Origin of the sequence: Microbulbifer okhotskensis, from assembly GCF_023895975.1 — a bacterium.
GTDB classification, from domain to species: Bacteria; Pseudomonadota; Gammaproteobacteria; order Pseudomonadales; family Cellvibrionaceae; genus Microbulbifer; species Microbulbifer okhotskensis.
In genome coordinates, this window is the sequence record NZ_JALBWM010000010.1 from 1 (window position 1) to 57671 (window position 57671).

The 57671-nt window shown below is 51.4% G+C and carries 48 protein-coding genes (1 of these 48 running past the window's edge); 16 read left to right on the forward strand and 32 right to left on the reverse strand.

Annotated features, from left to right (window positions below; all coding sequences use genetic code 11):
• A partial coding sequence (locus MO867_RS03965) for a DUF3604 domain-containing protein (RefSeq protein WP_252464824.1) occupies positions 1 to 343 on the forward strand: 343 nt, incomplete at its 5' end.
• Between the two features lie 59 nt (positions 344 to 402).
• On the opposite strand, the gene MO867_RS03970 is transcribed toward MO867_RS03965, so the two are convergent.
• Together MO867_RS03970 and MO867_RS23775 are read right to left on the reverse strand one after the other, a co-directional pair.
• Positions 403 to 864 (reverse strand): GyrI-like domain-containing protein, encoded by a 462-nt coding sequence (locus tag MO867_RS03970; RefSeq protein ID WP_252464826.1) that lies wholly within the window; start codon positions 862 to 864, stop codon positions 403 to 405.
• Positions 865 to 1033: 169 nt separating this feature from the next.
• Complete coding sequence (locus tag MO867_RS23775) at positions 1034 to 1951, reverse strand: helix-turn-helix transcriptional regulator (protein WP_252464828.1); 918 nt, start codon at positions 1949 to 1951, stop codon at positions 1034 to 1036.
• A 1095-nt stretch (positions 1952 to 3046) separates the two neighbouring features.
• On the opposite strand from MO867_RS23775, the gene MO867_RS03980 reads away from it, so the two are divergent.
• Entirely contained in the window at positions 3047 to 3373 is a 327-nt protein-coding gene (locus MO867_RS03980) for a hypothetical protein (RefSeq protein ID WP_252464830.1), read from the forward strand.
• A gap of 145 nt (positions 3374 to 3518) precedes the next feature.
• On the opposite strand, the gene MO867_RS03985 is transcribed toward MO867_RS03980, so the two are convergent.
• The 15 genes from MO867_RS03985 to MO867_RS04055 form a co-directional block, all read right to left on the reverse strand.
• Positions 3519 to 5105, reverse strand: a complete 1587-nt coding sequence (locus MO867_RS03985; RefSeq protein ID WP_252464832.1) for a bifunctional AfsR/SARP family transcriptional regulator/alpha/beta hydrolase — start codon at positions 5103 to 5105, stop codon at positions 3519 to 3521.
• A gap of 728 nt (positions 5106 to 5833) precedes the next feature.
• Complete coding sequence (locus tag MO867_RS03990; protein ID WP_252464834.1) at positions 5834 to 6523, reverse strand: YopT-type cysteine protease domain-containing protein; 690 nt, start codon at positions 6521 to 6523, stop codon at positions 5834 to 5836.
• Between the two features lie 897 nt (positions 6524 to 7420).
• The gene (locus MO867_RS03995) at positions 7421 to 7867 is read right to left on the reverse strand and encodes a GNAT family N-acetyltransferase (protein ID WP_252464836.1); all 447 of its coding nucleotides are present in this window, start codon (positions 7865 to 7867) and stop codon (positions 7421 to 7423) included.
• Positions 7868 to 7915: 48 nt separating this feature from the next.
• Positions 7916 to 8554 carry a LysE family translocator gene (locus tag MO867_RS04000; protein ID WP_252464838.1) on the reverse strand — a complete coding sequence of 213 codons (639 nt, stop codon included), beginning with the start codon at positions 8552 to 8554 and terminating at the stop codon, positions 7916 to 7918.
• A gap of 85 nt (positions 8555 to 8639) precedes the next feature.
• Positions 8640 to 9104: a thioesterase family protein gene (locus MO867_RS04005; RefSeq protein WP_252464840.1), complete on the reverse strand. Its 465-nt coding sequence runs from the start codon at positions 9102 to 9104 to the stop codon at positions 8640 to 8642.
• Entirely contained in the window at positions 9101 to 10498 is a 1398-nt protein-coding gene (gene sthA / locus MO867_RS04010; protein WP_252464842.1) for a Si-specific NAD(P)(+) transhydrogenase, read from the reverse strand. Before sthA ends, MO867_RS04005 begins: the two co-directional genes overlap by 4 nt.
• A gap of 145 nt (positions 10499 to 10643) precedes the next feature.
• Entirely contained in the window at positions 10644 to 10886 is a 243-nt protein-coding gene (gene nqrM, locus MO867_RS04015; RefSeq protein ID WP_252464844.1) for a (Na+)-NQR maturation NqrM, read from the reverse strand.
• A complete protein-coding gene (locus tag MO867_RS04020; RefSeq protein WP_252464845.1) occupies positions 10883 to 11944 on the reverse strand; it encodes an FAD:protein FMN transferase in 1062 nt (353 codons plus the stop codon). The genes nqrM and MO867_RS04020 overlap by 4 nt, the downstream gene beginning before the upstream one ends.
• Positions 11945 to 11958: 14 nt before the next feature.
• Positions 11959 to 13182, reverse strand: a complete 1224-nt coding sequence (gene nqrF / locus MO867_RS04025) for an NADH:ubiquinone reductase (Na(+)-transporting) subunit F (protein WP_252464847.1) — start codon at positions 13180 to 13182, stop codon at positions 11959 to 11961.
• 17 nt (positions 13183 to 13199) lie between these two features.
• Positions 13200 to 13808: an NADH:ubiquinone reductase (Na(+)-transporting) subunit E gene (gene nqrE, locus MO867_RS04030; RefSeq protein ID WP_252464849.1), complete on the reverse strand. Its 609-nt coding sequence runs from the start codon at positions 13806 to 13808 to the stop codon at positions 13200 to 13202.
• Positions 13809 to 13811: 3 nt separating this feature from the next.
• Positions 13812 to 14468 (reverse strand): NADH:ubiquinone reductase (Na(+)-transporting) subunit D, encoded by a 657-nt coding sequence (locus tag MO867_RS04035; protein ID WP_252464851.1) that lies wholly within the window; start codon positions 14466 to 14468, stop codon positions 13812 to 13814.
• A gap of 2 nt (positions 14469 to 14470) precedes the next feature.
• A complete protein-coding gene (locus MO867_RS04040; protein ID WP_252464853.1) occupies positions 14471 to 15253 on the reverse strand; it encodes a Na(+)-translocating NADH-quinone reductase subunit C in 783 nt (260 codons plus the stop codon).
• The gene (locus tag MO867_RS04045) at positions 15246 to 16457 is read right to left on the reverse strand and encodes an NADH:ubiquinone reductase (Na(+)-transporting) subunit B (RefSeq protein ID WP_252464855.1); all 1212 of its coding nucleotides are present in this window, start codon (positions 16455 to 16457) and stop codon (positions 15246 to 15248) included. Before MO867_RS04045 ends, MO867_RS04040 begins: the two co-directional genes overlap by 8 nt.
• A gap of 2 nt (positions 16458 to 16459) precedes the next feature.
• Positions 16460 to 17800, reverse strand: a complete 1341-nt coding sequence (locus MO867_RS04050; protein WP_252464857.1) for a Na(+)-translocating NADH-quinone reductase subunit A — start codon at positions 17798 to 17800, stop codon at positions 16460 to 16462.
• A gap of 372 nt (positions 17801 to 18172) precedes the next feature.
• Positions 18173 to 19648, reverse strand: coding sequence for a glyceraldehyde-3-phosphate dehydrogenase (locus MO867_RS04055; protein WP_252464931.1), 1476 nt, complete (start codon positions 19646 to 19648; stop codon positions 18173 to 18175).
• A gap of 290 nt (positions 19649 to 19938) precedes the next feature.
• Here MO867_RS04055 and mfd point away from each other — a divergent pair, with 290 nt between their 5' ends.
• The gene (mfd, locus tag MO867_RS04060; protein WP_252464859.1) at positions 19939 to 23418 is read left to right on the forward strand and encodes a transcription-repair coupling factor; all 3480 of its coding nucleotides are present in this window, start codon (positions 19939 to 19941) and stop codon (positions 23416 to 23418) included.
• A gap of 123 nt (positions 23419 to 23541) precedes the next feature.
• Entirely contained in the window at positions 23542 to 24522 is a 981-nt protein-coding gene (locus MO867_RS04065) for a CsiV family protein (protein ID WP_252464861.1), read from the forward strand.
• A gap of 512 nt (positions 24523 to 25034) precedes the next feature.
• Here the strand turns inward: MO867_RS04065 and MO867_RS04070 are convergent.
• The 5 genes from MO867_RS04070 to MO867_RS04090 all read right to left on the reverse strand — a co-directional run bounded on the left by MO867_RS04070 (position 25035) and on the right by MO867_RS04090 (position 29397).
• Positions 25035 to 25250 (reverse strand): cold-shock protein, encoded by a 216-nt coding sequence (locus MO867_RS04070; protein ID WP_020413094.1) that lies wholly within the window; start codon positions 25248 to 25250, stop codon positions 25035 to 25037.
• 299 nt (positions 25251 to 25549) lie between these two features.
• Entirely contained in the window at positions 25550 to 26632 is a 1083-nt protein-coding gene (locus MO867_RS04075) for a mechanosensitive ion channel family protein (protein ID WP_252464933.1), read from the reverse strand.
• Between the two features lie 114 nt (positions 26633 to 26746).
• Positions 26747 to 27763: a beta-N-acetylhexosaminidase gene (nagZ, locus tag MO867_RS04080; protein ID WP_252464863.1), complete on the reverse strand. Its 1017-nt coding sequence runs from the start codon at positions 27761 to 27763 to the stop codon at positions 26747 to 26749.
• 39 nt (positions 27764 to 27802) lie between these two features.
• Positions 27803 to 28435, reverse strand: coding sequence for a TetR/AcrR family transcriptional regulator (locus tag MO867_RS04085; protein WP_252464865.1), 633 nt, complete (start codon positions 28433 to 28435; stop codon positions 27803 to 27805).
• A 320-nt stretch (positions 28436 to 28755) separates the two neighbouring features.
• Complete coding sequence (locus MO867_RS04090) at positions 28756 to 29397, reverse strand: LOG family protein (RefSeq protein WP_252464867.1); 642 nt, start codon at positions 29395 to 29397, stop codon at positions 28756 to 28758.
• Between the two features lie 162 nt (positions 29398 to 29559).
• On the opposite strand from MO867_RS04090, the gene lexA reads away from it, so the two are divergent.
• Positions 29560 to 30165, forward strand: coding sequence for a transcriptional repressor LexA (gene lexA, locus MO867_RS04095; RefSeq protein ID WP_252464869.1), 606 nt, complete (start codon positions 29560 to 29562; stop codon positions 30163 to 30165).
• 66 nt (positions 30166 to 30231) lie between these two features.
• On the opposite strand, the gene MO867_RS04100 is transcribed toward lexA, so the two are convergent.
• From MO867_RS04100 to MO867_RS04115, 4 genes are all read right to left on the reverse strand, one after another.
• On the reverse strand, positions 30232 to 30489 hold the full coding sequence (locus tag MO867_RS04100; protein WP_252464870.1) for a hypothetical protein: 258 nt from the start codon (positions 30487 to 30489) through the stop codon (positions 30232 to 30234).
• Positions 30490 to 30587: 98 nt separating this feature from the next.
• Positions 30588 to 31079 (reverse strand): DUF6586 family protein, encoded by a 492-nt coding sequence (locus MO867_RS04105; protein ID WP_252464872.1) that lies wholly within the window; start codon positions 31077 to 31079, stop codon positions 30588 to 30590.
• Positions 31080 to 31082: 3 nt separating this feature from the next.
• Complete coding sequence (gene topA / locus MO867_RS04110; RefSeq protein WP_252464874.1) at positions 31083 to 33770, reverse strand: type I DNA topoisomerase; 2688 nt, start codon at positions 33768 to 33770, stop codon at positions 31083 to 31085.
• A gap of 206 nt (positions 33771 to 33976) precedes the next feature.
• On the reverse strand, positions 33977 to 34507 hold the full coding sequence (locus tag MO867_RS04115; protein ID WP_252464876.1) for a hypothetical protein: 531 nt from the start codon (positions 34505 to 34507) through the stop codon (positions 33977 to 33979).
• 145 nt (positions 34508 to 34652) lie between these two features.
• On the opposite strand from MO867_RS04115, the gene MO867_RS04120 reads away from it, so the two are divergent.
• Entirely contained in the window at positions 34653 to 35096 is a 444-nt protein-coding gene (locus MO867_RS04120; RefSeq protein ID WP_252464878.1) for a universal stress protein, read from the forward strand.
• Between the two features lie 54 nt (positions 35097 to 35150).
• Here MO867_RS04120 and MO867_RS04125 read toward each other — a convergent pair whose 3' ends face one another.
• A complete protein-coding gene (locus MO867_RS04125) occupies positions 35151 to 37016 on the reverse strand; it encodes an ATP-binding cassette domain-containing protein (RefSeq protein WP_252464880.1) in 1866 nt (621 codons plus the stop codon).
• Between the two features lie 155 nt (positions 37017 to 37171).
• Here MO867_RS04125 and MO867_RS04130 point away from each other — a divergent pair, with 155 nt between their 5' ends.
• A complete protein-coding gene (locus tag MO867_RS04130; protein ID WP_252464882.1) occupies positions 37172 to 39175 on the forward strand; it encodes a transglycosylase SLT domain-containing protein in 2004 nt (667 codons plus the stop codon).
• Position 39176: 1 nt separating this feature from the next.
• On the opposite strand, the gene MO867_RS04135 is transcribed toward MO867_RS04130, so the two are convergent.
• Both MO867_RS04135 and MO867_RS04140 read right to left on the reverse strand, forming a co-directional pair.
• The gene (locus MO867_RS04135; RefSeq protein ID WP_252464883.1) at positions 39177 to 39434 is read right to left on the reverse strand and encodes a glutaredoxin family protein; all 258 of its coding nucleotides are present in this window, start codon (positions 39432 to 39434) and stop codon (positions 39177 to 39179) included.
• Positions 39431 to 40297, reverse strand: coding sequence for an FHA domain-containing protein (locus tag MO867_RS04140; protein ID WP_252464885.1), 867 nt, complete (start codon positions 40295 to 40297; stop codon positions 39431 to 39433). Before MO867_RS04140 ends, MO867_RS04135 begins: the two co-directional genes overlap by 4 nt.
• A 333-nt stretch (positions 40298 to 40630) precedes the next feature.
• Here MO867_RS04140 and MO867_RS04145 point away from each other — a divergent pair, with 333 nt between their 5' ends.
• Genes MO867_RS04145 through rcsF form a run of 3 tightly spaced genes read left to right on the forward strand, consistent with a single transcriptional unit; the run spans position 40631 to position 44415 of the window.
• Positions 40631 to 41548, forward strand: a complete 918-nt coding sequence (locus MO867_RS04145; RefSeq protein ID WP_252464887.1) for a PP2C family protein-serine/threonine phosphatase — start codon at positions 40631 to 40633, stop codon at positions 41546 to 41548.
• A 17-nt stretch (positions 41549 to 41565) separates the two neighbouring features.
• Entirely contained in the window at positions 41566 to 43956 is a 2391-nt protein-coding gene (locus tag MO867_RS04150) for a bifunctional serine/threonine-protein kinase/formylglycine-generating enzyme family protein (RefSeq protein ID WP_252464889.1), read from the forward strand.
• Between the two features lie 42 nt (positions 43957 to 43998).
• Positions 43999 to 44415 (forward strand): Rcs stress response system protein RcsF, encoded by a 417-nt coding sequence (gene rcsF / locus MO867_RS04155; RefSeq protein WP_252464891.1) that lies wholly within the window; start codon positions 43999 to 44001, stop codon positions 44413 to 44415.
• A gap of 204 nt (positions 44416 to 44619) precedes the next feature.
• Here the strand turns inward: rcsF and rlmKL are convergent, their stop codons facing one another.
• A complete protein-coding gene (gene rlmKL / locus MO867_RS04160; protein ID WP_252464893.1) occupies positions 44620 to 46827 on the reverse strand; it encodes a bifunctional 23S rRNA (guanine(2069)-N(7))-methyltransferase RlmK/23S rRNA (guanine(2445)-N(2))-methyltransferase RlmL in 2208 nt (735 codons plus the stop codon).
• 462 nt (positions 46828 to 47289) lie between these two features.
• On the opposite strand from rlmKL, the gene rmf reads away from it, so the two are divergent.
• The gene (gene rmf / locus MO867_RS04165; protein WP_252464894.1) at positions 47290 to 47541 is read left to right on the forward strand and encodes a ribosome modulation factor; all 252 of its coding nucleotides are present in this window, start codon (positions 47290 to 47292) and stop codon (positions 47539 to 47541) included.
• A 74-nt stretch (positions 47542 to 47615) separates the two neighbouring features.
• Here rmf and MO867_RS04170 read toward each other — a convergent pair whose 3' ends face one another.
• Complete coding sequence (locus MO867_RS04170; RefSeq protein WP_252464896.1) at positions 47616 to 48656, reverse strand: quinone-dependent dihydroorotate dehydrogenase; 1041 nt, start codon at positions 48654 to 48656, stop codon at positions 47616 to 47618.
• Positions 48657 to 48762: 106 nt separating this feature from the next.
• Complete coding sequence (locus MO867_RS04175; RefSeq protein WP_252464935.1) at positions 48763 to 53649, reverse strand: NAD-glutamate dehydrogenase; 4887 nt, start codon at positions 53647 to 53649, stop codon at positions 48763 to 48765.
• A 315-nt stretch (positions 53650 to 53964) separates the two neighbouring features.
• Here MO867_RS04175 and MO867_RS04180 point away from each other — a divergent pair, with 315 nt between their 5' ends.
• The 5 genes from MO867_RS04180 to MO867_RS04200 all read left to right on the forward strand — a co-directional run.
• The gene (locus MO867_RS04180) at positions 53965 to 54936 is read left to right on the forward strand and encodes an AAA family ATPase (protein ID WP_252464898.1); all 972 of its coding nucleotides are present in this window, start codon (positions 53965 to 53967) and stop codon (positions 54934 to 54936) included.
• A complete protein-coding gene (locus tag MO867_RS04185) occupies positions 54936 to 55913 on the forward strand; it encodes a DUF58 domain-containing protein (protein ID WP_252464900.1) in 978 nt (325 codons plus the stop codon). The genes MO867_RS04180 and MO867_RS04185 overlap by 1 nt, the downstream gene beginning before the upstream one ends.
• Positions 55914 to 56040: 127 nt before the next feature.
• Positions 56041 to 56586: a DUF4381 domain-containing protein gene (locus MO867_RS04190; protein WP_252464902.1), complete on the forward strand. Its 546-nt coding sequence runs from the start codon at positions 56041 to 56043 to the stop codon at positions 56584 to 56586.
• A complete protein-coding gene (locus MO867_RS04195) occupies positions 56579 to 57619 on the forward strand; it encodes a vWA domain-containing protein (RefSeq protein ID WP_252464904.1) in 1041 nt (346 codons plus the stop codon). Before MO867_RS04190 ends, MO867_RS04195 begins: the two co-directional genes overlap by 8 nt.
• A 2-nt stretch (positions 57620 to 57621) precedes the next feature.
• Positions 57622 to 57671: the beginning of a VWA domain-containing protein gene (locus tag MO867_RS04200; protein WP_252464936.1), read on the forward strand. The gene runs 1807 nt beyond the window's last position; 50 of the gene's 1857 nt are visible here — the first part of the coding sequence; its start codon is at positions 57622 to 57624; its stop codon lies beyond the right edge, outside the window.

The following is a 57671-nucleotide window of genomic DNA, read 5'->3' on the forward strand; positions in this document are numbered from 1 at the left end:
ACCAGATACGCTACTTTCTTTCAAACCCTCAAACACCAGATTCGGTTATAACTCTCGAAAGCTCGATGGAAAGGGTAAGCTGGCCCCGGTAGGCACTACAGTGAACATGGAGACTGCTGAATATTCCAACACCATTGGCTCACCCCAACTGATCGCAATATTCAAAGACCCGGAATTTAATCCATTGCAAAGTGCTGTTTACTACCTGCGCGCCCTTGAGATTCCCACACCCCGCTGGACCCTGTACGACAAAGTGCGCTTTGGAGTCGAAATGGACGACAAGGTACCTTTGGTACAACAGGGGCGAGCTTTCAGCTCACCAATTTGGTACTCACCCCGATAAGCACTCGCGAGATGGCGCTCAGTCGACAATAAACCCGTGTTGTTAGGTGCCGCTGCCTATCATTGAACAGATATGGCAATCTGAACCTCATTTCCACCAATATATTGCTCAAAGTCAGTCGTGTAAGCCCGCTGATGAGGACAATCCCCGGCACTAAAGTAACTCCAAATTTCGCCCCACAGATCAATAGCAATCTGAGGCATATCACCGTTTGCTGAAAACACCAGATACTTACCGGGTTTTACCTGCACTTCTTTGAAGTCTTCCGACATATCGGTCGAAAGCATGTCCGAACACGCATAAACATCGAAAAATCCCGTGTGATCAGATTCGTAGTTGGTGTAGACACCATAAACTTGCGGGTTACCTCTTAGTTGCGGTGCGGCCTCCGAGCTGAACCGCCCCCAAAGCGGCGCTATTTTAGCGGAAGATGAGTCAGCCTCATTTGCATTCTTGGTACGAGTACAGAACCCGACTAGGTCAAAACCCTCTATTTCAGTAATGCCCATATTCTCAGCCATATATATCTATTTATTGGTATAGGTACGATACTATAATAACCACTTTGAGGTGACCAGCCTGTAGAGACAACTAGATATCGAAACCCGGCAATTTTTTAATCGCTAGATAGCCAAAACCTACAAAGCCAAACTGCCCCCTTATAAATTTCAATTAAATTAACACCTGAAATCAAGATTCAGCCTCTGACTTTTGCCTAACTTCAGAAGGAGGCAAACCATATTTTGCCTTATATAGCTGCGTAAAATATGACTGACTGGAAAAGCCATTATCCAAAGCAACATCAACCAATCGTTTATTGCTCGTTTTCAGCTGAATGTCGGCGTACCGCAACCGGCGCGTATTAATCCAGGCCTTAGGAGACTCTTCCCTAAACACCCGCCCAAACATATTTTTAAACGCAGTTAAGCTCATACCAATATGCTTAGCATAAATTACCATAGACCAATTTTGAGTCACATTGGCTTCCATAAATCGCCGAAACCTTTCATTTTCCGGGTTCACTTGGCCAAGCAGTTCATCCGCCAATATCCTACCGTAGTCACTATTTAGTTTTAACAACAATAACTCTTCAAGCTTTAATACCATCAATCCATCATCACCAAGCTGGCTGAATACATTGAATGAATCTAGAGTGAACCTCACCAAGTCACACTCAGGAAAAATAAAAAGATTGTTCTTGCAGGTAGGTCTTACACTTGCTCCGACCTGTTTGTTTTTTGCCCGCAACAGCGCCTTGCTATACCGCTCGTAGAAGCGATCGAGCATTGCTGCCTGAATACTGATACAGATGGCCACGACCTCAGCCCCGTCGCCTTTACTGGACAACAAAAACCTGTTTACCGCACTTGCCAACCACACCTGCCCCGAATCCAGCTGAAACCTGGCATCAATACAATCACACTCAATGCCAGCTGAACCAGAGATCATCATCACGAGATTGACGTTAGATGAGAAATCCAGTGAAACCACCTCACCAGGAGGAACTAGTATCTTCTGCAACTTAAACAAATCACTAGGGAACTGACATTCTATAAAACTTCCACCTCTCGAAGGTTCATCTGATTCCTTTCGGCATGTAATAATCACGGGTTCCACCACTGACGTTTCAGTTTATCTCGCTAAATGCCCTCAAACTGGAGCACCTGGGTCCAAGTGCCATCCCCAAAAGTCAGTCTTAACAGTGCTTAATCCTCACAGCTGGGAACTTATCAAGCAGCCGCATTTCAGGCTACTGTGCACCAATTTGACAGCAAACTATCGGAGGCTGCAGTGCCTCCCCTGTAAGAATATTGAAACCCACTATCGTTGGAGTGAGCGTTTGAATCTCAAACGAAAAGATCGTATCTGCGCTAATTTCTAATGCACAGCGGTACCATATCTAACCTTGTGCAACTGCGCTGATTAATAACCATGCGAGTAACCGCTTGACAGCAAGAGTTCCCTTACAGCCCCCAGTTTATGGATTTAAAAATACGAATTTCAATCGCACTTACCTCTGTCCAAAGACCATAAGGACGGGGAACTAAAAACAATTTGATATAATGACTAATCGTTAATTTATAACGATTTCGCGCCGATCTTTACACTTATTAACATAGCTTTTCACCGTTTGAGACTAAAACCCGCCACTAAATTTACCACTTAAGCTTGCATCCGAGACAGACTGGACATATAGCCTGTCACCACAAAGCAAAATCCCCCCCTTCCAACGCAGACGTCATTAAAAATAAGCAATGGCAGGCAAGATCAACCATATTAACAACCAGTGAACCGGTTTTTAGACTAGAGATCGCCGGGTGAAATCGAACATAGAATGACCAAGCCTTCGATAATTTGTACAACCAAAATTGCATTTTGACGATACGCCAAAAGGATCTAGACCCGTTGGATTTGATTCCAGCGGTAAATATGAGAAAATAGCTTGATAATATGTCTTTTCCGCTTTACCTTAGACAACTCAGCGTAGGCAATGCCCTAGGGCTGCGCGCATCGATGATTGATAGAGTAAAAAAGACCTTTAAAATATTACTTGTGTTTGGATAACTCCAAACAACTCACAAGACGATTCAATCAAGTTATAGATTAGTATTTATCAGGATCTTTTTTATTAGGCTTCAAGCTTACATCTGTAAACGGCCAAGAATTTCCCACAATCAACAAACACTTATATTTTTGAGATTTATGTCGACAAGTTATTCTAAAGAATTAAATCAGCTCGCCCAATTAATTTGGCAGCAAGAAGCAGAACAAGAACCAAAAACCCAGGCGGAACCATCAGTAGCCCCACCGGCAGATCATGCGCCCAGCGATGTGTTTTGGGGGAAATGGCGGGGAAGATATATCGTAGTCACACGCTATATATCTGGAAGAACCAAATCCAATGTTAAGCTGCCCAACAACTACTCCGATGAGGCGATGGCACGCTCTGCGGCACTCGATATTATCCGAAAATTCCCTGAGGCGTCTATTCGTTACCTCCCCGCCAAAGAACTGGCTGTCTACCTTTAGTAGATAGCCAACCCCCTAACTTTGAATCTCAGCTCCAGCAAAAACCTACCGCTGAGATAGGGCGCAATCGCCTCAGCCCCCAAAGTAAGCTAGCTGCTTTTAGTGAAAAAGTGCTACCGGGTAAGCGCTGGGATCGGCTCAACCACTACGGTGAGATAAACCGCCTCACCTCATCAACAAATATTTTTGAGGCAGACTCCCGCCCCAGCAGCAGGTGCCCATCACTTTCCAGCCCGACAAACCGAGCATTTGGGATAGCCGAGGCTATATCATAACCAGTTGTTACCGGAATACGCTGATCCCCAAGGGAGTGAATAACCAACGTAGGAACGGTGACTTGCTTTAATCGCTCACGCACATCAATACCACCAAAAACCGAAAGGAACCGAACTGCATTCTCTGGAGAAGTCGTCAGGCGTTGGAATTCATTGAACCAAGCAAGTTCAGCAGCATTGGCACTCGGCATAAATGTAGACGAAAATATTTGCCGATACGCAGGATTATCCTGACCCCAGCCTGTTTCAGTAAGAGTCATAATAGCTTCACGTTCTTTTATAACCGCTTCACTAGCACCAATCCGCCACCCAGACGCATAACCACCAAACAAAACCAATTGCTTTACGCGCTCAGGGTGCCTAACCGCGTATTCAATCGATACCGCTGCACCTTGCGAAATACCAAGAAGAGTAAAGTTCTCAGCGCCACAGGCATCAACTACAGTTTCAAGGTCCGTGACAAAAGATTCAAAGCTAATATTCTTCACACTCCAATCTGACAGGCCGTTTCCACGCTCATCGTAGCGAATAAACTGATGATCCAGGGAAAGCTCGCGAAATAGTGGACTCCATATCGGCGAATCCCAGTCGTACTCCAAGTGACTTAACCAGTTGGCAGCCTTTACGATTGGAGGCCCCTTACCAATACTTGCGTAAGCGATACCAACACCATCCATTGCGGTACAAAACTTAACCTTCTGCTGAGTAAGCAACGTGCGGCCCAAGATGGGTTCATCTTTCCTCTCATCAAACTGCTCCTCCTCCCCCGACTTATAGGGTACCCATGAAATACCCGCCTTACGAAACCGGCAACTAAGCTTTGAACATTCAAGCTCCATCTCGCGGCTCAACCCCATTAAATCTAACAGCTTCAACAAGCGTGTCGCAGCGGCTGTACTATAGGGCTCCAACTCCCCCCAACTTCGCGCCCAACCGACCCTATCTTGCAGCGGCACATCTGAATGAGATGACAGGCCGGCCAATGCCCTGCCACGCAACCGAAGAACCTCTTCGCGTTCAGATACAAGCCACTGCTGAAATAATTCTTGATTGGGAAGGTCAATACCATCCAGGAAAGGCTCTCGAAGCTGTCGATGGATGCCCTTAAGCTCAGTAACCGATATACTAGGAATATCAACCCTTGATGCAATCTGGCTTATATCGATATTAACGGCTTCTGTGTCCAGGCTAACTCGCTCTCTATCCGCAACCAGGCGTTCTTGATCCGCACAATTAACAATGGAGCGAATTTTACTCAACGACCAGCGCAATGAAGCCCGCGGATCATCTGGCAACCCCCAGAATATTTCGCATAAGCGATCACGCCGATGTGGGCGCGCAGCCAATGTCAAAAATGCCAACAAAGCCCGGGTTCTTTTCGATGGAGGCAAATTGACGGGTATGCCGCCTTGGAAAACTTGCAGCTCTCCCAGCATTTGGATTGATATACCTATCACAGAAACACTCACCCCCTGAAAGTAAGATAACCATTGTTCATAGCGGAAAAGCTCGAGAAAACACAGACCAGACTCATAGCAACGCCCTCAACACAACAATCTACACGGAAAGCCACTCATTAATTCGCCACCCTGTAGAGTTCCCAGCGATTTTCTCAGGCTTATCAATGGCTCGCAAACAGTAAGCATTGCAGATGTGATCCAATTTACCGCAGAGCCCCTGAACAAGCCCTCAATCTCACCGCAGATTATGAAATCTATCAATATATGACATATTGACCGCAGCCTCTTAGCCAGAGATGTCTCTTTGTAGCTTCGTTCGAGAACAGATGGCTCTGGGCGTGGGCGTGGGCGTGGGCGTGGGCGTGGGCGTGGGCGTGGGCGGACAAAGCCTAGTATATCTGCAACCAAGAAGTGAGCAAGTCTAAATTTTTCGGTAAATTAAAAAATAATACATTTGTGGAATGATTTCCGCTAACGACTGCATATCGCCGAGTTTCTGCCAAACTCGACCATAGAGCCTACCCAAAGGTAGGTACAGCCTTTTCCACCCAGAAGGCTGGTGGGCATTTGCCCTAACGGACATAGACAACCATCAGGTGTAGCGCCTGCCTTTAACACTTTCCTCCTCGCCCCCAGCAGGGGCAAACCAAAGCTTGCCCTTCGATCAATTAACACTCTATTTTCAGTATGATTGCCACTTCCAGTGTCGCTCCGCCAATAAGGGCTCATCTATCTTTGTGTGTAAACACATCAAATCCGATCGCCCGTGAGGATCTGTAGGTCTTGGAATCACGGTGGAAATGCTGATACCACTTCTTAAAGTTCTGATACTGTAAAAACTTAAACTCCCCTTTATTGGGATCGAAGAAATAGCACACCTTATCCGAGGATGACTCAATACGAAACGCCATCGCATGCCCCCAGCCGTTGCCCGCGGTTCTGAGTATACAGTGAAGCGTACTGGACTGCTGCTTGAAGTAATCCTTATCCTCAAGGGCACCAAAAGAAGCTGTAAACTGCTCTTCCAAAGAGGGATTTTTATTTTTTAGCGCAATACCGCTACCGGCATGGCCGACATTATGAAATCCTTGGGACTCCAAGTATTGCTTGGTCTCCTTGATCATTTCGAAGGATGTACTAGACCTCCCCTCTGTACCATTCTGGAATTTAAAACGATACATAGAAGCAAAGCGCTGGGCGACCACGGCTATCTTTGTGTCGTCGATGTTATCTCCTGTAGACAGAGCATCCCGTAGACCCGATTGGAGCGCCTTACTAATCCAGCTAACTGAAAGTGCTTCGCAAATCCCACCTTTGGTATGGGGATGCTTCTTAATGATACTTTTATAACTACCCTGACTAAAATTCCAAGTCAGCTGGCCACCCATCCGGGAAGCACCTACATCTTTTGGCATATTTTTATCCTTACATCACAACCGAACATCTCGGACATCTATATTATTGAGCATATATGCAAACAATATGGATAAATTTTTACGGAACTAGACTCACAAAAATTTACCCAGCGCACCCTACCCAAAGAAACAAAAACCACGCAGCCGAAAACTTAACCACTCAACCGGCCGCAGACACCACCAAGCAGTAAAATTAAAAAATTGGGGAAATTCGAAATGCTACCCAGACAATATCCATAGAAAACACAAGGGAATAGCATCACCTTGCACAGAGACAAATTTAAACGAACTTTAGAAACTTAACAGCCAACCCAGCAATCAAAAATAATAATGACTCTATCATGGTAGGCGGTCGACAACTGCAGCTCTCTGCATATGCTAGCCTTTTAAAATTCTTGAGCCTACAACACCCATCAAACGCAAAAATTTTCTGCAGTTAAAGATATGATCCTCGAAATTATACTTTGCATTTGACGGGATAAATAAGATAGAGACTCGAAATCATCAGGATTTTTATATTCGAAACCCTAAACACCGAACAGAAATAGACCCTTACAATACATAAACTTCATAGAGCGGCCTGTACCGAGCGGTTCCTGTACACAGCAAAAAACCTATCGAAAAGCACCGCCACCAAACCACTATCAATCTACACGAGAACTAGAAAAGCTGTATATTTGTATCTCAAATGTTTGGACAGCAACAACAATACCGGCAACCAAACCTCCACAGAAAGCCAATTGCATCGCCAACAGAGCAATCCGCATCACGGCAAAAGGTCAGCGATGCTGCGTCAAAAACGAGCGCTCCAGGCATGAGGACACCCATAAAGCGCAACATGTAATGGGGTTCAGTGAAGGTTGTCACTCTATAGAAATTCGCTAACTGAGCGATCTATCAACACGGGACTCTGTAATAAATATTACCCTGATCAATTTCAAAGCCTAACGATTGATAGAGCTGTCGCGCTCGGCGATTATTTTTTTCTGTCTTGAATTCAACTCGAATGGCTTTCGTTTCTTTCGCAAAGTCCAGTGCCGCCCGGAGCAATGCTTTTGATACACCCGCTCCCCTAAAACGGCTCGACACCCCAAGATCATTGAGAATCCATAGGCGCTTTAGTGTCAGGGAAGAGAAACAGGGATAGAGGTTTACAAAACCCATAACCTGTCTTTCTTTCGGTTCGACCGCTATCAATAAGGTTGAGGCTTGGGTACAAAGTAAATCACGCAAAAATATCTCAGTCCCAGCAATATCAGAAGACTGGCCGCAAAAGACTCTATATTCATCAAAAATTGAAGCAACTTCGCATAAATAAGTTTCATCACATTGAATAATTTCCACGCTCTACCTCCTGCCAAACCATACACAGACAACGAATTGGGAATTTATTTATGTATTCTGGCGAGCAACCAGTCCGCCAAAACAAATCAGCATGCTACCACTCAAGCGCAGCACCCAGTGTCGAGCCCGACCTCCTACCGAAATTTGCTTCCATCGGGACAACACCGAAGACATGCCCAGAAACCACAGGAATATTATTGAGGCATGGACTGAAACCAGTATAAACGCCTCATAATGACTGGATGACCCCAACTGGATAAATTGAGGAAGGGCGGCAAGATAAAACATCGACACTTTTGGGTTCAATATTTGCGTTAAGAACCCCTCGGCAAAATTGCGGTGAGAAGCCCTTGAGCCTGCATTTGAATCAGAGCCTCCCATTTGACTTGCCTGCGACGAACTTTGGGCAAAAGTGGAAACAATCGTTTTCATACCCAGATAAACAAGATAGGCTGCGCCTAAGTACTTTATCAGGGTATAGATCTCAGCAGACTGCACAATGATTGCCGATAAACCGAGAATAGAGATGGCGCCGTGAGCAAAGGTTGCTGAGACCAGGCCCAGAATATTCTCTAGTGCTGGCCTCAACCCTTTAGCGGTTAGTGTTTTAAGTATGAGGACACTGTTTGGTCCGGGGGAAACAACTAATAACAAAGAAATAGCGGCAAATACGAGTATTTCACTCATAATACAAGACGCCCTTGGGACAATTAGATAGCGGGTGTGCGGCCAAAAGTTTGATTGGCCGGGCTAATTTAAAGCCCGGCTCTTATTAATATAAGTACGTCGCCGTACCCGTAGCGATCAACTCATCCTTGTCATTGCTCAACTCCATCCGGGTTACAACCAACTTGTTGCCGGCACGCAGAATCGAGCCTTCACAGAGGAAGTGCTCACCCCTTCCCGGCTTGAGATAGTCTACACGCATATCGACCGTACCCAGCTTTGACAAGCGACTTGCCTTTTCTTTCCAGTGCACATCCCCCATGCGCTGGTAGGCTGCAACCATAGCAGTCAAACCACCGACGGTATCCAGGGCAGTGGCAATTACACCACCATGCAGGATATTCTTCCAAATATTGCCAATCAGCTGCGGTTTCAGCTCAAAGCCTGCGGAGAGAGTGAGCGCCTCCAAGTCCAGGTTGCGCATCTCAAGTCCAATTTGCTGGTTAAAAGGGATCTGTTCAAAGAACCCTTTTACCAATTCCTGAAACTCATTCGGTGAGGGTTCGGTCATAGGCGGGCAACCCGGTTGAGCCCATCCAGTGCAGCGCTGCGATATGCCTCAGCCATGGTGGGATAGTTAAAAGTAGTGTTGACAAAATAATCGATAGAATTGTTCGGCGCCGGTTGTTTCATAATGGCTTGGCCGATATGCACAATCTCGGCAGCCTCGGCACCAAAGCAGTGAATACCCAGGATTTCATGGGTTTCGATATGGAACAGCACCTTGAGCATACCGACACGTTCACCGGATATCTGCGCGCGAGCAGTGTGCTTAAATAGCGCGCGACCCACTTCGTAAGGCACTTTAGCGGCAGTCAGTTCAGATTCAGTTTTACCGACAGAAGAGATTTCCGGCAGGGTATAAATACCGGTTGGTGCATCTTCGATCACACGATGGCCTCGCCCGGCAATAGCCGCCGCCACTGCGCGTCCCTGATCATAGGAGGCACTGGCGAGACTGGGCCAGCCAATCACATCACCTACTGCAAAAATATTCTCCACTTCAGTACAGTAGTGATCATCAACACTGAGCTGGCCGCGGTGGTTGGCCTCAAGGCCGACATTATTCAAGCCAAGGGAGTTGGTGTTACCGGTCCGACCGTTACACCAGAGCAATGCATCAGCATGAATACGCTTGCCAGACTGCATCTCCATAATGACGCCCTGATCGTTGGGCAACACGCGTGCATACTCTTCCTGGTGGCGAACGGTTACGCCCATATCGCGCAGGTGGTAGCTGAGCGCATCGGAGATCTCATCATCGAGGAACTCCAGTAGACTGTTACGGGTGTTTATCAGATCCACCTTAACGCCCAAACCGGCAAAGATGGAGGCATACTCGCAGCCGATAACACCAGCACCATAAATCATAATGGAATGCGGTGTGTGCTGCATATCCAAAATCATATCGCTGTCATAGACCCGCTCATGATCAAAGTCTACATCGCCCGGGCGGTACGGACGTGAGCCGGTGGCGATAATAAACTTCTTTGCGGTAACTGTTTCTGCAGCACCATCGGGCATTACCACCTCAACCGTGTGGGCATCGTGAAACTCAGCCTCACCAACGATAAGGTCAACCCGGTTGCGCGCATAGAAAGATGTGTGCATTTCCACCTGGTAGGAAATCACCTTGTTGACTGTCTGCATCACCTGGGGGAAGGTGAGGCGGCGGGGCTCACCTAACGCGCGGAAAACGCTTTGGGTGTTGTAACGCATCAATTGTTTAACAGAATGGCGCAGCGCCTTGGAGGGGATAGTTCCCTTGTGGGTACAATTGCCACCGACCACTTGACGCTTCTCAATCACTGCAACACGCATACCTTTTTTAGCTGCACTCATTGCGGCGGCCTCACCAGCCGGGCCAGAACCAATTACTACCAAGTCAAACTTTTGCTCTGCCATCTAAAGCTCTAATTCAATTTTCTCAACGGAATATAAGGCGCGGTAGCGCAGTATATTCAAGACTTAATTTACGGTTATCGACACTGGTTGTACCAATGACATAAAACAAAAAGCCCGTTGATCACGGGCTTTTTGATGAAAAGGCTTACTTGCGTTTTGTTGCGTCGTAAGCGAGATCGCCGGCAGTCATCTCTTGCTGTTTTTGTCGCTCTTGCTCCTTTTCACACTCATCATCATCGCCACCGCAGACTGTGCAGTCCTGCTTCATGCCGATATTGTTGAGCCCACCACAAGTTCCTTTCAACGGCTTGTTCTGGACCATCGCTCCGAGCGCCATACCGGCAACAACCAGCAGCATGGCCACAAAGGCAAATAGGAAAATTGTCACTTCTCAGACCTCTCTAAGTAAGGTGCAAAGGCGGAACTGTACCGCTCTTCGAAACCATCATCGGTTTTTACCAACATAAAAACAGCGAGCTTGTCGCGCTCGGCCATTGCCATCCCTGCCTCGGCTCCAAGCACATTCAGCGCCGTGGCCAAACCATCGGCCTCTGCACAGGTATCGTCAATCACCGTCACCGAAACCAGTTTGTGCTTGAGTGAGCGGCCAGTGCGAGGATCAATACTGTGGGAATAGCGTACACCGCCCCTTTCGTAGTAATTTCGATAGTCACCACTGGTTGCCACCGCTCTACCGCTCACCAAAATCGGCTCCTGTACTATCTGACCGGCAGTGCCCGGGGTTTCAATACCAATCCTCCAAGCCTTACCTTTTGGATTCACGCCGAGGGTTCGCAGTTCACCACCAATTTCGACCAAGTAGTTGAAAATCCCTTGCTGCTCCAGCAGTACAGCAACCCGATCCACCCCGTGCCCCTTGGCAATCGCCGAGAGATCCACCTCCACGGTACGGCTCTTAGTAACAGTATCGGGCCCTCGAGTCAGAGTTAATGCATCGGACCCAACAATCTCTAACAGCCCGGCAATTTCTACATCGGAGGGAATACTTTCCGGTTCCGGCCGGGAGCCAAAGCCCCACAAATTGACCAGCGGACCAACCGTCACCTCGAAGGCACCATCGCTGCGCCGATAAATATCCAGGGACATCTCCAATACACTCGCCAAATACTGGCTGATTGGAACCCGCTGCCCCACCGGACTGTGATTGAAACGCATCAACTCGGAATCATCAATGTAGGTGGACATCTCCTGATTGACTTGTTGCAACTCACTGTCGATCAGCTGCTGCAGCGTTTCGCGATCGCTACCCGCAGGAACCTGCACTACCGTAATGTGATAGCTGGTCCCCATGGTACGGCCGCTTAATTGCCAGGTTTCCGGCGCAGGGGTACAAGCTGATAAAAATACTGCCACCCAAAGCAAAAACAGGGCCGTGAAGACGGGCCCTGTTTTTGTATCTGCTGGGCCTTTGATTGCTTTTAGCAAGCTAAGCCCTCCAGTTATCCGCCGAAGTCATCGAGCAGGATATTCTCATCTTCTACACCCAAATCTTTGAGCATATTGATGACCGCAGCATTCATCATGGGCGGACCACACATATAGTACTCACAATCTTCCGGCGCCGGATGATCCTTCAAGTAGTTTTCATACACCACGTTGTGAATAAAGCCGGTATAGCCAGTCCAGTTATCTTCCGGCTGCGGATCGGATAGAGCCACATGCCATTGGAAGTTATCGAACTCTGAAGACAGGCCATTGTAGTCATCTTCATAGAACATCTCGCGCAAAGAGCGAGCACCGTACCAGAAGCTGATCTTACGGCTGGAGTTCAGACGCTTGAGCTGGTCGAAGATGTGCGAACGCATCGGCGCCATACCGGCACCACCACCAATAAACACCATCTCGTTGTCGGTTTCTTTGGCGAAGAACTCACCAAAGGGCCCGTACACCTTGATTTTGTCACCGGGCTTCAGGCTGAACACATAGGCAGACATTTGACCCGGTGGAATACCCTCAGTGCGAGGCGGCGGGGTTGCGATACGGATGTTGAACTTTACAACACCTTTCTCTTCCGGGTAATTGGCCATGGAGTAGGCACGCACTACTGGCTCAGTTACCTTGGATTCCAGTTTGAAGAAACCAAAGTGTTCCCAGTCACCACGATACTGCTCTTCTACGTCGAAGTCCGAAAATTGTACGTGATGCGCTGGTGCTTCCAACTGAACGTAACCACCAGCACGGAAGTCAACGCTCTCACCTTCAGGCAGACGCAGGGTCAGCTCTTTAATAAAAGTGGCCACGTTGGAGTTGGATTCCACAGTGCATTCCCACTGTTTCACACCGAACACCTCTTCGGGCACTTCGATTTCCATGTCTTGCTTAACCGCAACCTGACAGGAAAGACGTTTGCCCTCTTTCGCATCGCGCGGCGTGAAGTGAGCTGCTTCGGTAGGCAGCATGTCGCCACCGCCGGAGTTCACTTTACAAGTACACTGCGCACAACTGCCGCCGCCGCCACAAGCGGAGGCCAGGAACAAGTTGTTGGCGGCCAGGGTTTGCAGCAGCTTGCCGCCGGCCGGTACGGTGATAGTTTTCTCACCATTCACCAGGATATTGACGTTGCCGGTGTTTACCAGGCGCGAGCGAGTGGCAAGTATCACCGCCACCAGTGCCAGCACGATGACGGTAAACATCGCTACGCCGAGGATAATTTCAATACTCATTCTATTGTTTTCCCCGCTTAAATATCGATGCCGCCGAAGGACATGAAACCCAGGGACATCAGACCAACAGTTACGAAGGTGATGCCCAGGCCTTTCAAGCCATCAGGAACGTCACTGTACTTCAGCTTTTCGCGAATACCGGCCAAAGCGGTAATCGCCAGCGCCCAACCAAGGCCAGCGCCAAAGCCGTAGGCAACACTCTCACCGAACGCATACTCGCGTTCCACCATAAACAGAGAAGCACCCATGATGGCGCAGTTCACAGTGATCAGCGGCAGGAATACACCCAGCGCGTTATAGAGAGCCGGTACATATTTATCCAGGAACATTTCCAGGATCTGTACCAGTGCCGCAATTACGCCAATATAGGACAACAGGCCGAGAAAGCTCAGATCTACATCGGGATAACCAGCCCAGGCCAGTGCACCGTCTTTTAGTAGGTAGGTGTAAATCAGGTTGTTCACCGGCACTGTCAGAGTCAGTACCACGATAACCGCTACACCTAAGCCAATTGCGGCCTCGATCTTCTTCGATACGGCCAGGAAGGTACACATACCGAGGAAGAACGCCAACGCCATGTTCTCAATGAAAACGGCGCGGATAATCAAAGAAATATAATGTTCCACGGATCAGGCCTCCTGCGCTTGGGAATTAGGCGCAATCTTGAACTCATCGTCTTCCACTTGTGCCGGTTTCCATGCACGGATCGCCCAGATAAACAGGCCGATCAGGAAGAACGCACTCGGTGGCAACAGCAGTAGGCCGTTGGGGATATACCAACCGCCGTTGCTCACGGTAGTGAGGATATCCACACCGAACAGTTTGCCAGCGCCGAAGAGTTCACGAACTACGGCCAATCCGATCAGGATAACGCTGTAACCCAGGCCATTACCGATACCGTCGAAGAAGCTGGGCAGCGGCGAGTTCTTCATAGCGAAGGCTTCCGCACGACCCATAACGATACAGTTGGTAATAATCAGACCAACGAATACGGACAACTGCTTGGAGATGTCGTAAGCCAGGGCCTTGATCAGCTGGTCTACCAGGATTACCAGAGAGGCAATCACGGTCATCTGTACGATGATACGAATGCTGTTCGGGATCTGCTTACGGATCAGGGATACCGCAACGTTGGAACAGGCCACAACCGAGGTCAATGCAATACACATTACCAGGGTAACCTGCAGCGAGCTGGTGACAGCCAGTGCAGAACAGATACCCAAGATCTGCAGTGTGATCGGGTTGTTGTTGAAAATCGGCTCTAGCAGAGTGTCTTTGATTTTCATGCTTATGCCTCCCCTGCTTTCAGGTTTTTCAGGAAGGGACCGTAGCCTTGGTTACCCAGCCAGAAGTTCACCAGATTATCCACACCCTTGCTGGTCAGAGTTGCACCAGACAAGCCATCTACTTCGTGAATCGCGTCGGGGCTATTGGGGTTAACCTGCCCTTTGATCACTGCAATATCCACGTCGCCCTGGTTATTGAAGACTTTCTTGCCAATCCACTGGGCTTTCCAGCTGGGGTTGTCAACTTCTCCACCCAGTCCGGGAGTTTCCTTGTGCTCGTAAAAGCCGAGGCCCGCTACGGTATCGAGATTGCTCTCCAGAGCGAGGAAGCCATACAAAGTACCCCACAGGCCGTAACCACGGACTGGCAGGATGATCTTGTCCAGCTGGCCGTTTTTCTCAACCAGGTAGACCTCTTTGGTATTTTCCCGGCGGATGATTTTGGCAGTGTCCTCGTTTGAAGGCAGCTTTTCGCTGGCAGAGGCGATTTTGGAAGCAGCGCGACCGCTACCACCCGCTGGAGCCTGATCGGTGAACTTGCCAGTATTCAGATCGACATATTTGATCTGGATATCAGCAAAGGCCTTCTCAACTTCAGCTTTACTCGCGTGGGAGTCTTTCAACAGACCCCCTGCCATCAGTACATTGCGCTTCATGTCCAGTTCGGCATTGGCCTGCTGGGCAGGCTTCAGCATTACCGCAGCGGTGGATACCACTACGGAGCACACCAGGCACATTACCAGCGCGACAATCAGAGTACCGGATACGGAATCTTTATTAACCACGTGCCAACCTCCGTTTGATATTGGACTGCACCACAAAGTGGTCAAACAACGGGGCGAACAGGTTGGCGAACAGGATCGCCAGCATCATGCCTTCAGGGAAGGCCGGGTTCACCACACGAATCAGGACAACCATCACCCCGATCAGGATGCCGTACCACCAGCGACCGGTATCGGTCATCGCTGCGGATACCGGGTCAGTGGTCATAAAGATCAGACCGAAAGCAAATCCGCCCACTACCAGATGCCAGTACCAGGGTACCTGAAACATCTCGTTCGATTCGGAACCGATCAAGTTAAACATGAAGGCAGTGGCCATCATGCCCAGCAGCGTGCCGGCAACGATACGCCAGCTAGCGATCTTCATACCGATCAGGATCACGCCGGCAATCAACATTGCCAGGGTGGAGGTTTCACCAATGGAACCGTGCATTTTGCCGAAGAAAGCATCGAGCCAAGTCAGCTGGCCACCGGCCAGATTCACCATCTGGTTCTGAATGCCTTCACTCGCCATAACGGACAACGCAGTCGCACCGGTGTAACCGTCCACAGCAGTCCAAACTGCATCGCCGGACATTGCTGCCGGGTAGGCAAAGAAGACGAATGCACGACCAGCCAGGGCCGGATTGAGGAAGTTTTTGCCGGTACCACCGAACACTTCCTTACCGATGACCACACCGAAGCTGATACCCATAGCTACCATCCACAACGGCAGATCCGGCGGACAGGTCAGGGCGAACAGGATAGAAGTTACGAAGAAACCTTCATTCACTTCGTGACCGCGCACCGCAGCAAACAATACTTCCCAGAAAATACCAACCGCAAAGGTCACAAAGTAAATTGGCAGGAAGTACATGGCACCGTAGACAAAGTTGTCCCACAGGCTTGCCGGGTTGTAGGCGGAAACCGCACCAATAATCGCGTGGCGCCAGCCAGATAACTCCGGATTGGCCATACCTTCGAGAATGGTGTTGGACTGGAAGCCAATATTCCACATGCCGTAGAAGGCAGGGATCATGGCACAGGCCCACACAGTGATCATGATACGTTTCAGGTCGATACCATCGCGCACATGAGCAGTAGTTCTGGTTTTGTCGGCCGGCTGGAACAGAGCGGTATCAATGGCCTCAAAGAGGGCATAGAGCTTCTCGAACTTACCGCCTTTGTGGAATTTCGGTTCGATCGAATCGAGCAATTTACGCAACATACTTACCCCTCCTTCTCAATACGGGTCAGGTTGTCCCGCAAAATGGGGCCATACTCGTACTTGCCCGGACATACAAAGGTGCACAGCGCCAGATCTTCTTCATCCAGCTCCAAGGCACCTAATTTCTGAGCCATAGCAGTATCACCAACGATCAAAGAACGCAGCAACTGAGTTGGCAAAACGTCCAGGGGCATTACCTTTTCATAGGTACCGATCGGCACCATGGCACGCTCGGACCCATTGGTGCTGGTGGTGAAATTGAACAGCTTGTTCTTCACCAGGCGCGACAGGTAAATAGGCAGTACGGAGAAGCGTTTGTTTCCGGCACGCAGGTAGTGCATGAACGGACGTTCATCACCCTCTTCCAGTACAGACACCTGATTGTGGTAACGACCCAGGTAAGCTGTGGGACCAACAGCAGTGCGGCCGCCAAATACCGAACCGGAAATAATACGATCGTTATCACCTTTCAGCTCATCTGCGGTCAACGCTTCCAGGCTGGCGCCGAGACGGGTACGTAACAGGCGCGGCCGTTTGGCCTGGGGACCGGCCAAGGAAACTACGCGATCGGTGAACAGCTTACCGGTGGTAAACAGTTTGCCAACGGCAATAACATCCTGGTAATTAATCGTGAATACACTGCGATTACCAGAAACTGGTTTCAAGTAGTGAATGTGAGTACCAGAAAGACCCGCTGGATGGGGACCCGCAAAAGCTTCACGACGAATATTGTCGGCGCTCGGTACCGAAATGTCCGTATCAGGAGCAGTACAAACGTAAGTGGTTTCCGCCAATTTGGAGAGAATCTCAACGCCGTGCGAAAAGGCTTTTGGATTCTCGGCAATGACCACTTCCGGATTGGCCGCCAGCGGATTGGTGTCCATCGCATTGATAAACACCGCTACCGGTTTGGCATCCACTGCCGGAACGCGGCTGAACGGGCGGGTGCGCAACGCTGTCCACATGCCGGACTCAGCCAGGTTCTCAACGACCTGTTCACGAGTCAGACCTGACAACTTGTCGACGCTGTAGCTTTGGAACTGTTCGGCTGCATCGCCGTCTATTCCAATCACGACCGATTGCAGTACACGGCGGGCACCGCGATTAATAGCAACAACACGACCGGCAGCCGGCGAGGTGTAGCGCACCCCTTCGGTTTTCTTATCGCTGAATAGTAGCTGACCAAGATTGACGCGATCCCCTACAGCCACTGCCATTGTCGGTTTCATCCCGTGGTAATCGGGTCCGAGAACAGCAACGGTCTTGAGCGCAGGTCCTTTGTGGATGACCTGCTCGGGCGCGCCGGATATGGGTAAGTCCAATCCCCGACGGATCTTTCTCATACGCCTATGCCTAAGTTTCTAGTTTAAAAAAATTGCAATAAAGCCCGCCACCCCATAATTGGGCCAGCAAGCCATACTGTGGAATTCCGTGCTGCGAGGGCTTATGCCGTATCACCCGTGGACCGGGAGGAAGGAAGCTAACTATCGTTTGTGCGCGCTAACTTCTCGGCGCATGGCCGCCCCGCAAAATCGCGCGCATTATAAGGATCGGCTAGAGTCATTACCAGCCTGGAAAGTCGTTAAGTGGCACTAAGATTGGAAATTTCTGCTGAAAAAACAGGTATTTGGAGAGATATTGAGGGGTAGTCCAGATGACCATCAAAACCCTGCAGCCGGCACCGGGTACCGACTGCAGGGAAGAAGCCTGACGCTCTAGTCTTGCTTGGGGAATTGCTTGTAGCGAACGCCAGCCATATCTTCCAGGCAGCGGACTACCTGACAGCTATAGCCGAACTCATTGTCGTACCAGCAGTAGAGCACGGCATTTTTACCGTCGACAATAGTCGCAGTGGAATCGAATACGCAGGCACGGCGGGAGCCGACAAAATCGCTGGACACCACTTCCGGGGAATTGGTGTAGTCGATTTGCTGGCGCAGCGGCGAGTGTAGCGCCACGTCACGCATATATTCGTTCAGCTCTTCCTTGGTCGTCTCTTTACCCAGATTCAGGTTGAGGATCGCCATGGAAACATTGGGGGTCGGCACACGGATAGCGTTACCGGTTAACTTACCCTTCAATTCAGGCAAGGCCTTGGCCACCGCCTTAGCGGCACCGGTTTCGGTCAGGACCATATTCAGCGCTGCAGCGCGGCCGCGACGTTCACCGCTGTGATAGTTATCAATCAGGTTCTGATCATTGGTGTAGGCGTGCACTGTCTCCACATGGCCATGCTCAACGCCGTAACCATCCATCATCGCCTTCAAGACCGGTACGATAGCATTGGTGGTACAGGAAGCAGCGGACAACACCTTGTCTTCAGCCTTGATTTCACCGTTGTTGATACCGTAAACGATATTCTTGATATCGCCCTTGCCCGGTGCAGTGAGGATCACCTTAGAGGCACCAGGGCTTTGCAGGTGCTGGCTGAGCCCCTCTTCATCGCGCCACACACCCGTACTATCCACGATGATGGCATCGTTGATACCGTACTCGGTGTAGTCCACTTCTTGCGGGGAGTTGGCGTAGATAATCTTGATTTCGTTGCCATTGCAGATCAAGGAATTGGTCTCCTCATCCACACGGATAGTCCCCTGAAAGGCGCCGTGTACTGAGTCGCGACGCAGCAGAGAGGCGCGCTTCACCAGATCGTTGGGCGCCTTGCCTTTGCGCAGTACGATAGCACGCAAGCGCAATACGTCACCGCTGCCAGCCTTGTCGACCAACAGGCGCGCAACCAAGCGGCCAATCCGGCCAAAACCGTAGATCACAACATCTTTGGACTGGGGTAGAGGCGTTCCCGCACCTTCCGCATCCGCCATTTCTTCGCGCACGAACTCATCAACAGAGATATCGCGCTCATCACGCATAAACTTGTTGGTCAAGGTTCCCAGGTCGACATGCACAGGACCCAGGTCCATCTTGCAGATGGCTTCCAGTACAGGGAAAGTTTCAAACTCGGAGAGTTCATTTTCCTCAACCTGGCGCACGAAACGATGCGCTTTCATAATGCTCAGAACTGAGCGATTGACCAGGTTGCGGCCGTACATATAAATACCGACGTTGCTCTCACGGTTGAGCTTTCCAATCATCGGGATCATGGATTCAGCCAGCGCTTCACGCTGTTTCCAGTCCTTGAAAAAATCCGCGGGCTTCGGTCGCTTCTGAGTCACTGTCAGACACCTCTGCATGTATTTGGTAGGCAAGGAAATGCGACCCCGAAACCACTCGGGATCGCACGGCTGCGCATTATCAGTATTCGCCCAATACTGCGCAACTGAGCAAAAAAAAGCCTAAAAAATGTAGTAAAACTACCTTTTAATTGCAGGCTCAGGCGGCAGTGCGCAATCCTCAAAAAAGCGTAGTTGTTCCCGCCCGGAAACACAGGGAGGGTTAACATTCCCTGCAGCCAAAACCGTTCGCGGCTACAATAGCCGTCCTCGACCACACCTCGAACGAAAGCGCGGATTTATAAGGAAAGATGACAGAAATACAGCCCCTGACCCCTCAGAAGTTTCGCTCCTCCAGTGACCGACAATTTTGGGGGCAGCTGCATGGCGCAGCTGCCGCGCTGGCCATCCTCAGCGCAGCGCACAACAACAAAGCGCCCACCCTGTTAATCACAAGGGACAGTCTCGAAGCGCACCGTTTAGAGGTGCAGTTGAAATTTTTTAACAAAGCACGGAGAGATAAGGAGGGAAACGGCGAGCTTGAAATCTTCCATTTCCCCGACTGGGAAATCCTTCCCTACGACACCTTCTCCCCCCACCAGGACATTATCTCGGACCGCCTGGCGACCCTCTACCAACTCCCACAAATGGGACCGGGGATCGTTATTATCCCAGTCAGCACACTGATGCACCGATTGCCCCCCTGCAGTTACATCACCGGCAACGCCCTGATACTGGAAGAGGGACAGCAGTTTGACATCAATATCCAGCGGCGACTGCTGGAACAGGCCGGCTACCACTGTGTCGATACCGTCTACGAGCACGGCGAATTTGCCGTGCGCGGCTCATTGATGGACATATTCCCCATGGGCAGCCCCCTGCCCTACCGTATTGACCTGTTCGATGATGAGATTGAATCCCTGCGCACTTTCGACCCGGAAACCCAGCGCACCATAGAAACGGTCAAAACCATTCAACTGTTACCCGCACGGGAATTTCCCCTGCACAAGGCAGCCCTCTCGGGATTCCTGCAAAACTGGCACGGGGAGTTCAACAGTGATCCCAGCCAGGTAACCATCTACCAGGACATCTGTGCAGGAATCGCCCCCGCCGGTATTGAATATTACCTCCCGTTATTTTTTGATGGCAATTGCTCAAGCCTGTTCGACTACCTACCTGAAGGTAGCCAGGCTTTCCTGCAAGGTGATATACAACAGCCCCTGGAAAACTTCTGGCGTGAAGTCGGCAACCGCTACGAAAGCCGCTGTGGAGACCTGTCCCGACCGATCCTGCCGCCCCGCCAGATACTGCTGGAAGTCAACGAATTCAATGCGGCCCTGAAATCGCTGCCACGCGCAGTCTATTCCACCGAAAAACTCCCCGAGGCCCAGGGCAACTTCAATTTCGCCACTGCCGTTCCGCCCTCACTGCCGGTTGACGGCAAGGCCGAGCAACCACTGGCGGCCCTGGAGAACTATTTAATCGAATATTCCGGGCGGGTACTCTTCTGCGCGGAGAGCAGCGGGCGGCGCGAGGCCCTGCTCGAACTACTGAAAGGCATACGCCTCACCCCGCCCACGTTCCACAGCTGGCAGGACTTCCTCGACGCAGAGGACACCATTGGCATCACAGTAGCCCCCATTGACCAGGGACTGGTCCTCAATGATCCGCAGATCAATCTGATTGCCGAGCCACAGCTATTTGGGGAGCGCGTACTACAGCAGCGGCGACGCAAGAAAGCCAAGGATGAAGCGGATAACACCGTTAAAAACCTGGCCGAACTGCGTATCGGCACACCCGTGGTACATATTGATCACGGTGTAGGTCGCTACCGCGGCCTACAGCACTTGGAAATTGATGGGCAACCGGCAGAATTCCTGACCCTTGAGTATGCGGATGAAGCCAAGCTCTACGTGCCCGTTGCCAGTCTGCACTTGATCAGCCGCTACTCTGGCGCTGACGAGGCCATCGCCCCCCTACACAAGATGGGCAGCGAGCAGTGGCAAAAAGCCAAACGCAAAGCCGCAGAAAAAGTGCGCGATGCCGCCGCAGAGCTTTTGGACATCTACGCCCGCCGCGAAGCTCGTGTCGGTCACGCCTTCACCAATCCGCAACTGGCCTACCGCGAATTCTCTGCAGGCTTCCCCTTCGAAGAAACCCCAGATCAACAGCAGACTATTGAGGCTGTTCTGGGCGATATGCTCTCAGACAAACCCATGGACCGACTGGTGTGCGGCGATGTGGGCTTTGGCAAGACAGAAGTGGCCATGCGCGCGGCCTTTGTCTCCGCCCATGCCGGCAGACAGGTTGCCATGCTGGTGCCCACAACCCTACTCGCACAACAACACTTTCAGTCATTCCAAGACCGCTTCGCTGACTGGCCAATCAATATTGAGGTCATCTCCCGCTTCCGCTCCAACAAAGAGGTGGACAACGTTAAAACCAAGGTCGCCAGCGGCACGGTGGATATTCTGATCGGCACCCACAAGCTGCTGCAAAGCGACCTGGATTTTAAAAACCTGGGCCTACTGATCATCGACGAGGAACATCGCTTTGGGGTTCGCCAGAAAGAACGACTCAAGAGCCTGCGCTCCGAAGTGGATATCCTAAACCTTACCGCCACACCGATTCCGCGCACACTGAATATGGCAATGGCCGGAATCCGCGATCTCTCGGTAATAGCAACCCCACCCGCACGGCGACTCTCCGTCAAAACATTTGTGCGCGAGCGCGATGATGCCCTGGTGAAAGAGGCGATACTTCGGGAAATTCTCCGCGGAGGTCAGGTGTACTTCCTGCACAATGAGGTCAAGAGCATCGAACGTATCGCCCGCGAGCTGCAGGAAATGATCCCCGAAGCCCGTATCGGTATCGGTCATGGCCAGATGCGCGAGCGAGAACTGGAACAGGTCATGAGCGACTTCTACCACAAGCGCTTCAATGTCCTGATATGCACCACCATTATCGAAACCGGTATTGATGTACCCACAGCCAATACCATCCTGATCGAGCGCGCCGACAAGTTTGGCCTCGCGCAACTACACCAGCTGCGCGGTCGCGTAGGGCGCTCTCACCATCAGGCTTACGCCTACCTGCTGACCCCCAACAAACGCTCCATGACCGGCGACGCGGTTAAACGCCTGGAAGCAATTAGTGAAGCCCAGGACCTCGGTGCGGGTTTCACCCTGGCCACCCACGACTTGGAAATCCGCGGGGCGGGCGAGCTGCTCGGAGAGGAGCAAAGCGGGCAAATCCAGAGTGTCGGTTTCAACTTGTATATGGAGATGCTCGATAAAGCGGTAAAAGCAATTCGCGAGGGCCGCACCCCAAATATCGATGAACCGCTCGAGTCTTCTGCCGTCGATGTAAACTTAAGGGTGGCCGCTCTGATCCCCGAGGACTACCTGCCCGATGTGCATGGCCGCCTAATGATGTACAAGCGCATCGCCAACGCTACCGATCGACAGCAACTCAAGGAGCTTCAAGTTGAAATGATTGATCGCTTTGGCCTGCTACCGGAACCCGTGAAACATCTGTTCCGCACCACTGAGATCAAGCTGAAGGCCGAAAGCTTGGGCATCCGTAAGCTGGAGGCCTCCACGACACGGGCACGTATCGAGTTTGCGGAAAATACCCGAGTAGATCCATTCACCCTGGTCAAGATGGTGCAGACCCAGCCGGGGCACTTTCAGCTGGCCGGCGCCAACCAGCTCAATTTCAGTCTCGACGAGGAGGGTACAGAGCATAAGCTGCGGGAGATCAACGAAGTATTGGAAAAGCTTGCGCAGTGATACCATCCGAAAAACACCAAAGGGGTTGCGACGGGAAACCTTTCGGTCACACCCCCACCGATGTAGCAATAACCAGCAAATTACACTTCAGCACCCCAAAAGAATTATTTAAGTGGTAACCCCATGAAAAGGATAATTAGCCTCTGCTCAACACTGGCGCTCACACTGGCGGCCTCCAGTGCCCAGGCCGTCAACTACGCGGGGAATACTTTCGAAATAGAGATGATCGTATTCGAGCGACCCCAGGGTATGGAAAGAACCGCAGAGACCTGGCCTGCAGCTCCCCGCCTGCAATACCCATCGAAATGGGTCGACTTTGCAACCTTACAGGCATCCCCGCCACCCCCCTCTACAGAGGAAGCCTTATCTCTGGTCGAATTGACCTCAACTTCAGAGCCAACTGAGTCACTGCAAGAAGCGCAAAATGGTTTTGAGCTTGCCGTAGAGGCTACACCAACAGCCCCGAAACTGCTGCTATCACCTACTGCCTCGATTCTCGGCAATAAGGCAGCTGCGATTTCCCGCGCAGGGGATAGAGTCCTCTTCCACAAAGCTTGGCGCCAGGTGCTGAAAAGCAAAAAAAACTCCCCAGCCATCCTTATTAACGGCGGCAGCCAGTTGAGTGGACATAGCCAGCTGGAGGGGTACATTACTCTCAGTGTCTCGCGGTACCTACATATCAGTACCAATTTGTGGCTGAGCGATTTTAATACCCCAACAGGCGAGCAAGGCATACTACTTCCGCAGCGCCCCCACAATAAGACCGAAAAACATCTTCAGGTTTCAACCAATAGCAAGAGCGCCATTGACACAACCCATACGCAAAATGCTGGCTTTGAGCTTGGAGACCAACAAAACGGGATGGGCACCTATGAACCCTTCACCCTTAGCGAGCCATCGCTCGTAAAAGAGGAACCTTTATATGTCGCTCGCGTTTCAAGACTTCAGCACGATCGACGCTTGCGCAGTGGGCAACTCCATTATATTGACCACCCAGAGTTTGGCATTCTTATTGAGATACGAACTGTCGCCAAGCCCAAAAAAGAAAACAAACTTAAAATCGACACACCTGAAAGCAACACAGAAGCAAGCAGCAGCCATTAACAGCCATTTATTTTAAATGATTTTAATTTAATAAGGCGCCCAAAAACTTTTCCGGCGCCTTATTAAGGTCACCCCAAAAACCAACAAACCCCAACAAATAACCCACCTTAATCAAACAAGATGAAACTGCACACCTAATTAAATTAATTTGTGACCACCCCTCAAATACACAAGTAAATACCGTCAAAAAATCACGCACTAACAGACAGAAATAACCAAGCAAAAATATGGAGGGCGGCAACACTCCCGCAAGGCGATAGAATAAAAATAGACACATTATTTAAAGGGCTTTATTTTCCAATAAAAACGAACAACCCAATAATAAAAACAAGAAAATAAAACAATAACTGTGGCCAGGTTCAGCACCCATTTCAGGACCTTCAGAACAAGCAAATCCAGAAACAAAAAAGCGGATCGGGTGATCCGCTTCTCAGAGGCGCTGGCAGGGCTGACGCCAACAACGCCGCACAACCCTACACTGACAACAGTTCTTTCAACGAGTAATCCGCAAATCACTCACAGGGAACAACATCTTCCGCCAGCAGTCCTTTGTCACCTTGTTGCATTTCGAATTCCACCGCCTGCCCCTCATTAAGGGTTTTATAGCCCTCGCCTCGAATGCTGCGATAGTGAACGAAAATGTCTTCAGTTCCTTCTCCACAGGTGATGAAGCCATAACCCCGTGCGTTATTAAACCACTTCACTGTACCTGTAACGCGATCACTCATTGAGAAAACCTCATTATTGTTATTGCGCCTACCTCTATTACCTCACTGCTCAATTCGGCAAGAGGGGCAAACGCCACCCCATTGTTAACAAACTGCTCCATGCAGAATGCTATCTTGCTTAATCCTAAGGGTGAATACCCAAAGGACGTAACCTGATTCTTAGATAAAACAGCGCCAGTGTCTAGTTTTCTATGTGAAATAAATACTACGTTTTTCCCAATATGCGTGATTAACCGTCAAAATCTTAAAAAGCGCTCAACTAGAAACTAATCATTTGTACCTTATTGCACTCCCATCCATCAACTGTCTAACGCGGCCTCTCGCGCTATTGAAGGGATATCGGCAATATGTAATGTCGAAGTCGGGAACGCACAGGATGCTCCATATCCTTCGACTATGTTTAAAATCATTAGCAGAACATCCTGCTTTACTTCGTGATAACGCACCCAATCGGTAGTGCGAGTAAATGTATACACAAAGAAATCCAAAGATGAGGAAGCAAAACTATTAAAGTTAACTATTAACGTACGATTAGAATCAATTTCTGGGTGTTCCTGTAACATTTTTTTAACATCCGCCACTATTGGTGCCATTAAGTGCGCATCCTCATAACGAATACCAATCGTTTCGAAAATTCTTCGATTTAACATACGGGAAGGATTTTCTACTGCTATTTGGGTAAAGATCCCATTGGGCACATACACGGGCCGCATATCGAAGGTCCGAATCCTGGTGAGCCTCCAGCCAATATCCTCCACAGTGCCTTCAATTTCCTTATCCGGAGAGCGAATCCAGTCGCCGACAGCGAACGGCCGATCTAAATAAATCATCAGGCCACCAAAAAAATTCGCCAGCAGGTCTTTTGCCGCAAACCCCACGGCCAAACCACCAATACCGCCAAATGCCAAAACGCCGCTGACGCTATAACCAAGGAATTGCATAACCACAATGCCAGCAGTGATCACAATTGAGGCTCTAACCAGCTTGCCGATAGCCCGCACCGTAGTGGCATCCATTGGTTTGCCCATATAGCGCGGGTCACACAAATTATGCTCCACACTGTGGGAGAAGCGCCAGGCAAACCAGGCCATAATCAGGATGAGGCCAATCTCCCGAGCGGGCACGGCCAACATAAATATCTCGGCGCCGGTTGCATCCCCAGCTCGCTGCGCCGCTACGCTCAACCCCAGCAGCCATATCAGCACCTGCCCCGGTGGAAAGAGCGCGCCCACCAGAGCATCATCCCAAGGATTTATGGTTTTTTCTGCGCGAATAGCCAGGCGGTGCACAAACCGGCCAAAAGACCAGGCTGCCAAACCCGATGCCAGTACGATCAGGAAAACAGAAACTACCCAAACCCGGTTTTCACCCAGCCAGGACATCAATACGCTCTCTACGGATCCCACTTTAATTCCTCCGCTTTAACCAACAGTCGGCGATTCCGCTGTGAACCTCCTGCCGGACAGGAAGCACAAACGGATTACAACGCAATTTACTCAGTGCATTATGCCGGCCAACCAGTCTCGGGTTCTTTGCCAGCGCGCACTCTTTTCAAGCTCACCCCAGGACGGTATCACAGGCCGCCCCCTCATAGCCGCCAAGCGGTGCCTGGATTCGGGCTTGACTACGAACCGATCCAGCGCCGCCAGGGATTCCAAAGCACCTATACGGTTGTTACACACTATCCCCATATCGCAGCCCGCTTCCAGGGCCGCCCGAATTCTCTCACCATAGCCACCTGCAGCACCAGCACCCTCCATTGACAGATCATCACTAAAGATCACACCCTCAAAACGAAGCCGCCCACGTAAAATATCCTGCAACCAATAACGTGAAAAACCGACTGGCTGACAATCTATATTCACAAAACGGATATGTGCCGGCATCACTGCACTCAGATCCTGGGTTGCGATGCAGTCGATAAACGGTACCGCATCTGTCTCCATGACCTGCTCCAAAGAGCGACTGTCTTCGGGCAACTCGATATGACTGTCTTCGAACACATGGCCGTGACCTGGGAAGTGCTTACCGGTAGTGGCCATACCCGCTTCTTGCATACCCTGTATAAATGGGCGCGCCAAAGCCGACAAGCGCGCAGGATTGGAACAGAAACTCCGATCGCCGATTACTCGACTGCCGCTGTCGTCAGCATCCAGTACCGGAGCAAAGCTAAAGTCCACACCAACGGCGAGAAGCTCCGCCGCTAACAACCAACCCACATCTTGCAGCTGCTGCTGATCCGCCACAGCACACAGAGCCTGCATGGAGGGAATACGCGTAAATTGATCACGAAACCGCTGGACCCTGCCACCCTCTTGATCCACCGCCAACAAAATCTCCGGGCGCACCGCGCGAACAGCCCCTACCAATTCAGTTAACTGCCGGCGGTCCCGGTAGTTGCGTGCAAAGAAGATGAGCCCACCCACCATTGGATGGGTTAGCAACACACAATCTTCATCGGTGAGTTCAAGCCCTTCGATATCCACCATTACCGGTCCGACGGGTAAAGACATATAAAGTTCCTTGTCGCTTTTCTCAGCGTTCAATTGGGCTTAGTGACTATCGACCTTAAGCATGGCTGAAGCAGCGGGCACCAACCGCTCCAGTGTTTCCGGTAGACTGCTGCGTGTGCCGAAGTCCTCACGCAGGATAGCTTCAATGGCATCGTGACTCGACAGCGTGAAAATCGTGGCGCCGAGCATAAAATAGAGGCGCCAATAAAATGTTTCCGGGTCCAACCCCGGCAGCGCCTCAGCTAACAGCCCGGCAAAGCGACGATAGGTATCGCCATAGCGCGATACAATAAACCGCCGCAGATGCCCCTGAAACTGGGTGTAAGCGAGACCCAATAGACGCATAAATCTCTGCGGATCTTTCCCCTCCAAGCCCAAGCTACCCAATCCAACTCGATACAAGCACTCAATAAGCTCCTGCACCCCCAGCGGTACCCCCTCGGCAATACGGCGGTTCAACTCCTCTTCAAGCGCACGGGTAAAAGGCGTCAAAAAACGCTCGAATACAGCCTGAATCAACTCCTTCTTTGAGCCGAAGTGGTAGTTAACGGCGGCCAGGTTCACCCCCGCAGTACTGGTAATCGTCCTCAGGGAAGTCTCAGTAAATCCGCGCTCAGCAAACAGCACCTCTGCTGCATCCAGTATCCGGCTGACCGTATCCGTCTGGCTCATAAGCCTCAAACCACCATTTAAAACAAACGTTTAATTGTCGCCAGAGTAGCATATTCTCCGCCACGCCTATGGGCTACACCGGCTTTGCTGCGCTCCCATGGCGCAGTGGCAGCCCTGATTAACAGGACTTAGCGCACTAAAACCTGTAGCACGGAGAAAAGAAAAGTAAACTTCAGGCGAGGGGTAATCTGGTGAAATCCAAACAGCTTCAACAGAAGCTGACTCGCCACGCCCATATCTCATTAATTGAAGGTGGCGCAACAGAAGATTATTGGGGTAGATTCAAAACAACCAAAAGAATTTTAGTTAGTCTAAACAGACTATCCTTTAGCAGCCTGCATATATTTCAAGATGAGATCTGACGCCTCTTCAACACTATCAACAATATGAAATAAATCGAGATCACCGACATCGATACAATCGCGCTCGAGAACGGTATCTACCAACCAATTGTATAGGCCACCCCAGTAACGTTTACCGACAAGCACAATGGGAAAACGTCGAACTTTTTGTGTTTGCACCAGGGTCAACGCCTCAAATAGCTCATCCAACGTGCCGTATCCGCCGGGAAGCCCAACAAATCCCAGCGCATACTTTACAAACATAAATTTGCGCACAAAAAAGTAACGGAAATTTAAACTAATATCCTGATAAGGGTTTGCGGCCTGCTCAAATGGCAGCTCTATATTCAATCCGACCGAAGTACCTGGCTGACCAAAGGCGCCTCGGTTGCATGCTTCCATTAATCCCGGCCCACCACCGGTAATAACAGGAATTCCTTCTGCGGCAAGTAATTTTCCCAACCTCACCCCTTGCTGATACTCGGGGCTGTCCTCAGTAAACCTCGCCCCTCCAAATACCGTTACCGCATCGCCAAGCACGATCAAACGCTCTATTCCGTCAATCAGCTCAGACTGGATACGCAGCACTCTCCACGCTTCAGGCATCTTTGCATCTAACATTATTTTTTTCCCTCTTTGTCAGTTACTTCAACCTTTTCTTCTTTCCTTTCTTTCTACCTCAATGTAGCAGCTCACAAAGACTAAAACCTAAGGATTGCGCGAACATTAAATCTGTATATAATTCCAGCAACTGTATATAAATACAGAAAAATAGGTAAATCCATGACCAATCTCACCGCACGCCAGGCCCAGGTTCTCGATTTGATCAAAGCTTACCTGAATGAAACAGGCTATCCGCCGACACGCGCAGAAATTGCCCAGGAACTGGGGTTCCGCTCACCCAATGCCGCTGAAGAACACCTGAAGGCTTTGGCTAGAAAAGGCGCCATCGAGATGGTTGCCGGCGCTTCCCGTGGCATCCGTATTCCCGACTACCAATCCGGTCTACCGATTATTGGACGGGTTGCTGCGGGTAACCCAGTCCTCGCCGCTGAACATATCGAAGATTATTGCGACCTACCCGCCAGCTTTTTCCACCCCCCCGCAGACTACCTGCTGAGAGTGCACGGCATGAGTATGCGCGACGCAGGCATTCTCGACGGGGATTTACTGGCTGTACAAAAGACCGAGCAGGTGCGCAACGGGCAAATCGTGGTGGCTCGTATTGATGACGAAGTAACTGTGAAGCGCTTTCGCCGCAAAGGCAATCAGGCCACCGTACAACTGCTGCCAGAAAATGATGACTTTGATCTAATTCAAGTCGATATGAGAGATAAGAACTTTGTTATTGAGGGTCTGGCTGTAGGTGTGATCCGTCAAACACCTTAAGCAGCTCCCAGAAACGACAACAGCGGCCTTTGGCCGCTGTTGATAGAATATGGAAGCTAGTCAGTATCAATGAATCGTATGATTAGCTGGCATCAGCTCGTCTTCTTCCTCGAAATAACCCGCCTCTAAATCGTCCAGATTTTGTACAGCCTCAATACCAGCTTCCAGCATTGCTCTGGCCACAGCGATTTTGTGCTTTCTGAGAAACTGAAGACTTTCTGCTGAAAAATGGATGCTCACCAAAGGGTCCTCTTTGTGGCCAGCACGACGCAAGGCTACATCGCCATTAGCCAGCTCGATAATTTCAAAAGTTTCGGAGGACATTCGCTTTTCCTTCACGGCACAACAGTTTGCGCCCAGTGTACCACAGGCTTGCGAGAAGTTTCATTCGCCCAATTTAAGTCTAATCAATAGTGTGAAAACTAACATTCATCAAGGAGGGCTCTCTGCCTGCGTACCAATTCACTCAAAGCTTGGTGCCATTGAAGCAGTTGTTCTTGGGACAAAATAGTCAAATCTGACCCCAGGGATTCATTGTGCAATGGAATCAAATTAACTTTCTGTTTCTTTTCCTTCGCTATCACAGAGAGTTCCTGTAACGCTGTCCAAGCGGACAACATATGGGATAGCCAGCTGCCTGAATCTTTGAGCAAATCCGCCAGTTCATTTGCATCAGCACTGGCCCGCCCCTGAGCCTTTAGTGCATCGACCATCAGTTGAGGAGAGTCAGGCTCAAAGCCTAATTGGAGCTGAGCAGCCTGCTCGGCAAGGAAGGCCTGGTAGGCCTTCCACAGCTGCAGCAATGCCGCCTCCTCCAGCGCTGAGCGCTGGAGGGATATTTCGCAAGGCAGCTGCAACAGCAGCTGACTCTTACGCAATGCCGAGGTGACATGAACGGTGTAAGGGTTACTCATCTCTTACTTCTTCGCCGCTGCTTTTTTAGTCGCCGGCTTTTTGCGTTTTGCCGCGGTACTTTTACTGGAAGCTTCCACTTGCCAGCTGCCATCACGATAAAAAGCGCGCCACCCGGTTGCTTTGCCCTCTTCCTCAGACTGAACGTATTGCTCCTGGGTTTTACGGCTAAATCGAACCACAGTATCCCGCCCATCCGCATCCTGCGTCGGTGCAGAAAAGAGGAAATTGTACTTTGGATCAATTTCACTTTGGTGCGGTAACAACTCTTTTACCAGCGGCGCCCGGGTTTCTCGATTCTTCGGAAACTGGCTGGCCGCCAGAAAAAGACCGGAAGCACCATCTCTCAAAATATAGTGATCTTCCACTTTGATACATGCCAACTCCGGCATGGGAACCGGGTCCATTTTCGGAGGTGCCGCCTGCCCATTTTTTAACAGCTTGCGAGTATTCTTACAGTCTTCATTGGTGCAGCCAAAGTACTTACCGAAGCGCCCCGACTTCAATTGCATATCGCTGCCGCACTTATCACATTCGATAATTGGACCATCGTAACCTTTAATTTTAAAGGTGCCCTGCTCGACAGCATAACCGTTGCAATCAGGGTTATTGCCACAAATGTGCAACTTGCGTTGCTCATCTAGCAGGTAGCTATCCATGGCCGTACCGCACTTGGTACAACGGCGCTTCTCGCGTAGAAGCCTGGACTCGGCTTCTTCGTCCTTGTCCGCGTCCACCGCTTCATCACCTGAAACCAGGTTCATGGTATTGGTACAGCGCTCCTTCGGTGGAAGAGCATAACCGGAACAACCCAGGAACACCCCCGTAGAGCCCGTGCGGATCTGCATATGGCGACCACACTTGTCACACTCAATATCTGTATCGGTGGGCGAGTTGCGGCGCATACCCGCATCGGCTGCTTGGGCTTTTTCCAGACGCCCTGAAAAATCCTGATAGAACTCGTCGAGAAGCTGCTTCCATCCCTTATCCCCCTCAGCAACCGAATCCAAAGACTCTTCCAGATTCGCGGTAAATCCGTAATCCATGAGGTTCTTAAAGCTTTCGCTGAGTCGATCAGTAACAATATCTCCCATCTTCTCCGCGTAAAAACGCCGATTCTCCAGTCGTACGTAACCGCGATCCTGGATGGTGGAAATAATAGAAGCGTAAGTGGACGGACGACCAATACCGCGCTTTTCCAACTCTCTGACCAAGGCCGCTTCACTAAAGCGCGCAGGCGGCTTGGTAAAGTGCTGCTTGGGGTCCAGTTGCTCAAGGGCCAGTTTCTCTCCCACTTTGACATCGGGAAGAAGCAGGTCTTCATCTTTTTTACCGCTCGATGGCGCCACTTTAAGGAAACCGTCGAAACGTATCACCCGGCCTCTGGCACGTAGCTCAAACTCCCCGGCAGTGACCACGATGGCAGTGGAAGTGAACTGAGCCGGCGTCATCTGGCAAGCGACAAATTGTTGCCAGATCAGGTTGTAGAGTCTCTCTGCATCACGTTCCGCACCAGAAAGCATATTGGGTGCGATACGAACATCTGACGGGCGGATCGCTTCGTGCGCCTCTTGCGCGCCTTCTTTACTGCTGTAGCTGTTCGGGCTCTCTGGCAGATACTTATCACCGTAGTTCTCAGAAATATACTCCCGAGCGGAACCCACAGCTTCTTTACTCAGGTTCGTAGAGTCGGTACGCATGTATGTGATATGACCCGCTTCGTACAGGCGCTGGGCCAGAGTCATCGTTTTCTTGACGCTAAAGCCGAGGCGATTACTGGCCGCCTGCTGCAGAGTGGAAGTAATAAACGGGGCACTGGGTTTTGAACTGGTCGGTTTGTCATCACGGCCAGAGACGACGAACTCACTGGACTGCAACTGCTTGGTAGCACTGCTGGCATGAGTTTCATTGACAGGACGGAAAGCTTCGCCGGACTGCTTCTTAACCTCAAGGCATAGCTTGGCTGCCTTTGTGGTTGTCGTATCGGCAAACAGGGTCCAGTACTCTTCTGGTATAAACGCGCGGATTTCCCGCTCCCGCTCTACCAGAAGGCGAACAGCTACAGACTGTACTCGTCCCGCCGAAAGGCCTCGCGCAACTTTCTCCCAGAGTAGTGGCGACACCATATAACCGACGATCCGATCGAGGAAACGACGGGCCTGCTGCGCATTAACACGATTGATATTCAGGCGTCCCGGATCCTTAAAAGCCTCCTGGATAGCAGACTTGGTAATCTCGTTGAAGACCACCCTACGGTAGCGATCGTTGTCACCACCAATCGCTTCTCGCAAGTGCCAGGCGATCGCCTCCCCCTCGCGATCCAAGTCCGTTGCGAGATAAATATGATCGGCACCTTCGGCAAGTCTCTGCAGTTCGCTGACCACTTTTTCTTTGCCAGGCAATATTTCATAGTGCGCCTGCCACTCGTGATCAGGATCAATCCCCATACGCTTGATCAACTGCTCACGATTTTTCTTTCGCTTAAAAGCCTCTTTCGCCTCCGGCGAAAGTTTACGTGTTTCCGCTGCGCGACGAGCGCGCTCCTTTGCGTCAACCGGCTTTTTATTGCCCCCACCTGTGGGCAAATCGCGAATATGACCGACACTGGACTTCACAACAAAGTCCTTGCCGAGATATTTATTGATAGTTTTCGCTTTGGCCGGTGATTCGACGATGACCAGTGATTTACCCATAAGCCTTTGATTTCAAATGAAAATTTACTGCTATTGCAAGTCTTACAAGCCTGCTAATCAGGCTTGCGCTGCGCGAATATATAAGCCTGACTAAGGGCGCGGTCAAGCAATGCTGACAATTTTCCGGTCTCAGTCACTAAAATTAGCACCCATTAGTCTACCGAAATGCGACTTACCAGACGCTATTTTGCACCCCAAACGTCCCCTTAGGACAGCTCCTGAGTCGTCGGGCTGGGCCTCATTTTTCGAATGGCTTCTTCTATTAATGGGGAGTATTTATCCAGTGAAGACATAAGTTTTTGGAAACTTGTATCTCCGCCAGACTCACGCCACTGAACGCCAAGACCGACCTGAGTCGCGGTGATAGCGCAAATATCCCGAGGCAGCTCCCCCAACAGTGCGTGCAAATATTTCCAAGCGTCTTTCGGGGCAGGCTGCCCCTTGGCCCAATCCCATTGCCCGGAAAAATTAAGCTCGTGTTCGATGCGCTGAAGCTCCAGAATCCAGCCTACCTGGAGCCCCTTGGGATTTTGCCAACGGTGATAATAGACAGCGGCTGTGCCATCACCAAGGGCTGCGGGCAACGCTTGGATTTGTACAGTAATACCGGCCCGAGCTGCCTGACTGCGCATGCCGGCAAGGCGGCTGTCACGGGCATTGGGCTTGAGCCACATCACCGGCCCCAGTACCAACACCATGGCAAATCCGATGATAATCACCGGTAACCAATCAGACATAACCACTCCTCATTAGTGGAAAAAAGTGACTATTGTGCTGTGTTCTGCGTGATCTATGTCAATCGGTTTTTTTTACGGTAGACTCAAAATAGGTGTCATCAGGGCGTATTCACTCAGTAAAAATAGGGATAGGAGCAGGCAAACTATGGCGAAATACCAACGTATCCTGGTGGGGTTGGACCTCTCAAAAGAGTCTTCCCAGGTACTCGAGAAAGCTGCGGGCATGGCTGAAGCATTTGGTGCGGAGTTAAGCCTACTCCATGCTATCGAACCGCTGACATTTGCCTATGGCGGCGATATCCCGATGGACCTTTCCGAGGTCCAGGACCAGTTGCAATCCCAGGCCAAGGAACAGCTACAAAAAGCGGCAACCCCGCTGAATATCCCCGCCGATCGACAGCACGTTATCCTCGGCCAACCATCGACAGAAATTCACCGCTTAGCCAAGGATATCGAAGCCGACTTAGTGATTATCGGCAGCCATGGTCGCCACGGCCTGGCGCTCCTCCTCGGCTCCACGGCAAACGGGGTCCTCCACGGAGCAAAGTGCGATGTGCTGGCCATCCGAGTTCATGTGGATGATGAATAATCACCAGCAACAAAGCAGTCATTGTGGTGGCCTAAAGGGCCACCACACCACCATTTACTCGTCCCCACCCTCGAGTTCGGACCAGCGTTCAAATGCCTCTTCCAGCTGAATTTGCCGCTCCGCGAGTGAGTTCAGCTTATCCTGTACCTGTTGCTGTTCCTGCAGATAAAAACCGGGATCAGCGATCTCCTGCTCAATAGCCGATACCCCTTCTTCCAGCGCTTCAATCAATGCGGGAAGGTTATCCAACTCTCTCTGCAGCTTATAGCTCAGCTTCTTTTTCTTTGCTGGCCCAGTATCTTGAACCTTTAGTTTGTCCGTAGGGGAAGTGGCAGCGAGCTTGGTCTCTTTCAACTCGACCGCAAAACTGCCACCTTGGCGCACAAAGTCACCATAACCTCCGACATATTCGCGGACACGCCCCTCTCCTTCAAAGGCTAGGCAAGAGCCAACAACATTATCCAAAAAAGCCCGGTCGTGGCTGACCAGCAAAACCGTGCCGCTGAAATCTAGTAGCAGTTGCTCTAGCAGCTCCAGGGTTTCCACATCCAGATCATTGGTGGGTTCATCGAGTACCAGAATATTCGCCGGCTGGCTGAACAGCTTCGCCAGAAGCGCCCGATTGCGCTCTCCGCCACTCAGCGCACTGACTTTGGTGCGCGCTTTTATCCCACTGAAAAGAAAATCGGACAAATACGACATCACATGACGGCTCTTACCCCCAATAGTGACCGAGTCGCGCCCTTCAGCAACATTATCAAGCACCGTCAAGTCAGGGTTAAGCTGGTCCCTGCGCTGATCAAAATAGGCCACCTGTTGCTTGGTACCCAGGCGCAGGTTTCCGCCCTGAGACTCCAATTCCCCCAACAACAATTTAATCAGAGTACTTTTGCCCACCCCATTAGGGCCAATCAAACCTACCTTGTCTCCACGTAACAACGTGAAAGATAGATCTTTGACCAAGGGTTGCTCGTCCGAGTATGAGAAAGTGACATCGTTTAATTCGGCCACCAACTTCCCTGATATCTCACCGCTATCCAGGGCCATTTTTGCGGTACCCTGCTGGGTTCTGCGCGCCGCTCTCTGGCCACGCAGCGCCTGCAATGATCTTACACGCCCCTCATTACGGGTCCGGCGCGCTTTGATACCCTGGCGAATCCACGTCTCTTCCTGAGCTAGTTTCTTATCAAACAGCGCGTCATTTTTAGCTTCTTCTTCCAGCAGTTTCTCTTTTTCTTCCTTGTAACGGTCAAATTTGCATCGAAAAGTTCGCAAATGCCCACGATCCAGATCCCAGACACTCGTAGCTAAACGCTGCGCCAAAGCGCGATCGTGGCTAACAAACAACAGCGCGCCACGGTAACTGGCGAGGAAATTTTCCAGCCATTCGACTGCTGCAATGTCCAGGTGGTTTGTGGGTTCATCCAGAATCAAGAGATCCGGCTCTACCACCAGCGCTCGAGCGAGCGCTGCACGCCGCTGCCAGCCACCAGAGAGATCGGCAACCCGCTCATCGGCATTCAAGTCGAGCCGATCCAGCACACTATCCACTTTGGGGAGCAACTCCCACGCGTGGGCAGTTTCAATTTTTGCTTGAAGGTCAGCGGCGGGAGACTCCCGGTAGCGAGCCAAAACGGCACCAATGTCCCCCAAACCCGCCGCGACGTAGCCATAGACTGAATCGCTACAATCAGCAGGTAATTCCTGCTCCAAAACCGCTTGAACCAAGCCACTGGCGCGAACAATTTCACCGCCATCTGCATCGACCTTGCCCGCAATCAGACGCAACAGGCTGGACTTCCCCTCACCATTGCGCCCAACCAGGCATATGCGATCACCACGTTCAATTTTTGCGCTGACATTATCTGCCAGTACCTGGGTCCCGTAACGAAGACTGACCCCATCCAATAGAAGCAACATAAATAGGCACTACAATTATCAAACCCGAATCTGATTCCGCTGATGAAAGAAGCGAAATTGACACTATCGGGTTCTGTGAAAAATCAGCTATTTTACGCTTTTTTACCGTGTAGTCAGTCATAGCTGCAAACACATTTGCAACCGAGGTAATTGAGATGTCAGCTGACGCAAAAGGAATCGCGCTTCTTTCCGCCTTACTTATCACCTGCCTCAGCGTCGCAGCCCCCGCTACGACGCAATCTGAGCCGGCCCGAGTCGCCACTTCGAAAGTCTCTGAGGGCGATGACACGAACCTCAGAGAAAAATTGCGCAGGGCGCGACAGGCAATTAACCACAACGACCGACAACAACTACAAAAACTCAAAACAGAATTGAAAGATTACCCGCTGGCCGCCTATATCGACTATTGGTCGATCAGCGAACGGCTACATCGGTTGCCATTAAAAGATGTTGATCAATTTTTGGCTCAAAACAAGGATACAGCCATTGGCGACTGGATGCAGATCCGGTTGCTGCGCCAATTGGGTAATCAAAAACAGTTTGAAACATTTCTGAGGTACTTCCAACCGGCCAAGCATCACCGCGCCTCTCTACGCTGTTACTACGCCAATGCCCTATCCCAGCAGGGTGGTCAACAACCAACTCAGCAATTGATATCCGAACTTTGGCTGGTGGGGCGCTCGCAAGTTAAGGAGTGTGACCCGGTCTTTGCCAAATGGATAAAAGGGGGAGGGTTAACCCAAGAGCTAGCGTGGAAACGCCACTTGCTGGCCATAGAGGCTGACAATCTGGATCTGGCACGTTATATAGCCAAGAAAATGACGCCCTCACAAGCACAGAAAGCGAAACTCTTACAATCTATCCATCGATCCCCCAACAAGCTCCTAACGCACTCAGCGTTCGCTCACAACCCGCTGGAGTACCGCGGTATCGTATTGCACGGGCTCCATCAGCTGGCAAAAAAAGATGCCGGCAAAGCTGAGGCCGCCTGGCACCGCTACCAGGCCAGCTACCTGTTTTCAGATGCTGAACAAGAGACGATGTTTAAGCATCTGGCACAACAGTTCGCGCGACAGGATAATATGCAGCGGCTGCAGCAATTGGTGGAGCACCACGCGGTAACAGGGGCGCGTACCATCGAGTGGCTGGCCCGACAATCCCTGCGCGAGCTGAATTGGCAACAAGTGGCTTTCTGGATCGACCGGTTACCGGTAGAACAACAACAGCTCGACCGCTGGCTCTACTGGAAAGCCCGCTGCCTGGATGAACTATATGGCCAGGGTAGCAGTGAGGCCTCTTCCCACCTGTACCGCAAAGCCGCACGCAATCGCAGCTATTACGGTTTTTTAGCCGCCGATACACTGGGGCAACAATATAGCTTTGAGCACCGCCCAGCCCCGATTACTCCGATCCAGGTACAGGATATGGCTAACCGGCCAGCGCTACTCCGGGCACGCGAACTACAAGCGATTGGTGAGTTATTCCACGCCCGCAGGGAATGGCGCTACGCAACCAAGACAATGGATCATCAGGAATTGTTGGCCGCCGGCAAAGTTGCCAGCGCCTGGGGTTGGTATCACAAGTCCATTCAATCGGTACTCGCTGCTGAATATCTCGACGACCTCGAACTTCGATTCCCTCTCGCCTTTGCCGATATCGTGCACGACGTCAGCAAACAAGTGGGCGCCCAGAGTTCGCCGTTGGAACCCTACCTGATTTATGCGGTGGCACGCCAGGAGAGCCATTTCAGCCACGATGCCAAGTCCAGCTCTGGTGCGCTGGGACTTATGCAACTTCTCCCCTCAACGGCTAAAGCTACAGCCCAGCGGGCGGGTGTGCGCTATCGACGCAGCTGGGATCTACTGAGTCCAAGCACCAATATTGCGCTCGGCAGTTTTTATCTCAGCACGCTGCTAAACCGATTTGACAATAACCGTTTTCTCGCCGCTGCCGCCTACAATGCAGGCCCGACCCGAGTGGCCGGCTGGCTCAAAGAAACTCGCAAACAACTGCCCTACGATGTTTGGATCGAAACTATTCCCTACAAAGAAACTCGCAACTACGTTCAGAATGTACTGGCGTACACAGTGATCTACGCCTATCGAAGCGGTACTAAATTACAATTATTGCGGGAAAACGAAGCGGCGAGCCGGCTATAACTCAATCCAGCCGCGCTTCCAACCAGATCCGCAGCTGCCTTTGATCAAAGGGCCAGCCACACACATCACCCAGATCTCCGAGGCCCACCACGGGAATACGGATGGAAAAGCGCTCCATCAGGGCCTCATCTTCAGCGATATCCACCTCCCGTAGCCGCAGGTTGAACAGTTCCAACTGCGGCCATATTTCCACCTTTGCCTTCTCGCACAGACCGCAGCCCAGTGTGGTGTAGAGTAAAAGCTCTCTGGACTTACTCATCCAAAAACTCCCTGACTGGCACCCCAAAAATATCCGGCAGTACCCAGTGCTGCCACCAGAGTCACCAGAAAAACCTTATTCTTCCCCGAAGGCTTTTCTTTCACCGCCGCCCCATCGCTCACTTTCTTTTGAACTGTATGAGGGACGGTGTCCGCGTCCCCTTGCCCTCCCGCTGCAGATGGAATATTGCGCAAATCAAACTCCGCCAGAGCGGGACGCAAAGCGGTGCGGTTATTGTCATCGGCAGGCCCGACCACAGAAAAACTTAAAGTATCAAAACGCAATTCATCCCCCCTGCGCACTCGACTCTCACTCACTTTTCGGTTATTGATGAAGGTCCCGTTTGCAGAGCCCAGGTCCACTACGAAAAGCAGTCCCTCCCGCACCTCAAGCCGCGCATGCCGCCGGGACAGATGCGAAAGAGAGAAAGCAATATCGCACTCATCAGAGCGCCCGACTACCGAGCTTCCTTTCACTGGAAAAACCTTCCCTGCAATAGCTCGGTGGTTGGCTCGCAAAGCCCAGGCAACACCTTTCGCCGATGAGGGGGTAGGAGCACTGGATTTGAGCTTCACCATTTTGGGGTCAATAACTTTCAATGTGCGGCTACCCACCCTCAATTGGTCATTCACTTTTAATCGACAAGGAGTACCAATTGACTTGCCATTGAGCAAAACACTCGCGTCGCCAGACAAGCTGTAAAGAATTAGGGCATCGCCATCTACAGAGATTTTCAGGTGTGCTTTCGCTATCGAATCATCCGCTATACACAGATCACTACTCTGTGCCCGCCCAACAGTTACGCCCGGAGATACCAGCCAAACGCTTTGGGTCGAATCCTTGATATCACATAGTTTGAGCATCGAAATCGCTCCTAAAGCCAAGAGGGCCAGTACAAGGACTGGCCCGATTATGGAAGACAGTGAGCTTGACTAATGTTAAAAAGCAGCCGGTACACTCACTTTTATCGATAAAGTTGAGTTTATCATGAGCAATATCGTTAGCGTGTGATTCGGTTTGCAGCTTACAATGGCCCAAAGGTCTAGTATTTAACTGATTCAGCGATGACCTATTTTGCGGCCAGCCGTTCTTGTTTGAACCTATCGGTTGCGCGACAGGGAAGAGACGCGTGATTGCCAAGCAATGTGTTATCACCGTCAGAAAGATTAAAATAAATTACAGGTAGTTGCACGCCAGTGAGTGAAGCCAAAGTACGCGAAGTATCGCGGCACAGCGGAACAGTTCAGCACATTAAAAGTGCTACACGCAGTGCCGGTGCCACCCATACCGGCTACAAGCGTGAACAAAACGAAGATGCCTATTGGGCTTCGGAAGACAAAGGTGTCTGGGTTGTAGCTGACGGTTTGGGCGGTCACCATGCGGGTGAACTCGCCAGCAAAACCGTTGTTGAAGAAATTCAGAAGTCGGCAGAAACTGACAGACACTATGAGCGCGCCCTGCAAAAAGCGCACGCTCTCCTGCTCGGGGATGAACAAACCACAGCAAATATGGGGTCTACCGCCGTTGTGGTCGCTGAGGAAGGTGACTATTTTCATATCTACTGGGTTGGCGATAGCCGCGCTTATCTTTGGTCTCCCGAAGTTCAAAACGGAAAGCTCTCGCAGCTCACCAGCGACCACTCCTATGTGCAGATGCTGATGGATTCTGGCGCAATCAATTCCGAAGAAGCTGCTATCCACCCAAACCGGCATGTGATCACGCGATGTATCGGCGGCAGTACAAACCCAAAGCTTGAAGTCGATCGAGTATCCTATCGCTGGGCCACTGGGCAGAGGCTACTTATCTGTAGCGACGGTCTTAGCTCAGAAGTACCAGATGAGGTAATAGCGGGAATATTGGCGGAAAATAGCGATACTCATCAGGCCACCGAACTTCTAATTACCGCCGCTCTGGATGCCGGTGGTAAGGACAACGTAACAATACAAATTATTGACGCCCCGGCCGCAGCCCCTCCCCTCTCCGAATCCTCCCCCCTGCAAGAAAGTGAAACCACTTTTTCCGGCGCTGCCCCCGGCAGTTTCAAGCCTCTTACCTTCTTCCTTGCTGCAGCACTGACCACGGCAGCTATCGTCGGGTTTTTATACCTGCTTTGATACAAGGGAAGCGTTCCATGGAAGTCGTCGATAGCGGTGCCTCCTCGCTACAAATACCCGGCTATCGCATACTCAAAAAGATCAACCAGGGCGGGATGTCTTCTGTCTACCTGGCGATCCAGCGCAGCGTCGGCCGCCAGGTCGCTCTCAAGGTGATGTCCCCGGTACTCAACGCCGACCCAATTTTTAGTGAGCGATTCCAGAGGGAAGCGAATATCGTCGGGCAGCTTTCCCACCCCAACATCGTCGGCATTCATGATATCGGTCGCTATCGCAGTCTCAACTATATCGCTATGGACTTTATGTCCGGGGGATCGGTTTCTGAGTGCCTGGCAAAAGGGGATTTGGAACCTCTAGATGCACTGAATGTAGTGCGGCAGATTGCCATGGCGCTCGACCACTCCCACAGCAAGGGCTACGTACACCGGGACTTGAAACCAGACAATATCCTGTTCCGGGAAGATGGCTCAGCTGTTTTAAGTGATTTTGGCGTTGCCCGAGCCGTAGCTCGCACAACACGTATGACCAGTAGCGGCATGGTTGTGGGAACTCCGCACTATATGAGTCCTGAGCAGGCTCGAGGTACAGCAGTTGATGGTCGCGCAGACCTTTACAGTCTGGGAGTCGTATTCTACGAAATGCTGACGGGTGCTGTGCCCTATCAAGCGGAAGAAGCCGTAGCTATCGCCATCAAGCACCTCACAGACCCGATACCGCGACTACCGGCACGCCATGCCCTGTATCAGCCGCTGATTGATCGCTTCCTTGCCAAAGATCCCGACAAGCGCTTTCAGCGCGGCCTCGACATCGCTGACGCCGCCGACCAGCTAGTAGCAACACTGGCCGGAAAACCGACTCACCCGATTAGCCAGCTCAACAACTCAACGCTGGAAATATCCAGCCTGGCACGAGCCTTGGCGCTAACGATCTACGGCAGTATTACCGACCAGTTCCGTCGGGGCCTGCCTCGGTGGCGAAACACATTGGATAAGGTGCCAAAGGAGCGCAAAGAGCAAGATACCATCGTGCGTCTGCGTCAGTTTTTGGCTGAGCCGACCAAGCACAAGCGCCCATGGCTGACGAGTACTTTAATGATGGCAGGCCTCCTATCTCTGTGGGGGCTACTAAGCATTATCGGCTACCAGTCGGGATGGAAAACAGGGGTGGAGTCTCTCGATAGGGCTGCCGGTTTTACTGCAAGCTCCCTAATCGGAAGCGCCGAAAAACACCCAACAACCCACATCAAAACAGTTGAGGGGCCGGTATCGACCTCACCAACCACTCTCGATGCAGGTGCACAAACCCCAATAAACCTCGGGACCAAGGACCCTGTCACCGGGCCTGAACCCACAATAAATTCTCACACCCCAACCGCAGCCACTCCAATACTAAACAATAGTGAAGCGGAAAATAGCCAAGCACTGGTGGAGGCAGTATCAACAATTAGCGAACCTGCCCTGTCTGCATTGACCGTCATCTCCCAACCGTCCGATACCCGTGTGCGGATCATGAATATTGGCCCACGCTATCACCCGGGAATCAGGCTGGACCCAGGCCGTTACGATATTGAGATCAGCAAACCCGGTTTTACCGCCGTTCGCCAGTGGGTGTCGATTGAACAGGAAGACCTCAAACTGGAGGTTGTACTTAAAAGAGCCTATTTTGTCGGCAAGAAAATTCAGTCAAAACTCATCTCGGGGGGCATGGGGCCCCCTATGATTGTGGTCGGGGCAGGCAGCTTTACCATGGGTAATAACCAGCGCACACTGACAAGCCCCGCCCACCAGGTCCAAATACAGCAGAGCTTTGCCATTTCGTCCCGCGAAATCACTTTTGCCGAGTACGACCGCTTTGCAGAGTCCACTGGCAACCCAAAACCCAGCGATGCCACCTGGGGCCGGGGAGAACGCCCTGTTATCAATGTGAGCTGGCACGATGCGCAAAGGTTTGTAGAGTGGCTATCAAAAGAATCCGGTCAACACTATCGATTGGCCAGTGAAGCGGAATGGGAATACGCGGCCCGCGGAGGCAATACACATCCCTTTTGGTGGGCCTCCAGCGATGCGCGCGGGAAAGCTAATTGCCGCCGGGGCTGCTCCAGCAAATTTAACCGCTTATTCAGTATTTCCACAGCACCGGTTGGACACTACCCAGCGAACCCATTTGGTCTTTTTGACACTGCGGGCAATGTCGCAGAGTGGGTAAACGATTGCTACCAGGCAGGCTATGATCCTTCGAATGCCACCGCTGCACCCTTGATGGTTAGCGGTTGCCAGGTACGCACAGTGAGGGGTGGCTCCATGCGTGACCCATCCAACAGAATCACCTCCGACTACCGAAAAGGTCTCGACCAAACTGCAAGCGCGAAGGATGTTGGCATACGAGTTGTGATGGAACTGACTCAGTAATAGCAAGTCATAATTCAAGCTAGAGCATAAAAGGGAGTTTCTGTGAATAAATTCAAAACTATTGGGCTGGTGCTTTTACTGACAGGCTGTGGTGGCATAAACATAAAAACTAATACCGGTTCATATATTTCCCATAAAGTCAAAACCACCCTGGTAAAGGAGTACACTCTATTAGAAGCGCACCAAAGCGGTGCTTCATTACTCGGTAGCGTTTCATCGACTAGCTGCCAAGCCTCAGCCAAAGATGAAAGACCTAACCAGGAAAGCCTTAATAAATCCCTTAAACTCAAGGTTTATAATCTTGGGGGAAATGGGATTGTTCTAGAGGGCTGCTCAGTGCAAGTTTCAGCCGGCTGCTTAAAATTTCTCGAATGTCATGGCTTGGCTTACCAGATTCCTGACCGAAATCAGCATCATGACGCGAGTAACAAGCCCCCTACAAATGTCACGGCATTTTAGCCTTCTAGCGGTAACGAAAAGGTCTTCTGCAAGCCCTGTCAGGCACGTATCCGCAAACTCTCCGCGAGTATTTAAAGTCTGATTTATGGCCTGGACATCGCTGTTCGGGCTGCCTGCAGAAAATCACCCTCTCAACAGCCCGCTAAGCAATGGCTGAGAGCATCGTCAAATCCTCCCAGCCAAACGCAATGTCATTTCTATTGACTATTTATTCCGCAGCTCCCAAACATTGTGGATTCTCGGATTGCGCTGGAAGTCCTTATCCAGAAGGTTCAGCTTTTCCACCTCAAATTCGCTTGAAATTTCTTCACCCATCTTAAAGCTGCGCAGGTTATTGGAAAATACCAAGCGCCCTCTGGGCGCCAACAGGCGCATACACTGTCGAATTAAAGTGGCGTGGTCCCGCTGAATATCCAACACACCACGCATTTTGGCGGAATTTGAAAAGCTGGGCGGGTCCAAGAAAATTAAATCGTAGTGCCTTTTTCTGTTTTGTTGTGCGGACTCGAGCCACTGCAGACAGTCTGCTTCCACCAACTGGTGACGATAGGGATCCATTCCATTTGCACGGTAATTCCGCGCAGCCCAACTCTGATAAGTTCGGGACATGTCCACGCTGATACTCTGCTTGCAGCCGCCGAGCGCCGCTTGTACAGTTGCGCTCGCGGTATAACAGAAAAGATTTAGGAAGTTCTTACCCGAGGAAATGTCTCGAAGGTATTTGCGTACAGGACGATGGTCTAAAAATAGCCCGGTATCCAAGTAACTCCACAAATCTACTTCCAGCTCCGCGCCATACTCTCCTACCAAGAACCCGGGCCTGGTATCCGCCTGCTTTTGGTATTGCCCCACCCCCTTGTTGACAGCTTTGTGGCTGTGTCGGCGACGCTCTTTGATACTGATATTAGCTCTAGGTATCTCGACGACTGACTGCAGTGCCCGTAAAAGATCACGCAAGCGACCACGTGCCTTGTCCTCTTCAATCGTGGCCGGCGGACGGTATTCCTGCAGATGTGCATAGAGATCACCATCCAGGGATTTGTAAAGGTCGATAGCAGCGGCATACTCCGGCAGGTCGGCATCGTAGAGACGATAGCAGTCAACCCCCGCTCGCCCTGCCCACTTCCCGGTGGTACGCAGATTTTTGCGCAGGCGATTCGCCACCATTTCAGCTTCCGGGGAAAGCCTGACCTCCATAGTACCAATTGCTGATGTTTCAGCTTGAGTACGAACCTGGAACAACAACAGCTGGCTGGGAATGCTGCCATTGTATAACTGGTATTGTTTGTGGGAGCGCAACCCCGTGGCATAACCCAACTCTGGGTTGCCAGTGAGAACCCCTACAGACCAGCCAGGAAACTCAAGTTTCAGCTGCCGTCCCAATTCAAAATAAGTTTCCCGCAAAGCTTCTTGTTCACCCAAGCGCTCACCGTAGGGGGGGTTGGTCAAAACCAATCCCGTTTTCACCTCTCGATGGCTCGGCACCTTGAAAGTTGCCACTGGGCGACAGCTCACTCGGACGTGGCGCTCAACTCCAGCCCGAGCAATATTGGCCTCTGCGGCAAACAGAACCTTTGCATCAGCATCGTAGCCGCGAATTTCCGGCAACGCTCGGGCAAGGCCTTCCCCTTGGCGCTGTAAAGCTTCCTCGCGCAACTCACTCCAGATATCACTCTGATGGTTCAGCCATCGCTCAAAGCCAAAGCTATCCCGCGTCAAGCCTGGGGCCATATCAGCAGCCATCATCGCGGCTTCAATCAGGATGGTGCCCGAGCCACACATGGGATCGAGCAGCGCCCCCCCGGCCTCAGCGACCTTTGGCCAACCGCTGCGTATCAACAGCGCTGCAGCCAAATTTTCCTTCAGAGGGGCCGCACCAATATGGGTCCGATAACCGCGACGATGCAAACTATCACCACTCAAATCAATAGCAATATCGAGTTTATCGCGATGCAGACGGAAAGCGACCGTGAGATCCGGGTGATGCTTTTCGATACTTGGCCTCGTGCCGGATTGGCGGCGCAAGCGATCCACAATGGCGTCCTTCGCTTTTTGGGCGCCGAACTGGCTATTGCGAATTTCCCCATTAGTGCCGGAAAATTGCAGCCAGAGCTTCCCTGACGGGCGCACATGTAATTCCCACGGCTGACTAGCGACAGCTTCGTAAAGATCCTCCGCAGAGGAAACATGAATTTGCGCCAGGCGCAACAGTATACGATTGGCCAGGCGGCTCCACAGGCAGCACCGGTAGGCCAATTTCAACGACCCGGTAAAGTACACCGCCGCAGGCTGCTCCCTTACAGATTCCGCTCCCAGGTCGCGTAATTCAGCGGCAAGTAAGCCTTCTATTCCCTTTGGGCAGGTAGCGGTAAACTCTAATTCTTCTGGTTGTAAATCTGTCAAAACATTCACTCATCAAATGCCTCCAGAGGAGGAAACTTTTACGCCCTCCGGGTATTCCCGGATATGGCTCCGCCTCCCATCAATAGGGAAGTTCGCGTCACCATTACGTACCAATAAAAACTTAAGGCGCGTAAATAGGCGGGGCTTTCATCGCTCGTTTGTGGCAACTGAGCCCTAGGCCCTTGCCAAAAAGGGGGACGATTATCCCACTTTGTGACCTGAGAGAATACGCCCAAGCCACCGAATACCTTGTGCCCCTGCAGTCATATTGCTGACTTACCCTGGAATCGCCACCGATATTTTCCGATTACTCCCCCCCCCACAGTATTCTTTTAATAGATAGGGCCGGACCGGCCAGGTCAAACCGGCATTTCCTTCACTAAAATCAATGGGAGACACCTAAAAATAGAACCGGTTGATAACCTACCGATAAACCGTCCACAGATCGACAAAGTAGAGGTGCCATATACGATGAAACGCCAAAAACGCAATCACGCCGACAGGGCATTTTACAAGGGCTATTTGGCAGCCCTGAACAACAAGTCTATGGACAGTTGCCCATTTGTCGAAAATGATCCCCACCAGGAGTGGATCAATGGTTGGCGTGAGGGGCGGGAAGATTACTGGAATGGCTTCGACAGAGTGACCAAGGCGCAAAAACTGGAAATCTATGGCGCCATTTCCACCGATATTCAGTACCCAGACGGTTGGAGTACTATTTAGGAATATACCCGGGACCTCTTCTAAGAGGTCCCGGGATACCGATAGCAGCTCACAGACAGCAAAGCCGGTTTCACCTAGCCATCGCTGGAGGAGCGCCGTCGCTCCAAAGAGATCGCTTCAGCTGCCTCATGGATTAACTGCGGGCCTTTATAGATAAACCCGGTGTACACCTGCACCGCTGTTGCCCCAGCGCGAATCTTTTCAGCTGCACTGTCCCCGTCGAAAATACCACCAACACCAATAATTGGTATCTGCTTACCCAATTCTGTTGAAAGTTGCGCTATCACCCTGGTGGACTGCTCCTGCAATGGCTTACCACTGAGACCGCCCTCCTCCCCACCATGAGGCTGGTTAGCCACAGAGGACTTATCAATCGTGGTATTGGTCGCTATAACACCATCAATATCGTATTCACAGAGCGCTTCAGCGATTTGTGCCACCGCATCGCCCTCCATATCTGGCGCAATTTTCACCGCTACCGGTACATAGCGGTCGTTCTTTTGCGCCAGAGCCAATTGCTTTTCTTTGATACTACACAGCAGGCGATTGAGGCTTTCACCAAATTGCAGATCGCGCAGCCCCTTGGTATTGGGAGAAGACACATTGGCCGTGATGTAATCGGCATAACCATAGACCTTCTCCATACACAGGCAGTAATCATCTGCCGCCTTTTCCACCGGCGTATCGAAGTTTTTGCCGACATTAATACCCAACACACCATTGTAGCGACGCTTCTTGACACGCTGTACCAGATAGTCAACACCGTGATTATTAAAGCCCATACGGTTGATAATCGCATCGGCCTCTTCCAACCGGAACATCCGCGGCAGCGGATTGCCGGGCTGTGGTCTCGGCGTGACGGTGCCAACTTCAACAAACCCGAATCCGAGGGCGCCAAAACCGTTAAAAGCCTGCGCATTCTTATCCAGACCTGCGGCTAACCCTATAGGGTTTGGCAGGGTGAGCCCCATCAGTTCAACAGGATCATCTGGCACAGACCTCCTGTAGAGAGACATCAGGCCGAGGCGCTCGGCAGCACCGATTGCATCGATCGACAAGTGATGAGCCCGCTCAGGGTCAAGCGCAAATAAGGCTTTACGCAGTGTTGAATACATACCTTTCCTTACATGGGGCGAACCCTCCAGCCAGCATGAAGGGTTCTCTGTTGTCGTAACGGTACTCTAGGGGCTGACTTTCAACCCCTCGGCTTATGCGCCGGTACTATTCTGCCAGGCTTTCGCGGTCAACCGTCGCATGGGCGAGATACATTAACTCGCGCAAGGCAACCGTAAACATGGCGAAATCACTGACAGAAGCAGATTTCAATTCAGAAATCATATTGTGCCAGCGTTGAATTGCCTGCGCCATGATAGCGCTCCAGCGAGACATTGCACTCTCTACATCGAGATTCTCAGCCTTACCTAATCGGAGGATATTCACAGCCAGAGTCGACAACTGACTGTCCAAGTCATCCATGCTGGTCTCCCTAGCCTGAGCCTGCCAGAAACTGTCGACCGGCAAATCAACAATAAGATTGCCGAACCAGTGCAGGTTCAATTCATCAGAAAGTCGGAAATAAACGGTCGCAACCTCCTCCACAGGCGTATCACTGGCCCGCGCCGACTCTGAAATACCCAACGCAGAGTAGAGATAAGTTGGGGAGGCCGACAACATTGCCAGGGACTCGGGCACTCCCGCTTCCAGCAGTTTTTGGTAGCGCAGCTCCCATTCGGTCAGGGGCTCCCCACTCAACACCTGGGGCAGTGCCTTGATCACCCGCTGTACGGGCTGCTGGAACAGCTCGCAGTTCTGTGCCGGCTCCAGGTCATTACGTCGATTACGCAGGAACCAGCGGGTTGCGCGACGTACCCGGCCAATCATTGAGTTCAGTAGTTCAGTCTGTAACTCCGCCGGCACTTTGTAATCCAAAGCACCCAGCTGTTGCTGGAAATCATACATTTTGTAGACATCGCGGGCACTGATATAGGCAGCAGTCACATCGTTAACATCAGCACCGGTTGCTGTACTGATGCGGCTGTAGAAAGTGATCCCCATGCTGTTGACCATTTCGTTGGCGACCTGGGTTGCCACAATCTGGCGCCGCAGCGGGTGCTCGTAGACCTGATCGTGATAACGCCCCACCAACTTGGCCGGAAAGGCGGACTCTACCGCATGGCGCACTCTCTCATTGTCAGTGATTTGAGCACCCTGTAATTCCTCTTTCAGCTTCACCTTAACGTAAGAAATCAATACCGAGAGTTCGGGCCGAGTAAGGGACTGGCCCTTGTGCACGCGCTCTGAAATCTGGTCATTATCTGGGATAAACTCCAAAGCCCGGTTCAGACGACCGTCATCTTCGAGCGTGTTGATAGTCCGGCGGTATTCATCCAAACGTTTGGAAACCTGGTACTCCGCCACGCTGAGCGCACAGGTCTGCTCGTAATTGTTATGCAATACCAACTCGCCCACAGCATCCGTCATTCCGTCGAGGAGTTCATTGCGCTGCTTTTCGGTAAGATCGCCATTAGCAACCACCTTATCCAGTAAAATCTTGATATTAACCTCATGGTCAGAACAGTCGACCCCTGCGGCATTATCAATAAAGTCCGTGTTACAACGCCCACCATTCAAAGCGAACTCGATTCGCCCGCGCTGGGTCATACCCAGATTGCCGCCCTCACCGAAGACTTTGGTACGCAACTCACGGCCATCCACGCGCAAATGGTCATTGGACTTATCGCCCACCTCAGAGTCGGTTTCAGTCGTTGCCTTCACATAGGTGCCGATACCGCCATTCCAGATCAGGTCCACGGGAGCCCGCAACAACGCGCTAATCAACTCATTGGGGTTGAGCTGATTTTGCTTGATATCAAAAGCCTCTTTCATTTCCGACGTGATCGCGATTGCCTTCGCACGACGCTCGAAGATACCGCCACCCTTGGAGATCAACTTGCGCTCGTAATCTCTCCAGCTTGAACGTGGCAGCTCAAACAGGCGCTGGCGCTCCTTGAAACTGGATTCCACATCGGGATTCGGGTCAATAAAAATATGCAGGTGATTAAAAGCCGCCTTCAAGCAAATATGTTCAGACAGCAACATGCCATTGCCAAAAACATCACCTCCCATATCGCCAATACCGATTACTGAGAAGTTCTCTTTCTGGACATCCACCCCCATTTCGCGGAAGTGGCGCTGCACAGACACCCAGGCACCACGGGCAGTAATACCCATTTTCTTGTGATCGTAACCCTGGCTGCCTCCAGAGGCGAAGGCATCTCCCAACCAAAAACCATATTCTGCGGCGATACCATTGGCCATATCAGAGAAAGTCGCCGTACCTTTGTCAGCGGCTACCACCAGATAGGGGTCGTCCTCATCCCGGCGCACCACATACTTGGGCGGCACCACCTCACCATCTTTGAGGTTATCGGTAATATCCAAAAGTCCGCGAATAAAAGTTTTATAGCAGGCAATGCCCTCATCCATCATGGCTTCGCGACTGCCATCAGCCGGCGGTCGGCGTACCACGAATCCACCTTTTGCTCCGCTCGGCACAATTACCGCATTTTTTACCGCTTGGGCTTTGACCAGTCCCAGCACTTCTGTGCGGAAATCCTCCAATCGATCAGACCAGCGCAAGCCTCCACGGGCGACTTTACTGCCACGCAGGTGCACACCTTCGACTCGCGGGGAGTACACAAAAATCTCGAACTCTGGACGCGGTTCGGGGATACCGGGAATATTCCGCGGACTGAATTTAATGGAGATGTAATCCTTGGGCTGGCCTTCTTCATCCACCTGGAAGAAATTGGTGCGCAGCGTCGCCAGGATTAACTCCATATAGCGGCGCAACACCAGGTCTTCGTTCAGGTTATCAACTGCATCCAGGCCGTCGTGAATTTTTGCAATCAGCCGCTCCACACGCGGCTGCTCTTGTTTACCCGTGCTGAGGCGCGGATCAAACATTGCCCGGAACAGGGCCACCAGATTGCGGGTAAGATCCACATGGTTGGCCAGGGTAGCAGCAATATAACTCTGACTGGCGCCGGATTTCGTTTGCTTTAAATAGCGCGCATAGGCGCGGAGCATGGAAACTTCCCGCCAGTTAAGGCGAGCAGCCAATACCAAGCGGTTAAACGCGTCACTTTCTGCAGTGTGATTCCAGATCGCCGCGAAAGCGTCCTGGAATAAACCACGGGAAGCCTGGGCATCAATTTTGGTAGGTAGACCAAATTCCAGATGAAACTCGTGCATCCACACATCGGTATAGCCTCGGGGGCGAATGGTATAGGGGAACTCGCCGATGACCCGCAGGCCCAGATTTTCCAGTACCGGAATCACATCGGAAAGCGTGAGCCCGCTACCCCAATTAAATACCTTAAAGCGCAGACTACCCTGGGCTGCTCCTACCGGCTGGTAGAAACTCATTGCCACCCGGTTATTTTCATTCAGGCCCTGAACCGCTGCGACATCCTGCACCGCAATTCGGGGTTCAAAGTCCTCGCGATACCCTGCAGGAAAGGCGCGTCCAAAAGTCCGATAAAGGCGACTGCCTTCTTCTTCCCCGCTATTTTCAATCAGCGATCTTTGAAAAACATCTTCCCAGGAGCGGGTAATATCCACAATTTGCGCCTCCAGCAGCGCGACATCTAAATCGACAGACTCATCGGGTGATACGCGGAAAACAAAATGCACCCGCGCGAGAATGGACTCAGAAAAGAAAGTAGTGAAATCTGAGTCCTTCGCATTTATCGCTTTGGCAATATGTGCACAAATCAACTCACGCACATCACTGTTAAACAATTCACGTGGTACATACACCGTGGCAGTCACAAACTTGCCAAAGGGATCGCGGCGCATAAATAGGCGAATATGTGCCCTCTCATTCAGAAGAAGCACCCCCATCACCACATCGAACAGCTCTTTGGTACTGCCCTGAAACAGCTCATCCCGAGGAAAAGTGTCCAGAATACGGCGTAACGCCTTACCGTCGTGCCCCTGCCCTGAGAGGCCACTGGATTCAATAATCGAAGCCATCTTACGGCGAATAATCGGTATCTTGGCCGGGCTCTCGGTATAAACTGGCGAGGTATAAAGCCCCATAAATGCTGCCTCACCAATCACTTCGCCATCAATGTTGTAACGCTTGATCATGACGTAGTCGGAATAGGCTGTGCGATGTACTCGCGATTTAACCGAAGACTTGGCAAATGTCAGGTAGTTGGGCCCCTGATAAAAGCGTTGTTTTCCTTCACTAAAAGCGGTTTCCAGCATCGGCGCCGCTTCTTCCAGCTTTTTAAAAATACCGAGACGGCGATCCTCCACCTCATTGAGAATTTTCTTGTCACCTACAACACTGAATTCATATTCGCGATAGCCGAGGAAGGTAAAATTCCCATCGCGCATCCACTGCAGAAACGCACATGCTTCCAACAAATTGGTATCTTCATCGGGAAGGCCCGCCTGCAGTTGTCCCTCCATGGCGCTACAAGTTTCAAGCATCGGGACATAATCATCGACAATCAACTCTGCATCACCCAATACGTCCTTGAGCCCAGTCATTAACCCCGAGGCAAATTCCGACGAAGTGTCGTGATTAATCTCGACATAGATCATCGCTTCATTGGTGATGCTCTGCCCTTTTTTCGACGTCTCATCTCCCAACGGTTCCGAATGCGACGGTAGGAGATTGATTAACTTCCCACGAGCATTGCGCTCAATTCGTACAACAGTACTTTTTATGGAGTGAATCACCGTATTGCGGCGGTTGATCTCCATTCGAATGGAGTCCACCAAAAAAGGCATATCCCTCTGCAACACACCGATTACGGTATGCGAGCACTGCCAGCCGTCATCCTCCAGACGGGGATTAAACACCTTGACCTTGGGCAGCCCACCAGGGCGCTGCTGAATAAAGTTCCACCAGGTGTATATGCAGCCATAGACATCGACAAGACGACGACCAGCCAGATCCTCTAGGGGGTACTGATTCAGAAACTGCTGGGCAAAAGCCACGACGGGCTCAGCTTCGCAGGTCAACTTGTCGCGAATCAGTTCGCTTATTTGCGTCACTAATTCATCACGGCTGTCGGTAATTACCGTCGCCATATTCACGGGGAACCTCCCAATCTCATTTTTGTCACATCGAATCCAAAGACACTAGATCCGAAAAGGTCATCATCTCACCCCATACACAGCTGCAGGAGTGAGTCCTAAAAATTACACTTTTACTTAGGTGTTGAGGGGAAGCCCGTTCCACCTCAGAATCAAGTCGGTTCACCAGAGACCTCAGGCTCAACAGTTGCCTCTTCATCTGGTGCCGCTAAAATCAACAGTCTCCACCTCTTGGGTGGCGACTATATATAGATGGTAGAAAGCCAGCCAGGTCCGTGCGGCGGCTAAATTCTCAAAAGAAGAGACATTATGGAAGCAAACCAGACTATCAGGGATCACATCGCCGCTCTGGGCGATTGGTTGGAAAAGCAGATCATCGGTCAGGAGAGACTGGTAAACCGGCTGCTGGTCGCCATGCTTGCCGACGGTCACCTTTTGGTAGAGGGTGCGCCAGGTCTGGCCAAAACCAAGGCCATCAAAACACTGGGTGAAGCTATTGAGGGTGACTTCCATCGCGTTCAATTTACGCCAGATCTGCTACCAGCAGATATTACCGGCACCGACATTTATCGGCCGGAAACCGGAGAGTTCCATTTTCAACCAGGACCAGTATTTCACAACCTGATACTGGCCGATGAGATTAACCGTGCACCGGCTAAAGTTCAGTCGGCGCTGCTCGAAGCAATGGCAGAGCGGCAGATTAGTGTCGGCCGAAAAACTTATCCCCTTCCCCCGTTATTCTTGGTAATGGCTACCCAAAACCCTATAGAGCAGGAAGGGACTTATCCTCTACCAGAGGCACAATTAGATAGATTTCTAATGCGGGTAAATCTTGCCTATCCCAATGCAGAGGCGGAAGCAAAAATCCTGCGCCTGGCCAGATCCGAGGCTAGCCTTGGCGAAAATCGCCCCACTGTAACTATCAGCCAAGAAACTATTTTGCAGGCCCGCAACCAAATTCTGGAAATGCAGATGGTTGAGGCTGTAGAAACCTATACTGTCCAACTTGTCATTGCTACTCGCGAGCCGGCGAAGTATGACAGCGAGCTAGCATCATGGCTAGATTTTGGTGCAAGCCCACGGGCAACAATTGCCCTTGATCGCTGCGCCCGAGCCCACGCTTGGCTGTCAGGCCGCGACTATGTCACCCCCGACGATGTTATGAATGTCGCACCCGATATATTGCGCCACCGGCTGCTACTCAGCTTTGAAGCAGAAGCTGCAGGAATTACCACCGATCAAGTGATACAGCGTTTACTCCAACAGGTGCCTGTTATCTGATGCCCGCAGAAGCTCCCCAAACTGAACTCGATCTACGCGGTGCCTACCCCGAGGTAACCCCACTGGTACAGATGCGATACGCCGCCCGGCAGCTGCAATTATTTAAACCGCGTCTCGCTCGCAGTGATCAGGCAGGCAGCCTTCTCACTCGCTATCGCGGCCGCGGTATGAATTTCGAGGAGGTTCGCGATTATCAGGCCGGTGACGATGTACGTTCAATCGATTGGCGCGTCACTGCTCGTACAGGGAAAACTCACACCAAGCTGTACCAAGAGGAGCGAGAGCGACCGGTGGTCATTCTGCTGGACCTGCGATCGCCAATGTTTTTTGGCAGTAGTCGAGCCTTTAAATCTGTTGCTGCCAGTGGTATCGCCGCAGCCCTGGCCTGGGCCGGCTTACAGCATAGCGATCGCATCGGCGCCCTGCTTTTTTCCGATCGGGAAATTGATACCGTTCGACCCCGCCGAAGCCATCATGCGGTACTCTCGATGATTCACAGCACAGTGGCCCGGGCAGCTGCGCTTAACAGCCCTATTCCTGAACAGGGCTGTCAATCGTTAAAAACCCTGCTTGAGGAGGCTCGCCGTATCGCGCGCCCCGGCAGTGCCCTTTTTCTGATCAGCGATTGCCACGACTTGAACAGCAGCTGCTCACAACCCCTCTATCTGCTGTCACGGCACGCTGATCTTCAGGTAATCCGGGTTTCTGACCCCCTGGAACAACAACTTCCAAGCCAGTCCTTAACTATCTCCGACGGCCGCCAACGCACTTTTCTCCACGCGGGAAACCGCCCGGTGCACGAACACTTTGCAGAAAAACAAGCGCAGGCCCGCACCGAAGTTGAACAACTGTGTCGGCGCTATCGCCTTCCACTGCTCGACTTCGATAACACCCAGCCGCTCGTCCCCGCATTGATGTCGGTCTATGGTTCACGCCAGAAGAACGGATGGCAAAACACGAGAAAACCCCAGAAGTGATAAATCAGGTAGCACCGATACAATCTGCCCCTCACAACGGCCTAATAAGAAATTTGGGAATGAATCGCGCTTGCAATTCCAGTGGGGTCCAATCGTGCTAAAAGGAAACTTCCCAGCAGCAAAACAAATGCAAGCACCCGCTCCGCAGCCCCCCGCTCCTGAAACGCAAGAGCTGCTTTCGAAATTGCGTGATATCCAAGACCCTGGCGCCGTCGGCTGGTGGCCTCCCGCGCCGGGGTGGTGGATACTCGCGACACTACTGCTGGCCAGCCTGATCGTCGCAGTACTGTGGTGGCGACAAATACGTAGAAAAACTGAGCGCAATCGCTATCGGGTTGAGGCCGTTTCGCTACTCCAGGCTATCGATCCCGCGAGCGCCAAAGCAACACCTGAAATCAACGAGATTCTCAAGCGAGTCGCCGTAACCACATTTAGCCGCACCGAATGCGGTAACCTCAGCGGCGCCCAGTGGATCGAATTTTTAGCGCGCTCCGCCAGCATCAACTGCCCCGAAGATGCTCAAGAAGCGCTACTCGAGCACCTCTACCGAGGCTCTTGTGATCCTGAGAAAAATCATGTTTTTAAGGAGTTTGCGATAGCCTGGGTAAAACAGCACAGTCAATTCGTAGAGAGTAAGGAAAAACACAATAAAGGGGAGGCCGCGCATGTTTGAGTTCGCTTGGCCCTGGGTTTTCTTTCTCGCCCCCCTGCCGATTATCGCACGCTGGTTACTGCCCCGTTCCAAACCCATGAGCAGCGCCCTCAAGGTCCCTTTTTATTCGGAACTATCCCAGCGTGGTGGCGGAGAGCAAAGCAATTTTCTGTACCTCCTCTTACTGGTAGTCATATGGCTGCTGCTTATCTGTGCCGCCGCGCGCCCCCGCTGGTATGGCGAGCCTATCAGCCAGGCCAGTAGCGCCCGCGATCTCCTCGTCGCTGTGGATATTTCCGGAAGCATGGAAACACCCGACATGGTTATCAATGGCCGTCCGGCCATGCGTATTAATGCAGTTAAGCAAGTGGTGGGAGATTTTGTTGATCGCCGCCAGGGAGACCGATTGGGACTGGTTCTTTTTGGTACTCGCGCCTATCTACAAGCGCCTCTCACCTACGACAGAGAAACCGTGGGCACTTTGCTAAGAGAGGCCCAAATAGGCTTTGCTGGACAGGGCACAGCCATTGGAGACGCCATAGGCCTCTCAGTGAAACGACTAACTCAACGACCGGCCGAACAACGAGTGCTGATATTGCTGACCGATGGCGCCAATACTGCAGGAGAGGTTTCCCCCCTCAAGGCGGCAGAACTGGCACAACAGGCCGGAATTACCGTCTATACCGTCGGCGTTGGGGCCGAGGAAATGGTTCAATCTGGACTTCTCGGCAGTCGCTTTGGCAGCCGTAGAATCAATCCATCCCGAGATCTCGACAGCAAGACTTTACAGTCCATCGCCGATAAAACTGGCGGGCGCTACTTTCGTGCGCACAACCCTCAGGAACTCGCACAAATTTATGCAGAACTTGATGAGCTGGAGCCGGTCGAACAAGAGGCGGAGAGTTACAGACCCATGAAATCCCTATTCATTTGGCCGCTCGGCATCGCCCTGTTATTTGCCGGAGTCTGGGCGTTAGTGCCCCTGCTGGCTAGCCTGCAGCCCGCAATAAAACGTGAAACCGAAAGTCGCAGTAATGGAGGCCAGGCCCAGTGACAATGCTCGACCTGCTCCGATTTTTTCACTTCCTGCACCCCTATGTCCTATG

What these genes read in the sequence shown, in the direction of transcription:
- MO867_RS03970 (WP_252464826.1), bottom strand. Translation starts at nt 864, where the DNA reads ATGGCTGAGAATATGGGCATTACTGAAATAGAGGGTTTTGACCTAGTC.
- MO867_RS03980 (WP_252464830.1), top strand. Translation starts at nt 3,047, where the DNA reads ATGTCGACAAGTTATTCTAAAGAATTAAATCAGCTCGCCCAATTAATT.
- MO867_RS03990 (WP_252464834.1), bottom strand. Translation starts at nt 6,523, where the DNA reads ATGCCAAAAGATGTAGGTGCTTCCCGGATGGGTGGCCAGCTGACTTGG.
- MO867_RS04000 (WP_252464838.1), bottom strand. Translation starts at nt 8,554, where the DNA reads ATGAGTGAAATACTCGTATTTGCCGCTATTTCTTTGTTATTAGTTGTT.
- MO867_RS04005 (WP_252464840.1), bottom strand. Translation starts at nt 9,104, where the DNA reads ATGACCGAACCCTCACCGAATGAGTTTCAGGAATTGGTAAAAGGGTTC.
- sthA (WP_252464842.1), bottom strand. Translation starts at nt 10,498, where the DNA reads ATGGCAGAGCAAAAGTTTGACTTGGTAGTAATTGGTTCTGGCCCGGCT.
- nqrF (WP_252464847.1), bottom strand. Translation starts at nt 13,182, where the DNA reads ATGAGTATTGAAATTATCCTCGGCGTAGCGATGTTTACCGTCATCGTG.
- MO867_RS04035 (WP_252464851.1), bottom strand. Translation starts at nt 14,468, where the DNA reads ATGAAAATCAAAGACACTCTGCTAGAGCCGATTTTCAACAACAACCCG.
- MO867_RS04045 (WP_252464855.1), bottom strand. Translation starts at nt 16,457, where the DNA reads ATGTTGCGTAAATTGCTCGATTCGATCGAACCGAAATTCCACAAAGGC.
- MO867_RS04050 (WP_252464857.1), bottom strand. Translation starts at nt 17,800, where the DNA reads ATGAGAAAGATCCGTCGGGGATTGGACTTACCCATATCCGGCGCGCCC.
- MO867_RS04055 (WP_252464931.1), bottom strand. Translation starts at nt 19,648, where the DNA reads ATGCAGAGGTGTCTGACAGTGACTCAGAAGCGACCGAAGCCCGCGGAT.
- mfd (WP_252464859.1), top strand. Translation starts at nt 19,939, where the DNA reads ATGACAGAAATACAGCCCCTGACCCCTCAGAAGTTTCGCTCCTCCAGT.
- MO867_RS04065 (WP_252464861.1), top strand. Translation starts at nt 23,542, where the DNA reads ATGAAAAGGATAATTAGCCTCTGCTCAACACTGGCGCTCACACTGGCG.
- MO867_RS04070 (WP_020413094.1), bottom strand. Translation starts at nt 25,250, where the DNA reads ATGAGTGATCGCGTTACAGGTACAGTGAAGTGGTTTAATAACGCACGG.
- MO867_RS04075 (WP_252464933.1), bottom strand. Translation starts at nt 26,632, where the DNA reads ATGTCCTGGCTGGGTGAAAACCGGGTTTGGGTAGTTTCTGTTTTCCTG.
- nagZ (WP_252464863.1), bottom strand. Translation starts at nt 27,763, where the DNA reads ATGTCTTTACCCGTCGGACCGGTAATGGTGGATATCGAAGGGCTTGAA.
- MO867_RS04085 (WP_252464865.1), bottom strand. Translation starts at nt 28,435, where the DNA reads ATGAGCCAGACGGATACGGTCAGCCGGATACTGGATGCAGCAGAGGTG.
- MO867_RS04090 (WP_252464867.1), bottom strand. Translation starts at nt 29,397, where the DNA reads ATGTTAGATGCAAAGATGCCTGAAGCGTGGAGAGTGCTGCGTATCCAG.
- lexA (WP_252464869.1), top strand. Translation starts at nt 29,560, where the DNA reads ATGACCAATCTCACCGCACGCCAGGCCCAGGTTCTCGATTTGATCAAA.
- MO867_RS04100 (WP_252464870.1), bottom strand. Translation starts at nt 30,489, where the DNA reads ATGTCCTCCGAAACTTTTGAAATTATCGAGCTGGCTAATGGCGATGTA.
- MO867_RS04105 (WP_252464872.1), bottom strand. Translation starts at nt 31,079, where the DNA reads ATGAGTAACCCTTACACCGTTCATGTCACCTCGGCATTGCGTAAGAGT.
- topA (WP_252464874.1), bottom strand. Translation starts at nt 33,770, where the DNA reads ATGGGTAAATCACTGGTCATCGTCGAATCACCGGCCAAAGCGAAAACT.
- MO867_RS04115 (WP_252464876.1), bottom strand. Translation starts at nt 34,507, where the DNA reads ATGTCTGATTGGTTACCGGTGATTATCATCGGATTTGCCATGGTGTTG.
- MO867_RS04120 (WP_252464878.1), top strand. Translation starts at nt 34,653, where the DNA reads ATGGCGAAATACCAACGTATCCTGGTGGGGTTGGACCTCTCAAAAGAG.
- MO867_RS04125 (WP_252464880.1), bottom strand. Translation starts at nt 37,016, where the DNA reads ATGTTGCTTCTATTGGATGGGGTCAGTCTTCGTTACGGGACCCAGGTA.
- MO867_RS04130 (WP_252464882.1), top strand. Translation starts at nt 37,172, where the DNA reads ATGTCAGCTGACGCAAAAGGAATCGCGCTTCTTTCCGCCTTACTTATC.
- MO867_RS04135 (WP_252464883.1), bottom strand. Translation starts at nt 39,434, where the DNA reads ATGAGTAAGTCCAGAGAGCTTTTACTCTACACCACACTGGGCTGCGGT.
- MO867_RS04140 (WP_252464885.1), bottom strand. Translation starts at nt 40,297, where the DNA reads ATGCTCAAACTATGTGATATCAAGGATTCGACCCAAAGCGTTTGGCTG.
- MO867_RS04150 (WP_252464889.1), top strand. Translation starts at nt 41,566, where the DNA reads ATGGAAGTCGTCGATAGCGGTGCCTCCTCGCTACAAATACCCGGCTAT.
- rmf (WP_252464894.1), top strand. Translation starts at nt 47,290, where the DNA reads ATGAAACGCCAAAAACGCAATCACGCCGACAGGGCATTTTACAAGGGC.
- MO867_RS04170 (WP_252464896.1), bottom strand. Translation starts at nt 48,656, where the DNA reads ATGTATTCAACACTGCGTAAAGCCTTATTTGCGCTTGACCCTGAGCGG.
- MO867_RS04175 (WP_252464935.1), bottom strand. Translation starts at nt 53,649, where the DNA reads ATGGCGACGGTAATTACCGACAGCCGTGATGAATTAGTGACGCAAATA.
- MO867_RS04180 (WP_252464898.1), top strand. Translation starts at nt 53,965, where the DNA reads ATGGAAGCAAACCAGACTATCAGGGATCACATCGCCGCTCTGGGCGAT.
- MO867_RS04185 (WP_252464900.1), top strand. Translation starts at nt 54,936, where the DNA reads ATGCCCGCAGAAGCTCCCCAAACTGAACTCGATCTACGCGGTGCCTAC.
- MO867_RS04190 (WP_252464902.1), top strand. Translation starts at nt 56,041, where the DNA reads ATGCAAGCACCCGCTCCGCAGCCCCCCGCTCCTGAAACGCAAGAGCTG.
- MO867_RS04195 (WP_252464904.1), top strand. Translation starts at nt 56,579, where the DNA reads ATGTTTGAGTTCGCTTGGCCCTGGGTTTTCTTTCTCGCCCCCCTGCCG.